Below are 57,671 nucleotides of genomic sequence, written 5' to 3'. Positions count from 1 at the left end.
TGGCCACCATCTCGTTGAAAGCCAAACCCGCGCGGTGCCGGTCCCCCAGTCCGATCCAACAGATACGGGCAGGCAACCCTTGAAATGCGATCCGATCTCGGGCCATGTCCAGCCAACGATGGAGGTGCTCATTCTCGGGGAACAGTTCCTTCATCTTGGCGTCGGTCTTGTAGATATCCTCGGGGTCACCGGACAGCGCGCACCAGCGGAACGGACCGATCCCTTTGCAGAACAGCGGTCGGATATAAGCAGGAACGAAACCGGGAAAGGCAAAGGCGTTCCCCAGCCCTTGATCCTGCGCCACCTGTCGGATGTTATTGCCATAGTCCAGCGTCGGCACGCCTGCATTCCAGAAATCCACCATCGCCGCAACGTGTTGTTTCATCGAGGCGCACGCGGCCTTTTCAACCGCTTTAGGGTCTGTTTCGCGTTTGTCGCGCCATTCGGCCATCGACCATCCCACGGGCAGGTAACCGTTGATCGGGTCATGCGCGCTGGTCTGGTCAGTAACGATGTCAGGGCGCATCCCACCGTCGGCCATACGGCGGTAAATCTCGGGGAAAACCTCGGCAGCATTGCCCAGCAAACCAACCGATTTCGCCTCTCCCGCTTTAGTCCAGCGGTCGATCATCGCCAATGCCTCGTCCAGAGTGTCGGCCTTTTCGTCCAGATATTTTGTCCGCAGGCGGAAATCGATGCTGTCGGGATTGCACTCGACCGCCAAACAACAGGCCCCGGCGAAAACAGCCGCCAAAGGCTGCGCGCCGCCCATGCCGCCCAGACCGCCGGTCAGAATCCATCGGCCCGTCAGATCGCCGCCATAGTGCTGGCGTCCAGCTTCGGCAAAGGTTTCATAGGTGCCCTGAACGATGCCTTGCGTGCCGATATAGATCCACGACCCCGCAGTCATCTGGCCGTACATCATCAAGCCCTTCTTATCGAGCTCGTTGAAATGGTCCCATGTCGCCCAATGCGGCACGATGTTGGAATTGGCGATCAAGACGCGCGGCGCATCCTTGTGCGTGCGGATGATGGCCACAGGTTTACCAGACTGGACGATCAGGGTCTCGTCCTCCTCCAGATCCTTTAGGCCAGCCACGATCCCGTCGAAATCCTTCCACGTGCGCGCCGCGCGTCCGATACCGCCATAAACCACCAACTCATGCGGGTTTTCGGCCACGTCCGGGTGCAGGTTGTTCATCAACATCCGCAGCGGAGCCTCGGTCACCCAGCTTTTGGCATTCAACTCGGGGCCGGTCGGCGGGTAGACATCGCGGGTGTTTTTGCGCGGATCGCTCATATGTGGGCTCCTGTGTTGGTGAGTTCGCCTGAAAGCGCCAGTTCGTTTAAACGGGACAGCATATTGCGCAGATGAGGTCGCAGGGCTGCGGCGCGGTCATCCCGCCACGTCCACGGGGGTGTTTCGTCCATATAGGCCCGCTGTGCGATTTCCATCTGGATCGCGTGGATACCCTCGGACGGGCGGCCGTAATGGCGCGTCGTCCATCCCCCCCGGAAGCGACCGTTTAGAACGGATGAAAACCCGTCCGCCTCAATCGCGACGTGATGCACAGCCTGCTCAACAGCGGGATGACAGCTCTGGCCGACATTTGTGCCTGTATTGAACACCGGCAATTCGCCTTCAAACAGATAAGGGATCACCGACCGGATCGAGTGGCAATCGAACAGGATTGCAACACCGTGGCGATCGCGGACCCGTTCCAACTCTTGCCGCAAAGCATCGTGATAGGGTGCGTGAAACGCCAGCCGCCGGCTTTCCGTTTCGTCCGCCGAAGGAGTCTGACCCTCGGCCCAGATCGGGTGCCCGTCAAAATCTGTCAACGGGACAAGCGTCGTCGTGTTTTGCCCGGGATACAGCGACGCCCCATCCGGTGCGCGATTGGCATCAACGACGTAGCGATGGATGTTGGATTGAACGACGGAAACCCCGTCAAAAAGGCCATCATAGAGCCTGTTTATGTGCCAGTCGGTATCGCTAAGCCCACGGCCGGTATCATTCAGGCGCGCCGCGATATCGGCGGGTACAAATGTCCCGCCATGAGGTTGCCCCAGCACGATCGGCCCGTCGCCCTTTAGGACGTTGACCACTTGCATCAGTTCAGCCCCGGCATTGGGGTGCCTACCGCGCGCAGGATATCCCCACCTGCAACCAGCTTTTTCGCAGCTTCAAGGTCCGGGGCAAGATAGCGATCATCCTTTAGCGGGTCGATGTCCGCGCGCAGACGCTTGATGACCTGCTGCAACGGCACGCTGGTCCTCAGCAGAGCGCGAAATTCCACACCCTGAGCAGCGCACAGCAATTCGACCCCCAGAATATAGCTTAGGTTGTCCACCATCCGCATCAGACGCCGCGCCCCGTGTGCAGCCATCGAGACGTGGTCTTCTTGGTTGGCAGATGTTGGAGTGCTGTCTGTCACGCAAGGGTTCGCCAGATGCTTGTTTTCGCTCATCAACGCGGCTGTGGTGACTTCGGCGATCATAAGGCCCGAGTTCAATCCCGGCTCGGGCGTCAGGAAGGGCGGCAGGTCAAAGCTGAGCGCAGGGTCAACCATCAAAGCAATACGGCGCTGCGCAATCGCGCCGATTTCTGACAGGGCCAGTGCGATCATATCCGCCGCAAATCCCACGGGTTCGGCATGGAAATTCCCACCTGACAGAATTGCGTCCTCAAGCACCAACGGATTATCCGTGGCGGCGTTGGCCTCAATCCCCAGCGTGGTCGCCGCCTGACGCATGACATCCATCGCCGCGCCCGTGACCTGTGGCTGGCACCGGATGCAATACGGGTCCTGCACGCGGGTGTCCCCGTCACGATGGCTCTCACGGATTTCGGACCCGGCGAGAATGGATCGCATGGCACCTGCGGCTTCGGTTTGCCCACGATGACCGCGCAGGGCGTGAATCTCGGGCCGCAGAGGGGCGGTAGATCCCATTATCGCGTCCGTCGAAAGCGCTGAAATGGTCAGAGCGTTCTGGGCTGCACGCCAGGCTTCGAACAATCCGGCCAGCGCGTATGCGGTTGAGAATTGGGTGCCGTTAATAAAGGCCAACCCTTCTTTCGGTCCAAGCTCAACAGGCTCTAACCCGACCGAATTCAGCGCTTCGCGCCCGGGCAATAGGCTGCCGTCTACATCGGCCTCACCCTCTCCGATAAACACGGCTGTCATATGCGCCAGCGGTGCAAGATCGCCAGAAGCGCCTACAGACCCCTGCGCAGGCACAACCGGAGTAACCCCGCGCTCTAGCATATTTTGCAACAGCTCGATCAAGTCCCAACGCACACCCGACGCTCCGCGCCCGAACGAGATCAGTTTAAGCGTCATCATAAGCCGGGTAATGCGGCGGGGCACAGCAAACCCGACGCCACAGCAATGGCTGAGGATCAGGTTACGCTGCAGCTTGGCGGTGTCATCCGCCTTGATCTTATGGCTGGCCAGCTTGCCAAAGCCGGTATTGACGCCATAAACGGCGGCTTCTCCTGCGGCGGCCTCACGAACACGTGCCGCTGCCGCATCGACTGCTGGCCTGCACCCGTCTTCCAGAAAAGCCGAAGCCTTCGTCCAATAGATCTCCGCAAGATCAGACAGCGAAACCTGTCCCGGCACCAAAGCGTAACGCGTCATGCCTGACCTCCCAATATGCGCGTATGCAGGGGGTTGAAACCAATCCGGTACGGCAACTCTGCCGGATGCTGAACATCCCACACTGTTAGATCAGCGCGCTGACCAACAGCGATCGTGCCGGTATCCCGAAGCCCAAGCGCTCGGGCCGCATTCCGGGTGACCCCGGCCCATGCTTCTTCGGGGGTCAGGCGGAACAGGGTGCAGGCCATGTTCATCGTCAGCAAAATGGACGCCAACGGTGACGACCCCGGATTGCAATCCGTCGCCAGCGCGATAGGCACATGACTGTCTCTTAGCATCTGCACCGGAGGAGCCTGCGTTTCCCGCAAGGTGTAGAACGCCCCCGGCAAAAGCACCGCTACGGTGCCTGCTTTCGCCATTGCGGATACGCCATCTCCGTCCAGATACTCGATATGATCAGCGGACAAAGCCCCGTATCTGGCCGCCAGTTTTGCGCCGCCAAGATTTGAAAGCTGTTCGGCATGCAGTTTAACGGGCAACCCAAGGTGCTTGGCTTCGTCAAAAACAACGGTGATCTGGTCTGGCGAAAAGGCTATTCCTTCACAAAAGCCGTCTACCGCATCCACCAACCCCTCGGCCTGAGCCGCGCGCAGGGTTGGAAGGCAAACGTCATACAGATAGTCGTCTGGCCGGCCCGCATAGTCAGGTGGCACAGCATGTGCGCCCAAAAAGCTTGTTCTGACCCGAACCCGGCGAGCCTGCCCGATCTGACGCGCCACGCGCAGCATTTTCAGTTCGGTTTCAGTATCCAACCCGTAACCGGACTTGATTTCGATGCAGGCGACACCTTCCGCCATCAAAGCGTCCACGCGGGTCAGGGCATCGGTCAATAGCTCTGCTTCGCTGGCCTGTCGTGTCGCCGTGACCGTCGAAAGGATTCCGCCCCCCGCGCGCGCAATCTGTTCGTATGAGGCACCGTTTAGCCGCATCTCGAACTCTGCTGCCCGATTGCCCCCGAATACAATATGCGTGTGGGCGTCAATCAGGGCCGGTGTCATCAATCTGTCCCCAAAATCCGTGCTTGGCCACGCCTTATATTGCTGGGGCAAGGCTAACTTGGGGCCGACCCACGCAATTCTCTCACCTTCGACCGCAACCGCCATGTCCCGGCCCAAACCGTATGGCTCAGACCCCGGCATCATCGAGGCCACCTGAGAACAGAAAAGGACCGATTGTGCCGCCATGACGATTCCTTGGGGTTCCCGTTGCAATTTGCTATTTCGTATATGTATAAATATTTAAAGTCTACACAAATTGGAATGCCTATGTCGGTCCATGCCAAAACTGCCTTATTAGGCTCTGATTGGGTCCACGACCTTTGGGTCAAGGTCGAGAATGGCCGGATAACGCAGCTACAAACCGGGGGCGCGGCCAAACCGGATGACGTGCGCGTCGATGTTCTGTTGCCAGCCTTAGCAAACCTGCACAGCCACGCCTTCCAAAGGGCCATGGCAGGCATGACCGAAGTGCGCGCAGCCGGACGCGAAAGCTTTTGGACGTGGCGCACCCTGATGTACCGCTTTCTGGACAGGCTAACCCCGGAACAGATTCAAGCCATTGCAGCATTGGTCTACATGGAGATGCAGGAGGCCGGATACGCGTCGGTGGGTGAGTTTCACTATGTCCACAACCAACCCGGTGGGCAGCCTTACGACTCGCCTTCCGAACTCAGTCAGCGCATCTTTGCCGCCGCAAGTCAGACCGGCATCGGATTGACACATCTGCCGGTGCTCTACATCTATGGCGGCGCGCGGCAGGAGCCTTTGACCGGCGGGCAATTGCGATTTGGCAACTCGACCAATCAGTTTCTGAAACTGGTTGAAGACTGCCAAAAGGCCCTACCCCATGCGGATTCTGTAATCGGGGTCGCACCCCACTCACTGCGTGCAACCACAGTGCAGGACATTCGGGCCGTACTCGACGAGCGGCCAACCGGTCCTGTTCACATGCACATCGCCGAGCAGGTGCAGGAAGTCTCCGCCGTCGAAGCCGCCCTTGGTGACCGTCCAGTAAACGGGCTGCTCAACAACTTTGACGTGGATAGCCGCTGGTGCCTGATCCATGCCACGCACATGACCGACGAGGAAACACAGCGGCTGGCACGATCCGAGGCCGTGGCAGGGCTGTGCCCAATCACCGAAGCCAACCTTGGGGACGGTATCTTCAACGGCGCGAAATACATCAACAATGGTGGGCGGTTCGGGATCGGATCAGACTCGAACATCCGAATCTCACTGTCCGAAGAGCTTCGGATGCTGGAGTATTCGCAACGCCTCCGTGACCGGGCGCGCACCATTATGGTTTCGCCAGAAGGGTCGGTTGGCCGCGCCCTTTATACCGGTGCGGCCTGCGGTGGAGCACAGGCGCTGGCACGTGAGGGAGGGGAAATTGCCGTAGGCAAGTTAGCGGACCTGGTTGCCATCGACCAATCGCACCCGACGCTGTGTGCCTTGCGCGACGATCAAGTGCTGGACGGCCTGTGTTTTGCTGCCCCCGATGGGCTGGTGACAGATCTGTGGTCGGCAGGGCGCCATATGGTGCGGCAAGGGAGGCACATTCATCGCGATCAGATCATCCCTGCGTACCGGGAAGCGATTGCTGAACTGCTGAGTGAACTCTAAGACAAGGTACCAAACCCGAGGCCACATGAACCAATCCACCGAAAACACCAGCTACAAAGACATCAAGAAAACCGTTCTGGCACGTATTCGGTCCGGTGATTGGCAGCCGGACTCGCTGCTGCCGAATGAATCGGAACTTGCCACCGAGTTTTCGTGCACCCGTACCACCGTCAACCGGGCGCTGAGGGAACTGGCCGAGGAAGGATATCTGGAACGTCGCCGCAAGGCCGGAACGCGGGTCTTGAGCGCACCGCAACGACAGGCGCGTTTCACTATCCCCATGGTGCGGGACGAGGTTGAGGCGTTGGGCGGAACCTATCGCTATGCGCTTGTATCCTGCGATCAAAAAACAGCCCCCGACTGGCTGGCCGCTCGGCTCGCCTTATCGCCGGGTCGGGACGTCATGCATGTGCGCTGCATGCACTATTCGGGCAACACCCCATTTCAGTACGAGGACCGCTGGATCGTTACCGACAGCGTACCGCAAGTGAAGCAGGCGAATTTTTCGGAGATCGGCCCGAATGAATGGCTGATCCAGGCCGTGCCTTTCACCAATGTGGAACTGACCTTTCTGGCCAGTCGCGCCGATGCAGCACTGGCTGATTTTCTGGATGTCGCAGAAGGTGAGCCGGTTTTTACAGGTGAACGCATCACGTGGCTTGAGGGGCGACCGGTTACCTTTGCCAAGATGTATTTTGCCGCCGGGTACCGCATGACCACTCAGTTCTGAGAGGATCAGGGTTTTCGCAATTTTGACTTTACCGCCCCTGCAATCCAAGCCAGATTCAGAACCGGATATTCCGGCATAAGGGACTGATGGCATGGGCAACCCGCTCTATGATCGCTTGTTTGGCATTCACGCGGGCAAAGACACCCCGTTCCTGCAATTGCCGGATGGCGAGACTCTGACCCATGCCGCGTTTCTGGACATGGCGGCACGGATCGCGAACGCACTGACCGGATATGGCCTGGAGCCCGGAGACCGGGTTGCCGTTCAGGTGGAAAAGTCGCCCGAAGCCTTGGCCGTCTATGCGGCCTGTGCGCAAACCGGATTGGTCTTTCTGCCGCTCAACACGGGGTACACGGTTGGCGAGCTGACCTATTTTATCGAAAACAGCAGCGCGTCGCTGGTCCTGTGCGATCCCCGAAACGAGGCAGACCTTGCGCCAATCGCCCAAGCACAAAATGCGCGGCTTGAAACTCTGAGTTCTGACGGCACAGGCAGCCTTATGCGGCGTGCGCTTGGCATGTTGCCCGCCTTTGAGCCGGTTCGACGGACCGAGGATGACTTGGCGGCTTTCCTTTATACTTCGGGCACGACCGGACGATCCAAGGGGGTGATGCTGTCACAAGCCAACCTGCTGTCCAACGCAGACACTTTGGTGCAGGAATGGCGGTTCACCCGCGACGATGTGCTTTTGCACGCGCTGCCGATTTTTCACACACATGGGCTGTTTGTGGCGACGAACGTGGCGCTGGCATCAGGTGGGTCGATGATATTTCTGCCGAAATTCGATCTGGACGACGTGCTGCGCCTGATGCCGCAGGCCACCTCCATGATGGGCGTCCCGACCTTTTACACACGCCTGCTGGCCGATGACCGATTTACCGGCGATTTGGCGCAGCACATGCGGCTGTTCATTTCAGGATCGGCCCCCCTGCTTGCAGAAACGCACGAGCGGTTAGAGGCACGCACTGGTCACCGCATTCTTGAACGTTATGGCATGACCGAAACCAACATGAACACGTCCAACCCCTATGACGGGGAACGCCGTGCCGGAACAGTTGGCTTTCCCTTACCGGATGTCGAGCTCAAGGTCACCGATCCGGACACCGGCGACGCGATGCCTCAGGGTGAAATTGGAATGATCGAGGTGCGCGGCCCCAATGTTTTTCAGGGCTATTGGGGCATGCCGGAAAAGACAGCCGCCGAATTGCGCGACGATGGGTTCTTTATCACGGGTGATCTCGGGCACGTGGACGCGGACGGGTATGTTCATATCGTCGGGCGCGGCAAAGACCTGATAATCTCGGGCGGATATAACGTTTACCCAAAAGAGGTAGAGCTGGTGCTGGATGATCAACCCGGCGTGCTGGAAAGCGCCGTGATCGGCGTACCGCACCCGGATTTTGGCGAAACCGTTCTGGGTATTCTGGTGGTGGAACCGGGCCAAACACCGGATATCGCGTTGATTCAGGCAAATGTGCAAAAAGAACTGGCCCGTTTCAAACATCCGCGCAAGCTTATCGTGCTGGACGAACTGCCCCGCAATACGATAGGAAAAGTTCAGAAAAACATACTGCGGGAAAGGTATCAGGACTTGTTCACACAGGCATAAGCGGCATCCGCCCGCGATCCGTCAAAAGCCAGCACTGCCGCCCTTGGAACACGGCTGACGACAGTGGATGACCGTAGCCAGCACCCGTATCCAGATTGACCCGATTGCCGCAATGTTCAACCTGATCCACCGGCGTATGCCCATGCACGATCAGCCATGGATGCGCATTCATGTCCCTAAGGAATTCGTGCCGAATCCAAACCAGATCATTCTCCGACTGCTGATCCAAGGGCACCCCGGGGCGAATACCGGCATGCACAAACAACAGATCATCTTCCGTGTGGTAAGTCGGCAAGGCATTGATGAAATCAAGATGCGCTTGCGGCACTGCATCACGCGCGCGTTCATAAGCCTGATAGATACGGTCTGTATCGTCGATCATAACCCCGTAAGAGGCCAGGGTCTCGCGCCCACCCAGACGCGGGTGCAACCAGTTGAGCGTGATCGGAAGGTGCGTGTCGGCGATCTCGGCGTCTTGGACGAACCGCGCCATCATCCTGTCGTGGTTTCCTTTGACCATCACCCAGTTCCGCCCTGCGCGCCGACCTTCGATCAATAGGTCAAGCACGCCGCGACTGTTCGGCCCCCGGTCCACGTAATCCCCCAGAAACACGACACGCGCATCGGGACCGCCATCTTTCTCGATCCGCGACAGCGCATCCTGCAGCATATCAAGCTGCCCATGGATATCCCCGACGGCGTAGATTGGTGTCGTCACTGCAATGCCCTTTCTTAGCGCGCCGCGTGTGCGGCCTATGATGGTCAGCGAAAAAAGACAATGCCCGCACTACCTGAGCGCGGGCATTAAATTTGTTGTCCGTTTAAAGATGCTTACGCAACGTCGAATTTCAGCGGCTTGATCTGTGTGAACAGACCGGTTTCCGCCAATTGCGCTCGCGCCTCGGCCGGAACAGGCTCATCCACGTACAGCAAGGCGATGGCCTCGCCCCCGGCCTCGGACCGGCCCAGAGTAAAGTTTGCAATGTTGACGTCGTGGTCGCCCATGGTCCGACCCAGTGCACCGATGATGCCGGGCACGTCCTCGTTGGTGGTGTAGAGCATGTGCGAACCCACCTCGGCGTCGATATTGATGCCTTTGATCTGGATAAAACGCGGCTTACCGTCGCTGAAAACGGTACCACCGATAGACCGCTCGCGCTTTTCTGTCACGACGGTCACTTTGATGTACCCTTCGAAGGCGCCCGATTTGTCCTGATTGGTGGTCGAGATCTTGATCCCCCGTTCTTTGGCTACAACCGGCGCTGAAACCATGTTCACCTCGGGATTGAATTTCTTCATGATCCCGGCCACGACCGAACAGTTCAGAGCCGCCAGGTTCATCTCAGCCGCGACACCGTCATACAGGATGTTGATCGCCTTGATCGGCTCATCCGTCATCTGGCCAATGAAGCTCCCCAGATGCCCGGCCAGTTTGATCCACGGCCCCATGATCTTGGCTTCTTCAGCCGTCACGCTGGGCATGTTCAGCGCGTTTTCCACGGCACCGGTCAGCAGATAGTTCGAGATCTGTTCGGCAACCTGCAGCGCGACGTTCTCCTGCGCCTCGGTCGTTGCAGCACCCAAATGCGGTGTGCAGACCACGTTGGGCAGATTGAACAGCGCGTTTTCCTTGGCTGGTTCTTCGCTGAACACATCAAAGGCCGCGCCCGCAACGTGGCCCGATTGCAGCAGGTCAGCCAGCGCGTCCTCGTCGACCAGACCGCCACGCGCACAGTTCACGATGCGCACGCCCTTCTTGGTCTTGGCCAGGTTCTCACGGCTGAGGATGTTGCGGGTCTGATCCGTCAAAGGCACGTGCAGGGTGATGAAATCGGCCCGCGCCAGCAACTCATCCAGCTCGACCTTTTCGACACCCATCTTTGCGGCTTGCTCTTCGCCCAGATAAGGGTCATAGGCGACCACTTTCATCTTAAGACCCAGCGCGCGTTCACAGACGATCCCGCCAATGTTGCCTGCACCGATGACGCCAAGCGTCTTGTTGGTCAACTCGATCCCCATGAATTTCGACTTTTCCCACTTGCCCGCATGGGTCGAGGTGCTGGCCTCGGGGATTTGCCGCGCCACGGCGAACATCATCGCAATTGCGTGTTCGGCGGTGGTGATCATGTTGCCAAAGGGCGTGTTCATCACGATCACGCCCTTCTTAGACGCCGCTTCCTTGTCGACATTGTCGGTGCCGATCCCGGCACGACCGATGACTTTCAGATTGTCGGCTTTTTCCAGCAGGGTCGGCGTGACCTTGGTGGCCGAACGGATGGCAAGGCCGTCATATTGGCCGATCACCTCGGCCAGCTTGTCCTTGTCCTTGCCCAGATCGGGCATGAAATCCACGTCGATACCGCGATCGCGGAAGATCTGCACGGCTGTTTCGCTGAGCTTGTCAGATACAAGTACTTTGGGGGCCATATTCTCTGGTCCTTTAAAGAGTTTTACGGGTGGCGGGCTGAAGCCCGCCCTACGTTGAGAGGGGGTGTAGGCCGGGCTTCAGCCCGGCACTTGCGGTTCAGGCAGCCTCAGACTGTGCCGCGATCTCGGCTTCAAAGGCCCAGGCCAGCCACGGCAGCATCGCTTCGATATCCGAGGTCTCGACAGTACCGCCGCACCAAATCCGCAGGCCCGCAGGCGCGTCGCGATAGGCACCGATGTCCAAGGCGATATTCTCGGCCTCAAGCCGCTTGGCTACGGCTTTCGCAAAAGCTGCACCGTCCTGAATACACCCATCTGTGAATTTCAGGCAGACCGAGGTGTTCGACTGCGTCGCCACGTCTTCGGCCAGATTGGCGATCCAGTCGTTCTGGTCGCAGAAGGCGTGCACCGCACCGGCATTGGCATCGGCACGTGCGATCAGCCCCTGCAACCCACCAACCGAGCGCGCCCAGTCCAGCGCAAACAGGTAATCCTCGACCGCCAGCATCGAGGGCGTGTTGATCGTGGCCCCGGTAAAGATACCGTCGATCAGCTTGCCGCCTTTGGTCAGGCGAAAAATCTTGGGCAGCGGCCATGCGGGGGTGTAGCTTTCCAGCCGCTCCACCGCGCGCGGGCTGAGGATCAGCATCCCGTGCGCTGCTTCACCACCCAGCACTTTTTGCCAGCTAAATGTAGTCACATCCAGCTTGTCCCAGGGCAGGTCCATCGCAAAGGCAGCCGAAGTCGCATCACAGATCGTCAAACCCTGACGGTCATCCGCGATCCAGTCGCCATTGGGCACTCGCACGCCCGAGGTCGTGCCATTCCACGTAAACACCACGTCATTGGCGAAATCGACCGAAGCCAGATCGACAATCTGTCCATATTCGGCGGTTTTCACCTCAGCGTCGATCTTCAGTTGCTTGACCACGTCAGTCACCCAGCCCGCGCCAAAGCTTTCCCACGCCAGCATCTCGACCTTGCGTTCGCCCAAAAGCGACCACAGCGCCATCTCGACCGCGCCTGTGTCAGATGCGGGTACGATGCCGATCTTGTAATCCGCCGGAATGCCCAGCACCTCGCGCGTGCCTTCGATGGCCGCCTTCAGCTTATCCTTGCCAACGGCGGCACGGTGCGACCGGCCCAGCGCGGCATCGGCCAGTTTAGTCAGATCAAATGTTGGAGGTTTGGCGCAGGGGCCCGAGGAAAAACGCGGATTGGCCGGCCGCGTGACCGGTTGTTCAATGCTCATGTGTATTACCCTTCCAGATACACGCCCCTCGTTGGGGAGGGGTGTCCCGCCGCCACACCTAGAAAGCCCGCCGCGCTGCAGCAAGCGGAAAAGACGCTTCAAAGTCGGAAAACGACATTCAATTTCGCCCGATCCGCAGTCATGAGTTTCCGATAGGCGAAAGATTTGCAGTCCGTTAACGCGACTCGGTGAGCTTTTGACTAATTTTTAGGCAGCTCCCCTCGGACCGCAACGGAAAGGGCCCGGAACACTTGTGATCATTCTGAAGCACAGTGAAAAGGTCCCATGCCCGATACCCTGACCATTGTCGTTGTTGAAGAAGACCGCGAGCGTGCGATTGCCATCGTCGACGCGCTCAAGTCGTCCGGGGCTTATGATGTGCATGTGATCGGCAATGTCTCCAGCCTTGCGCGCAAGATAGCCTCGCTGGTGCCCGATGTGGTGCTGATCGACATCGACAACCCGACCCGTGACATGCTTGAGGAGCTGACGCTGGCATCCGGCCCGCTGGAACGACCCGTGGCCATGTTCGTGTCGGGCGCTGCCGGTGATCTGGCCTCGACCGCGATCGAGGCTGGGTTGTCGGCCTATGTGGTCGACGGGATGCAGCCGGACCGCTTGAAGCCCGTGCTGGACGCCGCCATCGCGCGGTTCCAGATCGTACGCCAGATGCGCCGTGAACTGGCCGAGACCAAGCGTGCGCTGGAAGAACGCAAAGTAATCGACCGCGCCAAGGGCTTGCTGATGAAGGCGCGCGGGGTTGAAGAAGAAGAGGCTTATGCCCTGCTGCGCAAAGCCGCGATGGATCAGGGCCGCCGCGTCGCCGATGTGGCCGAGGCGCTGGTCACAGCCTCGGGGCTATTGTCATGAATGCTGTGACCCTGCCCGTTGCTTATGTTCCGCTGGTGGATGCCGCCCCCCTGATCGTGGCGCATGAAATGGGCTTGGCTCGCGCCGAAGGGGTCGAGCTGGACCTGATCGCAGCGCCTTCGTGGTCATCCGTGCGCGACATGCTGTCCTTTGGGCGGGTGGATGCCGCGCACCTGCTGTCGCCGGTCCCTGTTGCCATGGCATTGGGGCTGGGCGGGGTGACGCAGCCTTTGTCCGCTGTGTCGGTCCTGTCGGTAAATGGAGATGTCATCGGCGTCAGCCGCGCATTGGAGACCCGCCTGCGCGACACGGGATACGGGTTCGATTTCCGCGATCCGTTCAAGGCGGCCGCAACGCTGGCCTCGGTCGCGGACGGGCCACTGGTTTTTGGCGTGCCGTTCCCTTTTTCGCTGCATGTGGAACTGCTGCATTGCTGGCTTGAAGCCACCGAACTGTCCAAAATCGGGGTCGAGGTGCGCACCATCCCGCCGCCGCTGATGGCGCAGGCCTTAGCCGAAGGCGATGTAGATGCGTTCTGCGTGGGGGAACCCTGGGGCTCGGTCGCGGTGGAATCGCAGGCAGGGGCGTTACTGCTGCCCGGTCAGGCGATCTGGGCCTTTGCGCCGGAAAAGGTGCTGGCCGTGCGCACCGACTGGGCGGATACCGAGCCGCACCTGCTGGGCAAGCTGATGCGGGCCGTCTGGCGCGCCGGGCGTTGGTTGGATCAGCCGGGCAGTCACACCGCCGCCGCCGAAATCCTTGCGCGCGATACCTATCTGAACCTGCCCTCGGAACTGATCGACCGGGCGCTGTCGGGTCGGTTCACGATCACCGGGCATGCCGAGCAGCGCGAGGTGCCGGGGTTTGTCGAGTTTCACGACGGGGCCGCGAATTTCCCGTGGCGCAGTCAGGCCAAGTGGATCGCGCATCGTCTGGCTCAGAGATACGGTCTGGATCCCCATCTGGCGCTGGCGCAGGCAGGCAGCGTGTTCCGCAGCGATATCTACCGCGATCAGATGGTCGGGCTGGGCGCCGATCTGCCCGGTGCGTCGGAAAAGCTGGAAGGCGCGATTCGCGGCACCACACCCGTTGCATCCCATAACGGACAGCTATCGCTGAAACGGGATGCGTTTCTGGACGGGCGCATTTTTGACCCTCAGGATATCTGACGCCCAAGAATTAGGCAGAACCGCGCCCCATAGTGCGCAATCGCAGCATTTACCGCCGCGTCGCAGCAAAATCACTTGAACTGCACCGGCGCATTTACCACTGTGAACCCATCGGTACGCAAAGGCGTGTGCCGCAAGAATTCCTCCCAAAGTTTGGGAACGACTGAGCAAAGCCGCTCACACTCTGGCCACTCCTCCCGGTCAGAGCGTGCAGCGGCTTTTTGTTTTTCACCCCTCCCGGATGGCCGGGACCAAAAAAGGGACAGACCCACATGAAGAAATTGCTTGCAGGCCTTGTCGCCACCACCGCCCTGCTTAGCCCGGCGCTGGCTGAAACGCTGGAGCTGGAAAAGGACGAACTGACCTTTGGCTTTATCAAACTGACCGACATGGCCCCGCTGGCTGTGGCTTATGAGAACGGGTACTTTCTGGATGAGGGCCTGTTCGTCACGCTGGAAGCGCAGGCCAACTGGAAAGTGCTGCTGGACGGTGTGATTGACGGGCAACTGGACGGCGCGCATATGCTGGCCGGTCAACCGCTGGCCGCAACGATCGGTTATGGCACCGAGGCGCATATCATCACCCCCTTCTCGATGGACTTGAACGGCAACGGCATCACCGTTTCGAACGAGGTCTGGGAAGAGATGAAGCCCAATATCCCGAAAATGGACGATGGCCGCCCGCAGCACCCGATTTCGGCCGAGGCTCTGGCCCCGGTGGTCGAGAAATACAAGTCCGAAGGCAAGCCCTTTAACATGGGCATGGTTTTCCCGGTATCGACCCACAACTACGAACTGCGCTACTGGTTGGCGGCAGGTGGTCTGCACCCCGGTTACTACAGCCCTGAAAACGTGACCGGTCAGATTGGCGCGGATGTATTCCTGTCGGTGACGCCTCCGCCGCAGATGCCCGCCACTTTGGAGGCAGGCACCATCTACGGCTATTGCGTTGGTGAGCCGTGGAACCAGCAGGCCGTGTTCAAAGGCATCGGCGTACCGGTCATCACCGATTACGAGCTGTGGAAGAACAACCCCGAAAAGGTTTTCGGCATTAATGCCGAGTTCGCCGAGCAGTACCCCAACACCACCCGCGCCGTCACCAAAGCTCTGATCCGCGCCGCGATGTGGCTGGATGAAAACGATAACGCCAACCGCCCCGCTGCGGTCGAGATGTTGAGCCAGCCGGAATATGTGGGCGCGGATTATGACGTGATCGCGAACTCGATGACAGGCACGTTTGAATACGAGAAGGGTGACAAACGTGAAGTGCCCGATTTCAACGTGTTCTTCCGCTATAACGCGACCTACCCGTTTTATTCGGACGCCATCTGGTACCTGACCCAGATGCGCCGCTGGGGCCAGATCGCCGAGCCGCAGACCGATGCGTGGTATGACGAGGTCGCCAAGTCCGTCTATCGCCCCGACATCTATCTGGACGCTGCGAAAATTCTGGTCGACGAAGGCTTGGCCAACGAAGCCGATTTCCCCTGGGACGGCGATGGCTACAAAGCCCCCACGCCTGCCGAGGATATCATCGACGGCATTCCCTATGACGCCCGCCAGCCCAACGCCTATCTGCAAAGCCTGCCGATCGGCCTTAAGGGTGAGCAGGTCGTCATCGGCACCGAAGTTCAGGGTTAACGCCCCCTCGCCCCGGCCCGTTTGGCCGGGGCTTCCCCTTCCAAACAGAATTCCACCCCCGCCTGGCGCTGATCGACCGGGCCAGGAGACCGCAAGATGACAGCCATCGACCACGATACGCTATCCGCTGATGCTGAACGCGAGGCCCGCCGCGCCCGCCTGTTCACCCGGATCAACGCCGCCGATAAATGGTTTCAGGTTCTGGGCCTGGCCTGGATCACCCCGATCCTCAAGGCTGGCGCAGGCGACAACCCGCGCGCCCAGATGGGCGAGATTTGGCGCCTGCTGGTCGTACCACTGCTGGCCATCTTCGCCTTCCTGCTGATGTGGGGCACGCTGGCCCCCAAGGTGCAGACCTCGCTGGGGGCCGTCCCCGGCCCGGCGCAGGTCTGGTCCGAAGCCGTCAGCCTGCATCAGGACGCGCAGGCCAAGGCCGCCAAAAAGGCCAAGTTCGAGGCGATGGTCGAAAAGCGTAACCAGAAGTTCATAGACGCAGGCCAGCCTGAAAAGGTCAAAGAGGTCGCCTATACCGGCGCGCCCAGCTATTACACACAGATCTGGACCTCGATCAAAACCGTGTTCTTCGGCTTTCTGATCGCAACTATTGTGGCCGTTCCGCTGGGTATCGCTGCGGGTCTGTCGCCCACCGCAAATGCGGCGCTGAACCCGCTGATCCAAATCTTCAAACCGGTCTCGCCGCTGGCCTGGCTGCCCATCGTGACCATGATCGTCTCGGCCGTTTACGTCACCAATGACGGCTGGTTCGCGAAGTCCTTCCTGATCTCGGCCATCACTGTCACGCTGTGTTCGCTGTGGCCCACGCTGATCAACACCTCGCTGGGTGTGGCGTCAATCGACAAGGACTTGGTCAACGTCTCAAAAGTTCTGAAAATGAACACCTATACCAAGATCACCAAGCTGGTGCTGCCCTCGGCCCTTCCACTGATCTTCACCGGCCTGCGTCTGAGCTTGGGCGTTGGCTGGATGGTCCTGATCGCGGCCGAGATGCTGGCGCAGAACCCCGGTCTGGGCAAGTTTGTCTGGGATGAGTTCCAGAACGGCTCCTCTAGCTCACTGGCCAAGATCATGGTTGCCGTCTTTACCATCGGCATCATCGGCTTCCTGCTGGATCGCGTGATGTATGCGTTGCAGTCGCTGTTTACCTTCTCGAACAACCGGTGACCGATATGGCTGTGATCGACTTCAAGAATGTCAGCAAATCTTTCGGTACCGGCACCGCTGCGACGGATGTGCTGAAAGACATCAACCTCTCGGTTCAGGAAGGTGAGTTCGTGGTGCTGCTGGGCTTTTCTGGCACCGGCAAAACCACACTGATCAACCTGATGGCGGGGATCGAATTCCCCACCAAGGGCAGCGTCACCTTCCGCGACAAGGCTATCACCGGCCCCGCGCCGGAACGGGGGGTGATCTTCCAGAACTACTCGCTGATGCCGTGGCTGACCGTGACGGGCAATGTGCGGCTGGCCGTGGATGCGGTTTTTACCAAGATGCCCAAACCTGAAAAAGAGGAAAAGGTAGCCCATTACATCCGCATGGTCGGCCTTGGCCACGCCGCCACCCGTCGCCCCGCCGAATTGTCGGGTGGGATGCGTCAGCGGGTGAACGTGGCCCGCGCGCTGGCGATGGACCCCGAGGTGCTGCTGCTGGACGAACCCCTGTCGGCGCTGGATGCCCTAACCCGAGGCAATCTGGCGGAAGAAATCGAAAAGATATGGGAGTCCGACCGCAAGACCTGTGTCCTGATCACCAATGACGTGGACGAGGCGATCCTGCTGGCCGACCGTATCATTCCGCTGAACCCCGATGGCACGCTGGGGACCGAGTTCAAGGTCTCGATCCCCCGCCCGCGCGACCGGTCCGCCATGAACCATGACGAGACGTTCAAGGCGCTGCGCGGCGAGGTCACGAAATATCTGATGGATGTGGGGATCGAGGCCAAGGTCGAAGGTACCAAGACCCTGCCGGAGGTGACCCCGATCCATGGTGTTCCGGCTGCGGTGAAGGAGGCACAGTCGGGTCTGATCGACGAGCGCTATCTGGATTTCAGCCAGCTGCACAAGGTCTACCCCACGCCCAAAGGCCCGCTGACCGTGGTCGAGGATTTCAACCTGAAACTTAACCGAGGCGAGTTCATCTCGCTGATCGGCCACTCGGGCTGTGGCAAGTCCACGGTGCTGACAATGGCCGCCGGTCTGAACGAAATCTCGAAAGGTGCGATCAAGCTGGATGGCCGCCACGTCGAAGGCGCGGACCCAGAACGCGCCGTGGTGTTCCAGTCGCCTTCGCTGTTCCCATGGCTGACCGCCAAGGAAAACGTCTCGGTTGGTGTCGACCGCGTGTATCCGCGCGCCAGCCAGGCCGAGCGGCAGGATGTGGTGGAATATTACCTTGAACGGGTCGGTCTGGCCGACGCGATGGACAAATCCGCGGCCGATATGTCGAACGGGATGCGTCAGCGTGTTGGCATCGCCCGCGCCTTTGCCCTGTCGCCGAAACTGCTGCTGCTGGATGAGCCTTTCGGGATGCTCGACAGCCTCACCCGGTGGGAATTGCAAGAGGTTCTGATGGAGGTCTGGTCGCGCACCAAAGTCACCACGATCTGCGTTACCCATGATGTGGACGAGGCGATCCTGCTGGCCGATCGCGTGGTGATGATGACCAACGGCCCACAGGCCACCATCGGTAAAATCACCAATGTCGACCTGCCCCGCCCGCGCACCCGCAAGGCGCTGCTGGCCCACCCTGATTACTACGAATACCGGCAAGAGGTTTTGGATTTCCTTGAGGAATACGAACACGGGGCCAAACCCAAGCCAAAATCCCCTGCCCCCAAGGCCATCGCTGCGGAGTGAACGCTATGAAACAGAAACTTGTAGTCATCGGAGCCGGCATGGCCTCGGGACAGGTGCTGGAGCACCTGACCGACGCTGCCCCCGATGCGTTCGACATCACCCTGTTCAACGCCGAGCCACGCGGGAACTACAACCGCATCATGCTGAGCCCAGTTCTCGCAGGCGATCAGACCTATGAAGAGATCGTCACCCATGACGACACTTGGTACGCAGAGCGCGGCATCACCTGCCGGTTTGGCGAGAAGGTCGTCAAAATCGACCGCGACCTGAAAGTGGTCGAAGGCGAAAACGGTCACGTTCCCTATGACAAACTGATCTTCGGCACCGGGTCGAACCCCTTCATGATCCCGATGCCGGGGCACGACCTGGACGGCGTGATCGCCTATCGCGATCTGGAAGACACCGAACAGATGATGGGCATGGGCACGGGCAACAAGGTCGTCGTGATTGGCGGCGGCTTGCTGGGGCTTGAGGCCGCCGCAGGCATGGCCGCGCGCGGCGCTGACGTGACCGTGGTGCATATCATGGGTCACCTGATGGAGCGTCAACTGGACCCCGCCGCAGGGTATCTGCTGAAGAAATCGCTGGAAGAAAAAGGCATCACCGTTCTGCTGAATGCCAAATCGACCGAGATCGCGGGCAAGGATGGCAAGGCCCGGGCGCTGCTGTTGGAGGACGGCACGGAATTGCCCTGCGACCTGTTGGTGATGGCTGTGGGCATCCGCCCCAACACCGCGCTGGCGCAGGAAACGGGCCTTGCCGTGGGTCGGGGTATTCATGTCGATGACCAAATGATCACCTCGGACGCCGATGTCTATGCCGTAGGCGAATGCGTCGAGCATCAGGGCGAGGTCTTTGGCCTTGTCGCGCCGCTCTACGATCAGGCCAAGGTGCTGGCGCAGACCCTGCTGGGCGAGGACGCAGCGTTCAAACAACGTTCGCTCTCGACCAAGCTGAAGGTCACCGGCTGTGATTTGTTCAGCGCCGGAGATTTTGCCGAGGGCGAGACCCGCGAAGACATCGTGTTCCGCGACCCGGCGCGCGGCGTTTACAAACGGCTGGTGCTGGAAGGTGACAAGCTGGTCGGCGCGGTCATGTATGGCGACACCGGTGACAGCAACTGGTTCTTCGGCCTGATCCGCAATGGCGAGGACGTATCCGAGATGCGTGAGACGCTGATCTTTGGCCCGGCCTATCAGGGGGGCGGCTCTGCGGACCCTCTCTCAGCCGTTGCAGCATTGCCGCCTGAGGCGGAAATCTGTGGCTGCAACGGCGTTTGCAAATCCGACATCACCACAGCCATTGCAGATGGCGCAACCGATCTGGGCGCGATCCGCGCGACCACCAAGGCCAGCGCCTCTTGCGGGACGTGCACCGGACTGGTCGAACAATTGCTTCAGGTCACACTGGGCGATGACTTCCAGATGCCCACCGCCCAACCGATCTGCGGTTGCTGCGACCTGACCCACGAAGACATCCGCCGCCTGATCAAATCGCAAGAGTTGAAAAATCAGGAAGCCGTCTGGCAGGAGCTGGGCTGGAAGACGCTGAACGGTTGCCATGTCTGCCGCCCGGCGGTGAACTACTACCTGCTGGCCGACTGGCCAGTGGAATATCAGGACGACCCGCAAAGCCGTTTCGTCAACGAACGCAAACACGCCAACATTCAAAAGGACGGCACATTCAGCGTCGTGCCCCGTATGTGGGGTGGCATCACCAACCCGGCAGAACTGCGTGCCATCGCAGATGCGGCCGAGAAGTACGATGTTCCCACGGTCAAAGTCACCGGCGGGCAGCGTATCGACCTGCTGGGCGTGAAAGGCACGGACCTGCCCTATATCTGGTCCGATCTGAACAAGGCCGGGCTGGTCTCGGGCCACGCGTACTCCAAGGGTCTGCGCACGGTGAAAACCTGTGTCGGCACCGATCACTGCCGGTTCGGGACACAGGACAGCACTGGGCTGGGCGTGAAGCTAGAGAAGATCCTCTGGGGCTCTTGGACGCCGCACAAGCTGAAGCTGGCGGTTTCGGGTTGCCCGCGTAACTGTGCCGAGGCGACGTGCAAGGATATCGGCGTGGTCTGTGTCGACAGTGGCTATCAGATCAGCATTGGCGGTGCCGCTGGCATGGACGTCAAGGAAACCGAGCTGCTGGTTCAGGTGCCCGCTGAGGATGAGGCGATCGAGGTCGTCATGGCCGTCACCCAGGCCTATCGCGAGGGCGGCAAGTATCTGGACCGCCTGTATAAATGGATGGCGAAGGTCGGCCTCGACTGGATCAAGGAAACCGTGGTGGATGACCTCGACAACCGCCGCGCATTGGTCGAGCGGTTTGAACTCAGCCAATCCATCTATCGCAAAGACCCGTGGGCAGAACACGCCAAAGAAGCCCAACGCTTTGCGCCTATCGCCGATCTGACATTGGAGGCCGCAGAATGAGCTGGATCGACATCGGACATATCGACGACATCCCCCTGCGCGGCGCACGCGTGGTGAAAACGCCCGTTGGCTGCGTCGCCCTGTTCCGCACGGCTGAGGACGAAGTCTTTGCCGCTTCGGACACCTGCCCGCACAAGGGCGGCCCCCTGTCCGAGGGCATCGTACATGGGCAATCCGTCACTTGCCCGCTGCACAATTGGGTGTTCGACCTGAACTCAGGGCAGGCGCAGGGCGCGGATGAAGGCCAGATCACCACTTATTCAGTGCAGTTGGACGGCGAACGCATCCTGCTGGACAGCACCACATTGCGGCAAAGGAGCGCCGCGTGAAAGACCTGAGTGCCTGCGCTACGCGCTCAACCTGCCCCTATTGCGGGGTGGGTTGCGGTGTTCTGCTGCAACCGGATGGCGCGGGGGGCCTGACCGTCACCGGCGACCCGGATCACCCGGCCAATCAGGGGCGGCTGTGTTCCAAGGGTTCGGCCTTGGCCGAAACGGTGGGCCTGTCGCAACGGCTGCTGTCGCCCGTAGTCTCGGGCGAGCAGACCGGCTGGGACGATGCCCTGCAACTGGTCGCCGACCGCTTCCGCGACACCATCGCTGAACACGGGCCGGATTCGGTGGCTTTCTATGTCTCGGGCCAGTTGCTGACCGAAGATTACTATGTCGCCAACAAGCTGATGAAGGGCTTCATCGGCTCGGCCAATATCGACACGAATTCGCGGCTGTGCATGGCCTCGACCGTTGCGGGCCACAAACGCGCCTTTGGCACCGACACCGTGCCCGGCACCTATGAGGATCTGGACGAAGCCGATCTGGTCGTGCTGGCCGGGTCCAATCTGGCGTGGTGCCACCCGGTTCTGTATCAGCGCCTGATGGCGGCGCGGCAAACGCGCGGGACCAAGATCGTCGTGATCGACCCGCGCCGCACGGCGTCCTGTGACAGTGCCGATCTGCACCTGCCACTTGCTGCGGGCAGCGATGTGGCTCTGTTCAATCACCTGCTGACGCAGATCGACGCCGCCGGGCTGGTGGATACCGATTTCCTGACCCACACCACCGGCATTCACGCGGCGCTGGACAGCGCGCTGGCCGATAACGTCTCGGTCACAGGATTGGACCCCGACGACATCGCGCAATTCTGTCAGATGTGGATGGGCACTGAAAAGGTCGTGACAATCTTCAGTCAGGGCGTGAACCAATCCAGCGCGGGCAGTGACAAGGTCAACGCGATCCTGAACTGCCATCTGGCCACGGGGCGCATCGGCAAGCCCGGCTGTGGTCCGCTGTCAGTCACCGGTCAGCCCAACGCCATGGGCGGGCGCGAAGTCGGCGGGCTGGCCAATATGCTCGCCTGTCATCTGGATATCGAAAACGCCGATCACCGCGCCGCTGTGCGCGATTTCTGGTCGGCCCCGACCATGCCCGAGGCTCCGGGCCTCAAGGCCGTGGATCTGTTCCGCGCCGTGGGCGACGGCCGCTTCAAGGCGCTGTGGGTGATCCATACAAACCCCGTGGTGTCGATGCCCGAGGCCAACGCAGTGCGCGACGCCATCGCCGCCTGTCCGTTCACGGTGGTCTCGGACATCACGGCGCGTACCGATACGGCGCGACTGGCCGATGTGCTGCTGCCCGCCGCCGCATGGGCCGAGAAAGACGGCACCGTCACAAATTCCGATCGCACGATCAGCCGACAACGCTCGGTCTTGCCTGCACCCGGACAGGCCCGCGCGGATTGGGACATTTTGGCCGAGGTCGGGCGGCGGATGGGTTGGGCCTCGGCTTTTGATTACCAAACGCCCGGAGAGATTTTCCGCGAATACGCCACGCTGTCTGGTGTGGCTGCCAAGTTCGGGCGCGATTTCGACATCTCGGGCCTTAGCGATCTGGACGCGGCGGGCTATGACGCTCTGGAGCCGACGCGCTGGCCCATTACCGCCAACCGGCAGGGCGGGCGGTTTTTTGCGGATGGGCAGTTCTATCATCCTGACGGCAAAGCCCGGCTGCTGCCGGTCACATGGCGCGCGCCTGCGGCCAAGACCGAACCACGCTATCCGTTCTGGCTGAATACCGGGCGACTACGCGATCAGTGGCACACGATGACCCGCACTGGCCTGTCCGCGCGCCTGTCCGCGCACCTGCCCGAACCGTTTCTGGACATCCGCCCCGACGATGCGCGCGACAAGGGAATAGACCCCGCCGATTTGGTGCAGGTTTCCAGCCCGCATGGTACATCCATCCTGCGGGCGCGGATCACTCGTGATGTCACCAAAGGGCAGGTGTTTGCGCCCATCCACTGGACAGGGGAAACCGCTCCTTCGGCCCGGATCGACATTGTGGTTGCGGCGGCGACGGACCCAGTATCGGGGCAACCCGAAAGTAAAGCGTCCGTGGTGAACATCACCCGGTTCAACGCCAAATGGTATGGGTTTGCGGTGTCGGATCGTGAAATGACGCCTGCGTGCGAATATTGGGCGCAAACACCCACCAAATCCGGCTACCGCGCGGAATTGGCAGGGTCCGAGAGCGTCAGCGATTGGCAAACTGCCGCGCGCAACCTGTTTGGGCTGCCTGATGCCGACGTCACACTGCTTGAGGACCCGGCACGCAGTTTGGCGAGGCTTGCGTTTCACGAAAACGGGCGTCTGGTGGCGGCCTTGTTCATCGCGCCCGAACCGGTGGCCGTGATGCGCGACTATCTGGCGACGCTGCCGCAGGTCCCCGACCTGTTGTCTGGTCGTGCACCTGCGGACCGGCCCGACCCCGGCCCGGTACTGTGTTCCTGTTTCGACCTGGGCGTGAACACCATCCTCACCGCCATCGAAACCAAAACTCTGATGACCGTCGAAGCCATTGGCGACGCGTTGCAGGCCGGAACCAATTGCGGATCATGCCGCCCGGAACTGGCAAGCCTGCTGGCGTCAGCGCACCAGAAAGAGGCCGCCCAGTAACCCTAGAACCGCACAGAATCGCCAGTCTCCAACGCCTGCTGCGCGGCCAGACCAATGCGCACGGCCCACATCCCGTCCTGCAAGGTTACCTCGGGGGCGGGCTTTTCACCGCGCAGGACGGTCAGAAAGCCTTGATGCTGGTAAAAGGTGGATCCGTTATGATCACCCGCCGCCAGAAGGCGCGGATCGACGGGGATGTCCTTGGCGACCGGCCCCTTGGGCGCGCGCGGGCTGACAATCAGTTGCGGCACCGGCGCATCGCCTAGATGGTCGGGCCAGAAACGGCCCGGTCCGGGGACCAACGCTTCGATCTTGGCATCCGGACCAACCGCTGAGATTTCTTCCTGATACCGCGCGCCTTCAGCGAACATACACAGTTCCAACATCGCCCGCGCGCCCGAGGCGAAGTCGACCATGACGTAGCCGTGGTCCAGAATGTCGGGTGTTTCGCCGTCGTAAGCCTCGTCCAGATGATTGACGGCTTGCCCACCGCTGGCCGTTACACGCACCGGGTCCGATTGCAGGATCAGACGCATGAGGTCGAAGAAGTGGCAGCATTTTTCGACAAACGTGCCGCCCGTATTGCGGTTGAAGCGGTTCCAGTTGCCGACCTTTTCCAGAAATGGAAAGCGGTGTTCCCTGATGGTCAACATTTTGACCCCGCCGGTCACCTGCGCCTCGTCAATCAGGGCAGCGATGGGCGGCATATAACGATACTCCATCGCCACCCAGATCGGATGGGGGTAATCGCGCTGGATGGCCTCTAATCGCGCCTTATCCGACGGGTCCGTGAACAGGGGTTTTTCCACCAGCAAGGGCAAAGGCCGCGCCCGCGCGATCTGTTCGATCTGATCCACGTGCAAGTGATTTGGGCTGGCGATAACAATGCAATCCAGATCCTCCACGGCAAGCAGGTCTTCGACCGACGCCACCATCTGCGCACTGGGCGCAATCGCTTGCGCCGTTTTGGCCATCTCGGCGTCGGGTTCGAAAATCGCCGATACCTGCGTGCCCTCTAGCAACGCGATATTGTGCAGGTGTTCCTGCCCCATCATGCCGCATCCGATCAGCCCGTAATGGATGGTCCGGGTCATGCACGTTTCCTTCTACTTCAGACGTTGGACATAAGTGGCCCGATCCGGGTCGAACCACGTTTTTGAAAACTCGACCGGTTCCGGCCCCTCGGACCAGCTGAACCGCTCAATATAACCCGCCGTTTCGCCAGCGGGTTTGGTAAAGGAATCTGGTGTCCACTTGGGCAGCGCGCGGACCGAAACGCGATCCTCGGCACGTGTGATCCAGAAACCAAGCTGCTGCTGATAATAACGATAGAGCGAATCCGACAGCAGCGCCTGATCCACTTTTCCGGCGGAATCATCCAGCCAGATTTCCTCGACCGCGATGATTGTGTCATTCAAATAGCGCATCCGCCGCACCCGCGAGCCTTTGGCCGAGGTGCCGAATTCCGGCAGATCGGCGGGCTTTTCAAGATGATCCACCGACAGGATATCGGCGCGCGGCAGGCCACCGCCTTGGGGCAGTTCCAGCCGGAACATCGCATAAACACTGTTCTGCGTCCCAGTCTCGCGGATGTAATTGCCCGAGCCCTGAATACGCTCCAACATCCCTTTTTTCTCAAGCTCAGCCAGCGATTTTCGCAGCGTCCCGACCGAGACATTCAGGTTCGCCGCCATCTCGCGCTCGGGCGGCAACCGTTCACCATCAATCAAGCGACCCGCAGCGACATCGCGGATCAAAAGCTCGGCGATCTGAACATAGATCGGCAGCGCGTTGGGGTTTCGGCTGTTGGCAGTCATTTCGGGGTGGTTCACCGAGTCGCGGAAAAAATTGATACACTATTGATCTACATCAATGTGATTGCTACGCAAGAGGAAAGTCAAAAGATGCACGGAGAACGAATCAAATGACCATCGTCCCCATCACATCCCCCGATCTTGATGCGGCCGAAGTTTCTTGGTTTGCGGCGCTGTGTTCGGATGACTATCAGTTCTTGGGCGTGCCGGACGGCGACCTGCGGTCGAGTTGGGAGCATTGTTCCGGCATCGTGCGCGAGGCCGAGGCGCAGGGCTTTCGTAACATTCTGTGCCCGTCTTCCTATCAGGTCGGTCAGGACACGCTGAGTTTCGTGGCAGGCTGCGCGCCAATCACCGAAAAGATCAACCTGCTGGCCGCCGTGCGCTGTGGCGAGATGCAGCCCATCATGCTGGCCCGTACCATTGCGACGCTGGATCACATGCTGCAGGGGCGGCTAACGGTGAACATCATATCATCCGATTTCCCCGGTGAGAAAGCCGACAGCGCGTTCCGCTATCAACGCTCGCGCGAGGTAGTCGAGATTCTCAAGCAAGCGTGGACACAGGATGAAATCAACCACGCGGGTGAGGTCTATAACTTCTCGGGCCTGACCACTGATCCGGCCAAGCCTTACCAAACCGGCGGACCGCTTCTGTATTTCGGAGGGTACTCTCCTTCCGCGTTGGACCTGTGTGGCGAGCATTGCGATGTCTATCTGATGTGGCCCGAAACCAAGGATCAACTGGCCGAACGAATGAAGGCCGTCCACGCGGTTGCAGAAAATTACGACCGCACACTGGATTACGGCCTGCGCGTGCACATGATCGTACGCGACACTGAAGCCGAAGCGCAGGAATATGCGGATTACATCGTCTCGAAACTGGACGACGAATATGGCCGTGCGATCCGGGAACGGGCGCTGGACGCGACGTCTTTGGGCGTAGCGCATCAGGCCAAGAACCGCGATTTGGCGGATGAATATGGCTATGTCGAACCCGGTCTGTGGACAGGCGTCGGCCGCGCGCGCTCGGGCTGCGGCGCAGCTTTGGTCGGGTCGACCGATCAGGTCATGTCCAAGATCGAGGAATATCAGAAGATGGGTATCCGCGCTTTCATCTTCTCGGGCTACCCGCACATGGATGAGGCAAAGCACTTTGGTGCCCGTGTCATGCCCAACCTGAAAACCTGTTCGCTGCCCGAAGCCTATGGGCGCGTACCCGCAACCACCCCGGCCACCCCGCTGGGCAACGGAGTTCGTCGCTGATGCAACGTGTAAAACTATCCAACACGCTGGAAATGAGCCGCCTTGTCTATGGCATGTGGCGGCTGGGCGATGACAGCGATACCTCGGCTGCTCATGTCGAGGCCAAGATTCAAGCCTGCCTAGATCAGGGCATTACCAGTTTCGATCAGGCGGATATCTATGGCGATTACGGGGCCGAGGCTGTATTGGGCAATACCCTGCGCGCCAATCCTGCGCTGCGCGCGAAGATGGAGATCGTCACCAAGTGCGATATCGTGGCACCGATCGGGCGATATTCGGACGCGAAGGTCAAATACTATGACACCTCGCGCGCCCATATTCTGAAATCGGTCGAGACTTCTCTGACCGAAATGGCCATCGACCATATCGACCTGCTGCTGATCCACCGCCCTGATCCGTTCATGAATCACCATGAAACCGGCGCCGCCCTGGACGAAATGGTTGCCAGCGGCAAGGTCCGTGCGGTTGGTGTGTCAAATTTCCGACCTTGGGACTGGACCCTGCTGCAGTCAGCGATGAATACACCGCTGGTCACCAATCAGATCGAAATTTCTCTGGGCGAGATCAGCCCATTTACCAATGGCGATCTGGCCTTTCACCAGCAGCATGGTCAGCCCGTGATGGCGTGGTCGCCGCTGGGAGGCGGGATGTTGATGGCCGGAAACCCACCTGTCGGGGTAGTCGCGGATGAAATCGCTGCTGAATTCGGTGTGGACCGCGCGGCGGTGGCTGTTGCGTTCCTACTGGCTCACCCGGCAGGTATCCTTCCGGTTATGGGCACCAACAACCTGTCCCGGATCAAGACCATCTCGGACGCATTGAAAGTTAATCTGGATCGCGAAAGCTGGTTCCGCCTGTACGAGGCGGCGCTGGGGCATGAGGTACCATGATGAATGCAATCTCAAAGGACATGACCCACACATTCGTCCCGCACAAGGACGACACCCGCACGTTGCGGGACGCCTTTGGACGGTTCGCCACAGGTGTCACGATCGTCACCTGCAACAGCGATGACGGCCCAGTCTGTATCACGGCGAACAGCTTTTCGTCCCTGTCGTTGGACCCGCCGCTGATCATGTGGGCCGGTGACCGCAACTCGCGCCGGTTCCCCTATTTCCACAAGGCACGCCATTTCAGTGTGCACGTGCTATCGTCGGAACAGGCCGAACTATGTTTTGGATGCTCGAAAGACGCGTTTGCGCTGCGGGAAATTGACCATGACCGGTGCGGGAACGGAACACCGCTGCTGCCGGATTGTCTGGCGCGGTTCGAATGCGAACAGCACGCCTATCACGACGCAGGCGACCACGTGATCGTCGTGGGCAAAGTTCTCAAGGTCAGCATGGCGGATGGAGACGCGCTGACCTTTTACGCCGGGAAACTCGGCCAATTCGCGCAGAACTAAGCGCGATCTGACGACCGCAGGGCAAACCTGCGGCTGAACAAGGGAGGATCCGCATGGGCGGACTGGCAACGGCGCTTGCGCCGATTGCATTCGTGAACGAAACCGTGCTGCGTTTGGGCCGCGCGGTTGGCATTGTTGCGATTGCATTAATGGTGATCGCAATCCTGATTCAGGTGTTCTTCCGATACGTTCTGGGCAACGCCCTGCCCTGGCCGGATGAGGCCGCGCGGTTTTGTATGTTGTGGATGACCGGGCTGATGGCGCCTACCGCGTTCCGGCGTGGCGGGTTCGTTGCAATCGACATGGTGCCCATGATGCTGCCGCGTGTGCTGGGGCAGTTGCTGACCTTGTTTTTGCTGATCGTTTCACTTGCCGTTCTGTTGGTGGCGGTCAATATCGGCTGGTCCGAAGTGACCGGCTTTGGCGGCAAGTTTGCGACGGCTGCGCTGTATATCCCTACCTCCTTCGGGTTCGACGAGTGGTACCGCGTCCCACGTAGCTGGATGATGGCTTCGTTGCTGGTTGGGGTGATCCTACTGATCGCGGTGAATATCGAGCTGATCCTGCGGGCCATCCTGACTTTGTTGGGGGGCGGAGACCTGTTGCCCAAAATCGCAGACGCACCGGTGGGGGCTGAATAGATGCTGATCTGGTTCCTGCCCACCTTCCTGATTTTCCTGATGATCGGCCTGCCGGTCTTTTTCGCCCTTCTGGCCGCGCCTGGCATTCTGTTGTGGCTGAGCGGCCAGACCAACGACATCACGTTGCTGTATCGGAACGTCTATAACGGCATGGACAGCTTTCCCCTGATGGCGATCCCGTTCTTCATGCTGGCCGGCGAGTTGATGAACCGCGGCGGCATCACGATCCGTCTGGTCGAGTTCTCTCAGGCGTTGATGGGTCACTTCCGGGGCGGTCTGGCCCATGTGAACGTCCTGAGTTCAATCCTGTTCGCTGGCCTCTCGGGGTCGGCGGTGGCCGATACCTCGGCACTGGGGTCGATGCTGATTCCGGCGATGGAGAAACAGGGTTATACCCGCCGCTTCGCTGCCGCAATCACAGCGGCCAGTTCGGTGATCGGGCCAATCATTCCACCCTCGGGGATCATGATCATTTACGCCTACGTCATGGGTGAAAGCGTGGCGGCCCTGTTCCTTGCTGGCATCGTGCCCGGCGTGATGGTCGGCGTCGGTCTGATGCTGATGATCAAGGTGATGGCCGACAAGTACGACTTCCCTGTCGCCAGCCGCAAATACACATGGCCCGAGCGTCGTCAGGCCAGCCTCAAAGCGTTCTTTCCGCTGCTGACACCCGTCATCATTCTGGGCGGCATCCTCGGCGGCATCTTCACCCCGACAGAGGCCGCTGCGGTCGCTGTAGGCTATGCATTCATCATCGGGTTCTTCGTCCTGCGCACGCTGACCCTGAAAGAAGTGCCCGAGATCCTGAGCAACGCGGGTCTGACCTCGGCGGTCGTCTTGCTGCTGGTCGGTGCCGCGATGGCGTTCAAGACGGTTGTCAGCCTCAGCCATGCGCCGGAACAACTGGCGGCGCTGATCCTTGGCCTGTCGGAAAACCCACTGATCCTGCTGTTCCTGATCAACCTGCTGCTGTTTGTCGTCGGCATGTTTCTGGACGCAGGCCCGGCGATCATCATCCTTGGCCCCATCCTTGCGCCCATCTTCACCAGCCTTGGTGTGGACCCGATCCACTTTGCCATTATCATGAGCGTCAACCTGACCGTCGGCCTTGCCACGCCACCCATGGGGCTGGTGCTATTCGTGGCCGCTGCCGTGTCGCGCGAAAAGGTCGAGACCATCGCCAAGGCGATTCTGCCGTTTCTGGCTGTCGAAATCATAGTGATCTTCCTGATCACCTATGTCCCCGCACTATCCATGACGATCCCGAGGATAACGGGATTTGCAAACTAAACTGAGTATCACAGGGAGGAAACGAATGCTCAGAAGATTTATCAAAACCGCAGCGGTGGCCACCTCGGTGCTGGCCGCATCCGCACTTGCCGCCACCGCCGCAGACTACACCCTGCGCGCCACCGCGAACTCGAACGAAAACGACGAAGACTATGACGGTCTGATCGTTTTCAAGAACTATGTCGAGGCCGCATCGAACGGCGCGATTGAAGTCGAGTTGTTCATTGGCACCCAGCTTTGCTCGAACGGGGCTGAATGTCTGCAGGGCGTGGCAGATGGCACCATCCACATCTACATCTCAACCTCGGGCGGCGCGTCGGGCATCTTCCCCTATGTTCAGGTTCTGGACTTGCCTTACCTGATGGCGGATGACCGCGTGGCCGAGCATGTGCTGTCCGGCGATTTCACTCGCAAGATGCGCGAAATGGCTCTTGAGGATTCCGGTGGCGCGATCCGTCTGATGACCATCGGCAACACTGGAGGCTGGCGCAACTTTGCCAACACGCAGCGTCGGATTGCTGAACCAGCCGATATGGAAGGTCTGAAAATCCGCACGGTGGTCGCGGACCTGCCGCAGGAACTGGTTAAGGCGTTGGGTGCGTCGCCCACACCGATCCCGTGGCCGGAACTGTTCACCAGCTTTCAGACCGGTGTGGTTGAAGGGTCGAAAAACGGCATCACCGACATCATGGGGATGAAATTCCCCGATGCGGGTCTGCAATACGTCACACTGGACGGCCACGCCTATATGGGCGCGCTGTGGTGGATGAACAACGCCAAGTTCCAAGAGATGCCCGAGGACATGCGCCGTGTCGTGGTCGACGGATTCTACGCGCTGCAACAGGCGACCTTTGCCTCGCCCAAGCGCAAGTCGATCCAGGCTTATGAAGATTTCGTCGCCGGTGGTGGAGATCTCTATGTCCCGACGCCCGAACAGAAGGCTGCCTTCAAAGAGGCCGCAACCCCTGTCTATGAGTGGTTCCAGACCAATGTGGGCCGTGGGGATGAGGTGTTCAACGCGCTGACCGAGGCCGTCGCCGAGGCGGAGGCCGACATCAACGCCTCACGCGATGCGGACCTGAACTAAGCGAACAGGGCCGGGCGATGGCGTCCGGCCCTTACCGAAACGGGTACATCCACCCTTTGTAGTCATTTACCAAAACATGCGCCCTTTCGATCTGCTCCGGCGACATTTTCTTGACCACTTCCTCAAGGCTGATCGCCGCGTCGGGATCGCCGCCAATGGCACTGAGCGTGTACCACATATAGGCCCTAACCAGATCGGGCGCGGGCATTCCCAGACCCAGTTCATAGTACCAGCCGATACCCGATTGCGCGCCCGGGTGCCCCTTCATCGAGGCGCGCAGATACCATTCAAACGCGCGTTCGTAATCCTGTTCGACCCCCAGCCCAAGACCGTACATGACGCCGATCAACTCCTCGGCCTCGGCATTGCCGGACCGTGCCGCTGGCAGCAGTTCTTCGCGCGCGGCTTCAAATTCACCGGCTTCCATCATGTCGCGGGCCTGTTCCAGTTCGGCCAGCGCCGGAGATGCAAAAAGACAAAGGGCAAATACAAGCTGGCGCATGGGGTTTTCTTCCTGTTCGTCGGCGTGGCTGCGGCACAGGACTTGCCGCGCCCGCTGACCGATGATGACTTTATCCTCTTTGATAGGGAACAGGCCGCCATCGGTCATCAACTGTTTTACGACCCCATCTTGTCAGGCAACCAGAACATATCCTGCGCCCATTGCCACCACCCGGATTTCGGTACATCCGATGGGTTGTCTTTGGGCATAGGCGAAGGCGGACAGGGGCTGGGGCCAGAGCGCACACCGGGTGTCGGTGCGAATAAAATCCGCAAGCGCATTCCACGCAATTCGCCCGGTCTCTGGAACCTTGGGGCCAAGGACATTCACACCGTCTTCCACGATGGCCGTCTGAGTATCTCGGACGTTTACGGCAACGGTTTCAACTCACCCGCGCAGGAATGGATGCCTGAAGGGTTGAACTCATTACTGGCTGCGCAAGCGCTATTTCCGCTAACCTCGCAATTCGAAATGGCCGGAAATGTCGGCGAAAATCAGGTGACCGGAGCGGTTGCCGACCGGATTGATCTGGGCTGGCCGATCCTTGCCAAACGCGTGCGCACCGATCCGCGCTATGGCCCTGCGATGGTCGCCGCCTTTGATGAGGTCATCACGACCGAGGACATCACGATCACCCAGATCGCGAACGCGCTGGCCGCGTTCACGGCCGTTGAGTGGCGCAGCACGGACAGCTCGTTCGATCAATATCTTGCAGGCGACGCCAACGCCCTGACACCTGCCCAAAAGGACGGGATGGCCTTGTTTTTCGGTAAGGCCCAGTGTTCCACCTGCCATTCCGGTCCGTTGATGTCAGATCAGAAATTCCACGCGCTGGCCTTGCCGCCCTTTGGTCCGGGCCGGACCCGGCAATGGGACCCCTACGTGCGCGATGTCGGGCGCATGGGGGAAAGCGACCGGCTAGAAGATGCTTATCGCTTTCGCACGCCGATGCTGCGCAACGTGGCTCTGACCGCGCCTTATGGACATAACGGGGCCTTTCCCGATCTCGAAAGCATGATCCGCCATCACCTGAACCCGGAACGCAGTCTGTCACAATGGACCCACGACATGGCGGCTTTGCCCAAGGTTCCCTGGCTGCACAAAGCCGATTTCTTGGTCTGGGATGACAGGTTGGAAATGGACCGGCAGCGCAGCAAGATTGACATCACTCCGCTGCAACTGTCGGACGCCGAAATCACAAAGCTCGTGGCGTTTCTGAACGCACTGACCGGGACGAGCGTGGACACGCCACCATTCGGCGTGCCCGACAATTTCCAACCCTAAGAAAAACCCCGCACGTGGCGGGGTTCTTGTTACTCTGCGGCTTCCTCATATTCTGACATGGGCGGGCATGTGCAGACGAGGTTCCGATCCCCATACGCATTATCGACGCGGTTGACCGGCGACCAATACTTGTCGACACCCATGGAACCCGGAGGGAAACACGCCTGTTCCCGGGTATAGGGGCGATCCCAGTCGCCGACCAAATCGCGCACCGTGTGGGGGGCGTTTTTCAGCGGGTTGTTCTCCGCGTCGATCTTGCCGTCGATGATGTCCTGCGCCTCGGCCCGGATCGACAACATCGCGTCGCAGAAGCGGTCCAACTCAGCCATCGGTTCGGATTCGGTGGGTTCGACCATAAGGGTTCCAGCCACCGGCCAGCTCATCGTAGGCGCGTGGAAGCCTGAATCGACCAGACGTTTGGCAATGTCATCCACGCTGACATGGGCTGCCTCGTCCAAGGGCCGGGTGTCGAGGATGCATTCATGCGCCACACGACCCGACTCGGACGTGTAGAGGATCGGATAGGCCTCCTGAAGACGCGCCGCGATGTAGTTGGCGTTCAGGATCGCCACTTTGGTCGCCTGCGTCAGACCCGCGCCACCCATCAGCAGCACATAGGCCCAGCTGACCGGCAGGATCGACGGCGAGCCGAAGGGTGCCGCCGAGACCGGACCGACGGCGGTGCCGTATTCCGGATGGCCGGGCAGGTGTTCCTCAAGATGCGCCTTAACGCCGATCGGACCCATGCCGGGGCCGCCGCCGCCATGCGGGATGCAGAAGGTTTTGTGCAGGTTTAGGTGGCTGACGTCGCCGCCGATATCCCCCGGACGCGACAGACCCACCATGGCGTTCATGTTGGCCCCGTCGATATAGACCTGACCGCCGTGATCATGGGTGATCTGGCAGACCTCCTGCACGGTGGTCTCGAACACGCCGTGGGTCGAGGGGTAGGTGATCATGCACCCGGCCAGATGATCTGAATGCTTTTCGGCCTTGGCGCGGAAGTCGTTCAGATCAATATTGCCATTCTCATCCGATTGCACCGGCACCACCTGCCAGCCCACCATCTGCGCCGAGGCCGGGTTGGTGCCATGGGCCGAGGTCGGGATCAGGCAGACATTGCGGTGCCCTTCGCCGCGCGCGAAGTGATAATTGCGGATGGTCAGCAGGCCTGCATATTCACCCTGCGCGCCCGAGTTAGGCTGCTGGCTGATCGCGTCATAGCCGGTGATTTGGCACAGCTTGTCGTTCAGATCGGCAATCATCTCATGATAGCCCTGCGCCTGATCTTCGGGGCAGAACGGGTGCAGATTGCCGAACTCGGGCCATGTGACCGGAATCATCTCGATCGTGGCGTTCAGCTTCATGGTGCACGAGCCCAGCGGGATCATCGCCCGGTCCAGCGCCAGGTCGCGGTCGGCCAGACGGCGCATATAGCGGGTCATTTCGGCTTCGGCCCGGTTCTTGTGGAAGATCGGGTGGGTTAGATAAGGCGTCTCGCGCAAGGCGTAGTCCGGCAGGCGATAGGCAACGTTAGAACTGTCGTCCTGACGGTCGATGCCGAAGGCACCCCAGACGGCCTCGATGGTTTCGGCGCGGGTCTGTTCGTCCAGGCTGATGCCCACTTTCGTCTCGCCGACTTTGCGAAGGTTGACGCCACGGGCCACGGCGGCCTCCATGACGGTCTTTTGCAGATGGCCAACCTCGACCGTGATGGTGTCAAAGAACACTTCTGGTTCGACGGCAAAGCCCGCATCCTCCAGCCCGACGGCCAGACGCGAGGTTTTGCGATGTACCGATTGTGCAATCGCCTTGATGCCATCTGGGCCGTGATAGACCGCATACATCGAGGCAATCACCGCCAGAAGCGCCTGCGCGGTGCAGACGTTCGAGTTCGCCTTTTCACGCCGGATATGCTGCTCGCGGGTCTGCAGCGCCAGGCGGTAGGCTTTGTTGCCACGGCTGTCGATGCTGACACCGATGATACGGCCAGGCATCGCGCGCTTCAGCTTGTCGGTGGTCGCCATATAGGCCGCGTGGGGCCCGCCATAGCCCATCGGCACGCCGAACCGTTGGGTCGAGCCGATTGCAATATCCGCGCCCATCTCACCGGGGGATTTCAGCAGCGCCAGCGACAGGATGTCGGCGGCGACAATGGCAATGGCTTTGTGTTCATGCAGCGCCGCAATCTCGGCGGTGAAGTCGCGCACATGGCCATGGGTGCCAGGGTACTGGAAGATCGCGCCAAAGACGGCACCGGCCTCCAGTTGGTCAGGATCGCCCACCTGCACGTCGATGCCCAAAGGTTCGGCGCGTGTTTTGATCACGGCGATGGTCTGCGGGTGGCAGTTGCGGTCGACAAAGAAAGCCGCGTTGTTGGCCTTGGACCGGCCACCGCGTTTGGCCATCGCCATAGCTTCGGCTGCGGCGGTGGCTTCGTCCAGCAACGAAGCATTCGCCACGTCCAGCCCGGTCAAGTCGCTGACCATGGTTTGGAAGTTCAACAGCGCCTCAAGACGGCCCTGGCTGATCTCGGGCTGATAAGGCGTATAGGCGGTGTACCAGGCCGGGTTTTCCAGGATGTTGCGCAGGATCGGCGCGGGCGTGGTGGTGCCGTAATACCCTTGGCCAATCAGCGAGGTCAGAACCTTGTTTTTGCTCGCCACCTCTTTCATGTGGAACAGCGCATCCCGTTCCGTCATCGCCGGACCCCAGTCCAAGGGTTCCTTCTGCCGGATCGCGGGCGGGACGGTGGCGTCGATCAGTTGGTCCAGCGTCTTGAAGCCGATCACCTTGAGCATATCGCGCATCTCGGTCGGGCTGGGTCCGATATGGCGACGGTTGGCAAAGTCATAGGCTTCGTAGTCAGTCAGTTTGAAAGCCATGTGGTGCGCTCCTGTCGGGTAGGTCAGGCCCGGCGGCGACTGCGGGAGCCTCCGGCGGGGATATTTTTAGCCAGATGAAGGGCGGATCCGTGCAAAGATCCGCCGAGGGTTTAGCCGATGAAGTCCTTGTAACCGGCCTCGTCCATCAGATCTTCGAGCTGCGATGCGTCGGTGATCTTGATCTTGTAGATCCATGCCTCACCTTCGGGGTCTTCGTTCAGCGCACCGGGATTGTCGGCAAGCGTTTCGTTGACCTCGACGATCTCACCGTCCACCGGAGCGTAGAGTTCCGAGGCCGCCTTGACGGATTCGATTACGCCGATCTCGCCGTCTTTTGCGAATTCGTCCCCAACTTCCTGCTGTTCCACAAAGACCACATCGCCCAACTGTTCGGCCGCGTGTTTAGTGATGCCCAGCGTTGCAGTGTCGCCGTCAACGTCGATCCACTCGTGCTCTTCGGAATAATAGGTTGCCATCTTGTCTCTCTCCTGACTTCAACGCTTGTAATTCTGGGTAACGAAGGGCAGCGCCACGATCTGTGCGGGTTGCGGTTTGTCCCGGATTATCAGATTGACGGTCTCGCCGGGTGCGGCATGGCCCGCGGACACATAGCCCATCGCAACCGGGCCACCCACAGTGGGGCCAAACCCGCCGGATGTGATCTGACCGATTGTGTTGCCTTCGGTACATTGGATTTCAACGCCCTGACGGGCAGGCGCGCGGCCCTCGGGCTTGATGCCCACCAGCCTGCGTGCGGGGCCATCGGCCAATTCCCTTTGAATGCGGTCAGCGCCGGGGAAGCCGCCCTCTTCCTTGCGGCGCTTCTGGATGGCCCATCCTAGCGACGCTTCAATGGGTGAGGTCATCTGGTCGATGTCGTTGCCATAGAGACACAGCCCGGCCTCCAGCCGCAGGCTGTCGCGCGCGCCCAAACCGGCAGCTTCGCAATTGTCATGTGAAAGAAAGGCGCGGGTGATATCGACCGCCTTGTCCTCGGGGATCGAGATTTCATACCCGTCCTCGCCAGTGTAGCCCAGCCGCGAAATACGACACTCGGTGCCCATGATATCCGCCACGGTGGTTTCCATGAATTTCAGATCGCGGGCGGCGGGGCAGAGCGCGCCCACCACATCCTCGGCCTTGGGGCCTTGAACGGCCACCAGCGCGCGGTCGATGATCTCGATTACTTCGACACCGTCCAGATTGGCCTGCATATGTGGAATGTCCTGATGACGCAGCGCGGCGTTCACGACGACAAAATAATGATCGCCCGCATTCGACACGATCAGGTCATCCATGATCCCGCCTTCGGCATTCGTGAAAAACCCATAACGCGCCTTGCCCTCTTTCAGGGTCGCAAAGGCTTGGGGGCACAGCGTTTCCAGTTTCTCGCCCACACTCTCGCCACGCAGGATCACCTGCCCCATGTGGCTGACATCAAACACAGCCGCCTTTTCGCGGCACTGCTTATGCTCGCCCATAATCCCCAGCGGGTATTGAACCGGCATCTCCCAACCGGCGAAATCGACCATCTTACCGCCAAGCTCGACGTGAAGATCATATAGCGGAGTACGCTTCGGTGCGTCAGTCATATCCGTGACCTTTCCAATCCCGTTGTCAGTCAATGCTGTGCAAAAAGCAATGGTCACCCGACCATTCGGCATACAGGGGCATACAGCAGATTTGTAGCGTATAGGAAACTTTTTTCCGTTACGCAACACCCGCCATGCACGAAATGTATCACGACCGGTTCAGCATTGGGCAAGGCATTCTGACAAATAGAATTATTTTCAAACACTGGCCCAACGGCTCTGGTCCCGACCAGTAACCTGCCCTAAGACTCCGCCCAAGAGGGACGGCCATGTCACATATTACACTGGTGCGTCACGGCCAGGCGAATACAGCAGCACGTGACGAGGCAAACTACGACAAACTCAGCGATCTGGGTCATCAGCAGGCACGCTGGCTGGGTGCTCATTTACAAAGTACACGCGCACATCATCCGCGGGTATTTTGTGGAACGCTCACGCGGCACGTGGAAACCGCCGCCAGCATGGGCTTGCCGGAACCAACGCGGGACGCCCGATTGAATGAGTTAGAGTATTTCACCATTGCCAAACTGTTCGAGGAACAGCACGGCATTGCAGTTCCGACCGACCGCGAGGAGTTTGTCGAGCATCTGCCGCGCACGTTCGACGCATGGGCCAAAGGACAAATCACAGGTGCGCCAGAAACCTTCGAGGAATTCGAAAGCCGCGTATCTGGTGCGCTGCGTGATATCGGCACAGAAGGCGGGCCTGCGATTGTGGTGACCTCGGGGGGGTTGATCTCGATGGTGGTGCGGCAGGCAATGGGGCTGGATATACCTTCCATGGCACGCGTGGCTCTTGCCATCATGAACACGTCAATGCATCGTCTGCACCCGATCGGTGCACAGCTTGCCCCGGTGCTCTTCAACGCAGTTCCACACCTGGAAGCCCCAGACCGGCAATTCGCCCAGACCCACCTGTAACCGGAGGCTCAGATGCAGCTTTATTACGCCCCCCGCACGATCTCGATCGCTGTTGCCATAGCTCTGGAAGAGGCCGGGCTAGAGTATGAGGCGATCAAGCTGGATTTCCCAAACGGCGAACAGACCAAACCCGCCTACAAGCAGATCAATCCCAAGGGCCGCGTGCCCGCGCTGGTCGTTGACGGGGGCATCCTGACCGAAACCGGTGCGCTGCTGGATTACATCGCCACTGTGGCGCCGCAGGCCGGGTTGATTCCGTCTGACCCGATTATGGCCGCGCGGATGCGCGAGGTGATGTATTACCTTGCCTCGACCATGCATGTGAACCACGCCCACAAGGTACGAGGTGAACGGTGGGCCGACAAGGAATCCAGTTGGAAAGATATGCAGGGCAAGGTCACACAAACGATGACGGCCTCTTGCGAATACATTTGCTCGAACGGGCTGCGTGGGCCGTTTGTACTGGGGGATGAGGTCTCGCTTGCGGATATCTACCTTTATGTGGTGTGTAGTTGGCTGGAGGGCGACGGTGTTGATGTGTCGGCCTTTCCCGAGATCATCGCATTTCGCAAGGCGATGGAGGCGCGGCCTTCCGTGCAGGCGGTACGCACTGCCGGAATGCTTTGACTAAAGGAACTGATATGACACATCTCTGGGTCCGGGCGGAACAGCGCCCGAACGAGGAACGGGTCGGACTAACCCCCGAGGGTGCCGCCGCCCTGATCGCCGCAGGTATCCGCGTGACGGTCGAGGAAAGCCATGTCCGCGCCATCCCATTGCAGGGCTACAAGGATGCAGGCTGCGAGATCGCGACTGAGAATTCATGGCCGGACGCCCCGCTGGATGCGATCATCTTCGGCCTCAAGGAACTGCCCGAAGACGGCACGCCCCTGCCCCACCGCCACATCATGTTCGGCCATGCCTATAAGGGGCAACATTCGGGCCGGGCGCTGCTCCAGCGATTCAAGGCCGGGGGCGGCACGCTGTATGATCTGGAATATCTGGTCGACGAAGACAGCCGCCGGGTTGCCGCCTTTGGCTATTGGGCGGGGTATGCGGGCGCGGCAGTCACGCTGAAGACATGGGCCGCGCAACAACGGGGGCAGGAATGCCCTCCGGTCGGAGTGTATCCGAACAAGGACGCTCTGAACGCCGAGCTGCTTGCCGAGCTGGACGCCACGGGCACCCGCCCCCGTGCTATTGTCATAGGCGCGTTGGGCCGCGTCGGCACGGGTGCTGCGGATATGTGCGAGGCGATGGGCGTTGCCGTCACCAAATGGGACATGGCCGAAACCGCCAGCGGTGGGCCATTCCCTGAAATCCTTGACCATGACCTGTTCCTGAACTGCATCTTCGCGCGCCCCGGCACGCCGGTCTTTGTCCCGCGTGACGCGATGAGCGCACCGCGCAACCTGACCGCCATTGGCGACGTGGCGTGTGACCCCGACAGCGATTACAACCCGGTGCCGGTCTATGACCGCGCAACCACATGGGAAGCACCCGCCCTGCGCGTGGCGACCGATCCAGTGATGGACGTTATGGCCATTGACAACCTGCCGTCGATGCTGCCCGTCGAAAGCTCGGAAGACTACGCCGCACAACTGTTGCCCTCGCTGCTGACCCTGACCGATCTGGACAAAGGCGTCTGGGGCAGGGCCGAAACAACCTACAAAACTCATATGAGAGGGATCTGAGCGATGACGATTCACTGGTGTGGCACCGGCCTGTCGGCCATCCCCGGCCTGCGCCGCCTGATTGAGGGCGGCCACAAAGTCACCGTCTGGAACCGGACCATCGACAAGGCCCGCGCCGAGGTCGGAGACCTGACCGACGACATCCGCGCCTTTGACATCGACGCGCTTGGCGCAGTGCTGGAAAAAGGCGACGTGATCGTATCCATGCTGCCTGGCGACTGGCACGTTCCTCTGGCCGAGCTGGCGATTGCGAAGGGCGCGAATTTCGTCTCGTCTTCTTACATCGCACCCGAAATGCGCGCGTTGGACGAAAAGGCGCGCGAAGCCGGTGTCGCCCTGATCAACGAAGTGGGTCTGGACCCCGGCATTGATCACCTGATGGCGCACGCGCTGGTCGCCGATTACCGCGCCTCGGATGCGTTTGATCCGCAAAACCACCTGAGTTTCATTTCCTATTGCGGCGGCATCCCGAAGAACCCCAACCCGTTCCGCTACAAGTTTAGCTGGTCGCCTCTGGGGGTGTTAAAAGCCCTACGGTCGCCGTCAAAATCAGTCCGTGACTACGCACCACTGGACGTCGCCCGCCCGTGGGACGCAATCACCAGCTACATCGCGCCTCTGCCAACCCCGGAAAGCTTCGAGGTCTACCCCAACCGCGACTCGCTGCCCTTCGTGGCCGAATACCAGTTCGAGGATCACTGGCCGATCAAGGAATTCGTCCGCGGCACCTTGCGCCTGAATGGCTGGGCCGATGCCTGGTCGGACGTGTTCACCGAAATCGAAACCCTGTCCGGCCCTGAAGGCGACGCGCGCCTGAAAGAAATGTCGGATCTGTTCTGGGACGAAAACGCCTATGACGAAGGCGAGCCTGACCGCGTGGTTCTGTGCGTGGGCCTGAAGGCCGAAAAAGACGGCTCCGAGGTCTGGCACAAGACCTATGTTATGGATGCCTGGGGTGACGAACGCGGAACCGCAATGGCGCGACTGGTGTCTATCCCCGTGTCTCTGGCTGTTGAGTCTGTGTTGAATCGCGAAATTCCTGCCGGCGTTCATGCCGCCCCCAGCGATCCTAAGCTTGTGCAAAGCTGGATGTCGGAAGTCGACAAACTGGCTCAGCACTTGCAAGTAGTGACACATTCGACGGACGCCGTGTCCTGAGGGCGCGTGTTCGGGCAAGTAGCACTACAGGGAATTTTTGCGCTGGGCGCCTCTTCCTCCTATTCCCGGGGGGAACTATCACATAGTAATAGCTGCAGAAGTGGCTATTACTGAGCTGATTTGGCAGGATTTGGCGTATAGAACTGGAGGCCACTTGGAAGTGATTGAGTTCGTTGCGTGAGACGAAACACAAGCGGTTTTAACCTCTTCAGCCTATTGTCGCCCTCCCGGACGAAGCAATTATTCGGCAGTCAGATCGGGTCGCATCAATCTAGTATTCGACGCTCCATTGCAGAGCATAGTTATAGTGGAAAAACCTTTTTTTTGCGATATGTCTGTTATGTGGATCGCCAGTGAACGACTGCACGAAGCTTTCGAACGAAGATGCCGGTCGCTCATAGAAAACAAATATCTCCACAATATCGCCGCCATTGTTTCGAATTATCTGAGCTGTAACCAAGTAGTCTTTTTTGGAAGCAAAATCCGGCGTTATGTTCGCGGTTTGGTAGCCGTCACTTCTAATGGTCCTATTCACTTTTGGGTTTCCCGACCGCAAAATGTACGTAACATCAGATCGGGGAACGACTTGTAAGTCAGAGTTATCCAACTCGCAAAAAAACCCGCCGCAGTCCTTTAAAGTGAACAAAATAGCTGTGTCATCTTTCGTCCAGTTATCGAGAAGAATTGCGTGAACATCTCCATTAACTCTACTCTGGTTCCGCTTTGAGAACTCAGAAATTTGCTCTAAAGGTGCTATAGCCCATGTTGCATTAAAGAACGGCTTTCTAAGCTGGTAAACATCCGCAAGTGAGTGCGGAGGAGGAAAAAACTTGACCAGAAAACTGTCCGTTTGAACCAGTTCTATTGCGTAGTTTCTTATTCTCTCTTCCAGATTGGTACGATTTCTATAGCGAACCGTCGAAGAGCTAATCATCCCAAGAATGCAAAGGGTTGCGATAGCCAAGAAAAGAATTTTCAGCTTTCCAATCAATTTTGATTCTTTCTCAAAGCCTTAGTGAAAATTCCCGCCTGGGATAGAGAAGCAATTCTAGTGCACTTAGAGTCAACGAACCGCGAACAATCATAAAGTCAGGATTTCCCGACTCCGTCATACTCCTACCTAATGGGTTGAGGTTAAGGGGGCCGCGTAAGCCCCGACTAACGACGCGGTGAAGGCATTAAGCGATTGATCTGGTGGACTGTTTGTAGATCGAACGGTCTGGTTTGGAATATTGGTTGCGGGAGCAGGATTTGGCCTTCATCGAACAACCGTCCTTCGAAGAAAAGGAAAGTAGACTACATCTCGAAACACAATCTGATGCTCCGAAGCAACCCAAGTGTCGAAAGCGTCCAAGCGACCGACCAGCAACTGCTCTTCACAATAAAGAAATCCAGCGTTCTAATTAATTCGAAACCGCAGGCAAGCTGCAGTCCAAGGGTTCTTTGGCTCAGCGGTCAATTCTCTTGATCTGATTTGGCTCACTAAGAATCGAGCCACTCAAAAAGGAAGCCACACCGCTAACATTGGCTCAACGAATTACATGAACCGAGCACCTGGCGTGATGCACGACTCTGTTTGCAGTGGAACCTAAAAATATGTCCTCAAAACCAGGCTTGTGCGAAGCCAAGAAGATGCAATCCGCATCGCTCTCATTTGCGAAGTCGACAATAGCCCTACCTGCGTGCCCAGAGATGAGCCGAGCCTTCGCGCCTGGAATTTCAGAAGCAGTTTGATGCAGGTTTTCCAGGATTTCATGCCGCGTATTGGCAAGTACTTCGCTGGGAATCTGAGACCCTACATACGCCGGAATTGGTTCTTGGACGTGTATCACGGTGAATACAGCGTCCGCATCAGCCAATTGGCGCGCGGCTTCAAACGAAGCTTGTGTGTCGTGTTCTTGGTCCAGAGCAACCGGGATCAGGATATTCTTGTACATTTGACCTCCTATCTACTGCTCCGATGATTCCAGTTTGGTTCCTCGGCAGCAGGAAACCTATACAGGCTCGGACTTTGAAGATTTCCCCGCGCTCTTTGTAGCGGCTACAACCTCATCAACTGTTTTCTCAACAGCTTCAGCTTCGGTTTCAGCGACATAAGATGCACAACGGGACACGGTTTCGAACCATTCCTGAGCGTCAGCAACCAACCGCTCCGCCGAATGGCGCTGCCACTCAGCCATGCTCTGAACGGCTTTAGAGGGATCGGACGGGTGCGCGGAAGACACATTGCGTGCAGCTTTTAGTGCCGTTCGGACCGCCTCATGACGCCGTTCGAACCAATGCTGTGCAAAGGCCTCTGTTTCTTCGAGCAATTTTTCTTGTGCGTCCCAAAACTGTTCGATCTGGGCACCGAAGGCCGGATTACCAGACATGGGCGGCTGCATTTGCTTGAAAACATCCACAAGTGAGGTCGGGCTATTTGTGCTAGATTTCTTTCTCGGCATCGAAAATTCCTCCTCATTTCCTGAATAAGCTATTGTGCCACCTGCGGCATGCTTTCGCCTTAATACAGATCAATTACCCTTATCTTTAGCACTCTCGGCTTAGACCGCGACAGGGCGCTCGCATTCTCTCCGACACCGGTTCCTAGCAGGCAGGGTTGGAGTTAGAGTAATCTAGACAAGAACTTAACGCTTGGTTTTCTATGCACGTTGCCGGCTTTCTGATTACCCTTGGTGTCCTCTTCCTTGCCGGATTGGCGGCCGATCAATTTGGTCGGGCCACGCATCTTCCTCGTGTTACAACCTTGCTTTTCCTCGGTCTGATCGCCGGGAACGCCGGAATGGGGTTGATCCCACTCGACGTTGCAATGTGGTTCGACGAGATATCCATTGTGGCCTTGACGATGGTCGCGTTTCTTCTTGGAGGATCTTTGACTCGCGAGAACCTGGTCCAACATGGCCGAGCCATTCTGACGATTTCGGTTTCAATCGTGGTGGCAACCCTTGTTATTGTGTCTGCCGGTCTGACCGCAATTGGCGTACCCTTCGGGTTGGCGTTGGTGCTGGCGGCAATTGCTACGGCTACAGCTCCGGCCGCAATGACAGACGTGATCAATCAATCTGGGGTGTCCAACAGCTTCACCGAGACATTAAAGGGCGTCGTCGCAATTGATGACGCTTGGGGTCTGTTAGTTTTCAGCATCGCCTTAGTTCTGGCCGGTCATTCGGATGGTTGGGCCACAGTCACGACCACGGCGATTTGGGATTTCGGAGGGGCTATTTTGTTGGGTTCCGCACTAGGCGTGCCATCCGCTTACCTGACTGGCCGCTTGAAACCGGGAGAGCCAATGCAGGCAGAAGCAGTGGGAATAGTCTTTCTTACAGCAGGCCTCGCGCTTTGGCTGGAGGTTTCATTCTTGGTCGCAGGCATGGTTGCGGGCGCAGTGATCGGGAATCTTGCCCGCCATCATGATCGTGCTTTTCACGAGATCGAACATATTCAGTGGCCGTTCATGATTTTGTTCTTCCTACTGGCTGGCGCCACGTTGGAAATTGAAGCCTTCGGTTTGATGGGCTGGGCTGGTGCTCTTTTCCTATTCTTGCGTGCCGTGGCCCGCCTTGTCGGAGGTTACTGCGGAGCAAAACTGGGCGGCCTGCCTCGCCGTCAGACCCGCTGGTACGGTCCCGCTTTGTTGCCACAGGCTGGTGTCGCGGTAGGTATGGCCCTTGTAGCTGGAGAACAATTTCCGCATTGGGCCGCGTCGATCATGGCCTTTACTCTAGCCAGTACTGTGGTCTTCGAGGTGTTGGGGCCGCCACTGACTCTCATGTCAATCAAACGCACGGCTGACACGGACTAGCAGATTGGTCAGTGTCTATTCAGACTGGATCGACTCAAGGAAGGCGAGCAAATTCGCCAACGGCAGGCCTACCATCATAGGTTGCCCATTAGTTAGAGCCACTGCGATTTGTTGGTCTGTCTCAAACACCGCGCCAAAGATTGGCATTTCGCCGCCATGGGCGAGCAATTGTGAACGACCATCAATCTGTTCAGCTATGCGAACTATCGGAAACACACCGTCGTTTTCGCCCGCCAATTTGGTTAGGTCGGGTGTTCGAATAGCCAGCATTTCGGCCATTGGTCCGTCTCCGGTCGCTTCGAAACCGTGACATTGCCAGCAATACGTCCGGTACAAATCTCGTCCCTCATCGACGCTGACCTCCTGCGCTAGTACGGGCCCCGTAACGAACAGTGCCAGTAAAATCCCGCGAACAATCTGCATACGCTCCTCCAATTAGCTGCCCCGGATGCAAATCTTATTAATGCGCATCCTTAAGAAACTTCTTTGACCTCGCTCATGTTGCACCCTTCAGCACGAAGATTGGCGTTTAGGTCGAATAGCGCTTGAGCACGTGCCAAATCTAATCAAGGCCAGCCTCCAACTACGCCACGTCGTCATTGACCTCAGCACCCTTGCGCCCAGACGGCACTCCTTCCAATGCGTTCAAATGCCAGCGAATTCGCCAGAGGTGATAAGACACCCGATGCAGCCATCTGAGAGCATCCAACCGAGCCCAAACGACGTCGTCCGGCAGACTGTCAGTTGCAGCGTCGGAGATGAGCAAGTCTCTGCGAAGTTTCCTCTGTCGCCGCATAAAACGGCGAAGACGGTTCAGCGTGCTTTCACACTGCACTGGATTGTCGATCTCTAAATAGCCGTCAGTCGCTGTAATCAACACCGAAGCAAGCCGTTTCAAACGCCGGTCTTTTGGTAACTCGCTTATCCGATCATCTTGGCTACACCGGTAAAGCAGCCGGTCAAGATGGTCGAGGACATGGTACATACCCTTGATGCTGGATATCTCTGCGTCGGACCTGCTGGGCAGTTCAATCTTGTCTAGGTACGAGCGCGCTTCCGATACAGCAGTCTCAATGCTGTCCCGCCCATAGTCGGGTCCGCTTGGCTGAGATGCCCCGATACATGACCGAAGGTGCGCCACTTCGGCCCTTACAATTTGTTCGACTGCGGCTTTTGCTGCATCCACCGCTATTTCCGGCATCCCGAGGACGAGAGGATCCAGAGGTCTCGTTAAGTCAGCCCCTTTGTCGGATACGAGCGCCTCGACAAATCTGGCGAAAGGTTTCGCGAACGGCAAGATCAGCGCCACACCTATGGCGTTGAAGAAACTATGGAACGCGACAAGCGCGGTCAGAGAGTTTCCAGCCCCCGTCCCGCTTACAAAGACCGCAGTAAACGGCCCTAGCAGGAAAAATGCCATTGCCCCTGTCATCACGTTGTAGATCACATGAGCAAAACCGGTGCGGCGCGCCATCGTGCCCCCACCCAAGGTGGCCAGAACAGCGGTGAAAGTTGTCCCCACGTCCATTCCAATGACCAGAGCCGCTGCTTGGGGGAAGTTCACGGCACCGGCGCTCAACGCAGCCAATGCCGTTGCAACACCAGCACTCGAAGACTGCGTCACCATGGTGATAACGACACCGATCAATACAAGCTTCAGCCTGCCCAGCAGCGTATCAGATGGAAAATCGGCAGGGGTAACTACGCCGCGAAAGGCGTCAAGCCCGGATTTGAGTTGCTCGATCCCAATGAAAATCAAGCTGAATCCGGCCAACGCCAGCCCAAGGCCGGCAACCGCTTTCCTTCCCGAAAGCGCCAGCAAAGCCCCAACAAAAACAACGGGCAACATCACTTGCCCCAACTCTAACTTGAACCCCAAGAGCGCGACGAGCCAACCTGTCATGGTCGTTCCGATATTGGCCCCAAAGATGATCCCAAGCGCTTGGGGAAACGTGAGCAGACCAGACGCGACAAATCCGACGGCCGCAACTGTGGTCGCACTGGAAGATTGGATTGCAGCTGTCGTGACCGCGCCTGTTACGGCCCCGGTAAACGGTGTCGACGTGAACCGGCCCAAAATATCCCGCAGTCGCGCCCCTGCCAAAGCCTTCAATCCGTCCGTCATCAACAGCATTCCGACAAGGAACAGGCCGATGCCGCCCAACGCTGGTAACAGGTTCCAAAACATCACGAATAGCTTTCCACCCTAAATCTCACACCGCCTAACACATTTGCTTTGCCTTTAAGTTCGACGACAAACGACAGTTGGTTTGCGTTCAGCCTCGCAGACCCGACGCCGCGAGTTGATTGACATAGATCAAAGCACCAACATGAACTACATAGTGAAATTCGAATGTTTCAACATATTCTACGTTTACCGTCCTGTCCCCAAGTAACACAAAGGTGAACGGAAGTTTGAAGGAGTGGAGGTTCCACCCACGGGGGCTCGGCAGAAGTGATGGCGAGCCCCCAGTTAGTTGATTGGCGCCGAATGCGCCCAGACGTTGAGACACAAGGCATTCGGTGCAGCTTTGACCAAAGGATTAAGTCGCTGCGCCAATCGAGACAAAAAGAGAAGGACGCCACTGACGACGTTCGGAATGGGCAGTTGGCGGAAATCACTTATGAACTCTGTTGATCCAAACGAACAGAAACTCAGACGGGCCCTTACTACCCCGTTGCTCACGCTTTATGGCCTTGGGGTAACGGTCGGTGCTGGCATTTACGTTTTAGTCGGTGCAACAGCAGACATTGCCGGACCGTTTGCGGCGTTGTCGTTCGTTGTAGCTGCGCTCGTCGTATCACTCACCGCGCTTTCGTATGCAGAACTCGCAACTCGATTTCCTGTCAGCGCAGGTGAAGCAGCCTATGTTGAGGCCGGATTTCGGAAAAACTGGATGGCGGTTTTCGTTGGGCTCGCGGTGGCAGCCTCGGGCGTTATCTCCGCTTCTGCCGTTGCAATTGGCGCAGCATCATACCTTCACGCTTTGACCGGTTTTGCGATCCCTATTTTGACTATCAGTGTTGTTTTGATCATGGGTCTAATCGCGCTTTGGGGGATCACTGAGTCGGTCTTTGTCGCGGCTGTCATCACGATCATTGAGATCGCAGGTCTTCTTTTTGTGATTGGCTGGGGCATGTCGATCCAAGATCCGCAGGGATATGGGATCAGTTCGATGCTTCCGCCGCTGGAACTCGACGCGTGGAGAGGCATTTTCGCAGCATCACTTCTCGCCTTCTTTGCATTTGTTGGCTTTGAGGACATGGCCAATGTCGCTGAAGAGGTTAAAGACCCTGTGCGCACCATCCCAAAAGCGATTATGCTAACGCTCGTTCTGGCGACCGTGTTGTATCTTGGAACCTCAATGACCGTTCTACTTGTTGTTCCGATCGATGTTCTTTCGACGTCCGCAGCACCCCTCGCGCTTGTGTTTTCAAACGCCCCCGAGGTGATTAAACAGGGCTTTTCCGCAGTTGCGATTGTGGCGACAGTCAACGGAGTACTGATCCAGATGATCATGGCCTCGCGGGTGATCTACGGACTAGCTGACCGTGACCATTTGCCGAAGGTTCTGGCGATAGTCCCTAAAGCAACGCAGACACCAGTAGTTGCTACTTTGCTGGTCGTGGCGATCATCGTACTGCTGACTCAAACTTTACCGATTGGTACTCTGGCAGAGCGCACATCCCAGATCGTTCTGGGTGTCTTTGTACTTGTCAACATTTCGCTGATCCTGCTGAAGATGCAGACGGACGAGGCTGCCAAGCACTTCCGCGTTCCTCTTACGGTACCGATCCTTGGGGTGATCACCAGCGCATTGCTTTTCGGATCTGGATTTCTCTAACTAAATACAACGACCCAAAGGCTTCCACGAGCTACCACGGCATATGACGACTGACCAAACTTCCATAGGATCAAAACTCTCGGCCTGGTGGCATAGAACGTTTGTGGATCTAGTTCAGCAGCTGCAATGGTCCTATCTGCCGCCATTGATGGTCTATTTTGCGGCCGGCGTGTCCGGCCTGACCTCGGTCGTCGGCGCTTTTTTCCTGAAAGATTACCTCGATTTATCCGCCTCTTTCGTTGCAGGACTCGCGTTTTGGGCCGGTATCCCTTGGATCCTCAAAATGCCGCTTGGTCATGTCGTGGACCTGTTCTGGCGCTGGAAGTCCCTGCTGATTCTGTTCGGCGCATCCCTGATCACATTCTCTTTGCTCACAATGTATGGGCTTGTGACCGCTCCCGTGCAAATGGCGTCCATTATGCCACTGGAAGACTGGTATGTCGTCGCGTTGCTATTGGCGCCTTCGGGCTATGCCATTCAGGACGTTGTTGCCGACGCCATGACGGTTGAGGCGGTGCCAAAGGTTGACCCAAACGGCCTACCATTTTCGCCTGAAGAAACCCGTGCTCAGCACACGACGATGCAAACCTTGGGCAGAGTTTCCATTATTTCAGGGTTTGCCGCGGTTGCGGCTGTAAACATCTGGATTTTCTCTGGAAAAGAGGACTTGCAAAAGCCCGATCGTCTTGCACTTTATGGCCAAGTTTACCTGATAGCTCTGGCTATCCCTGTATTGTCCGTAAGCGGCGTCGTCCTTCACAGCTTGATCCAGCGTCAGCGTATAAGATCGGGCCACCCGCCCTACACACCGGATGAAGTCACCGAAGTCAAATGGTCCATATTGCTGGGCGGCCTGGCATTCGTTGTGCTTAGCATCGTGCTGGGAACCGCTGATTTCGAATTTGCGCAGGAAACAGTCTTTGCGGTTTCCCTGGCGGTAATCTTGTACCTCATGTCGCGCCTGCTCAAAGAGCTGGAACCGGCCCAAGCCAAAGCCTTAATCGGGACAGCGACAATCATTTTTGTTTTCCGTGCCGTTCCTCTGCCGGGACCAGGCCTGACTTGGTTTGAAATCGATGAACTGGGGTTCGATGAACAATTCCTAGCAATTCTGGCTCTGTTAACTTCGCTGCTGGCGTTGCTGGGGTTAATCGTTCTCCGGCCGTTTATGGCCAATCGCTCCATTGCGCATGTGGTAGCATTGCTGACGATCGCCGCGGGCGTTCTCGCACTGCCCAACCTTGCCCTCTACTACGGTGTACATGAATGGACGGCGGCGCATACCGGCGGAGTCGTCGACGCAAGGTTCATTGCCATTCTTGATACAGCGGTTGAATCGCCGCTTGGGCAGATTGCCATGGTCCCGATGTTGGCTTGGATCGCACGCAATGCCCCAGTTCAATTGAAAGCGACCTTTTTTGCCGTGATGGCATCGTTCACAAACATGGCATTGTCGGCCAGCAGCCTCAGCACCAAGTACCTCAACCAGACGTACGTAATCACGCGCGCTGTCACCAACCCTGAGACCGGTGAGGTCACGTCCACCGCGGACTATAGTCAACTTGGATACTTGCTGATCTCTGTGGCCGTGATCTCAGTGATCGTTCCACTGGCTACAGTGTTCGTCGTTCAAAACTCGCGCTTCCGAACGAGCGAATGATTACTGGCTTTCCACCTCTCCCAGCAGAACTCTGAGATGTGAGACCGGGACGCCGATGTTTGAACCACCAAACTCGGGCAGGATCGCAGCATTGATGGCAACTACTTCGCCCCGCCGATTCAATGCTGGCCCTCCGCTCCCACCGGTCGTAGTCTCAGCGTCATAAACGATGGCGCTCCCACTCGTCCGCGCAACGATCCCCCGGCTTGCTAGCGGATGAATCTTGCTTTGAGCGGAAAGCCGGGACGCTATCGACCAAAAGTTCATCGTTCCTTCTGCCTCCAGTTCCTCTAGAAAGCTCGGACCAGCCTGCGCGATCAAAGCTTTCAAACCCGTTGGATATCCCAACAGATAAAGCTCTTCACCGACGCGCGACGTGGCATCCGCCAAAGGAAGGCCGAGGTCCTGAACGCGGCTTGGCTCAACTGCCAAAATCGCCAAGTCTGCCGCTTCACTGAACCGGACCAAACGCGCCTCTATTGGTTTCGTCTGATCAGGCAAATAGGCCAGCAGCCTCAACATCTCTGGCTCAAGACCAGCGTCGCTCAGCGCTTTCTCTCGGTTCCCCGAGGTCCAGGGCAAAGCGACATGGCGGTTGGTGGCCATCAATGGCACCCCAGCAATCAAAAACCCTGTTCCGGTGAACTGAAATTCTGCAGGTTCGCCGGTCCCGTCCGGTTCTATCCAAGGCTGGCCAAACGGGGTCCTCTGGTTTTCTCCGTTCGGTCCCAAAACGTGCCGCAATATCTTCCCGCTTTCCACGTGGCGCAATCCATAAGCCCCCTGAAGGAAAGCTACAGATCGAGTGGAGGCAGCTATCACCCGTGTGGGTGCCCCCGCCCGTTGCTCCAAGGTTCCAAGACGCTGCTCGGTCGACAAAACCTGGTTCTCAAAAGCGTCACGCAACGAAGCCAAGTCATCAGGCGTAAGCGCGTCTTCTCGCGTCTGAGCGAGCATAACTGCGACCGCTTCAATCTTGCGGGACTCCTGTTCAATACTATCCGCCAAGCGCCGGTCGTTTTGGTAAAGCAGGTACCCAAACCCCGCGATCACAAGAAGCGTCGAAAGAACTGTGATCCTGAACAATATCGTCGTTTGAGAGGCAAGCCGCCGCCCACTATCGCGCAGGGCACCAGACATCTTTTTAGCGAAAGGTCGACGGCTCGTTCGGGTGTAAGCATATGCATCACTGAGGATATCCTCGACTGTATGGTGCGCGGGAAATGAGTGATCGCACAACCTGTATCGAGACATAGGACCCATTTCGCCAAACTCGATCATGTCGCCATGGTTAAGAGACGCCGATGAGGTTTTTTGTCCGTTTACCCATACATTGCGCCCTACCGATGCGGTTATTGTGTAACCGTCGTCAGCCCACTGTAGGGTCGCAATATCGTTATCATGGGGAGGCAGGTTGTCTTTAGGTCGAAGGTTTAGCACCCTGCCATTGTCAACTGAAACCGTTAGGGTTTTATCTACAAGCCAGTTCACGTTTCCGCGCGAGGGTCCGGTCAGGCTCTCCAGAAAGGCTCGCACCTCACCTTCACCAGCATTTCCTGAGGATGTAATGCTACTCGCTTCTGGTTTTCGCATTATGACCCCCTATCCAAACGCGTGAGGGCATTCTACCACGCTGCACCACCAAACCCATGGCCTGGTGCGAATGTACAAAAAACGCATTTATACAAACACTTGCGATACCTACCCGGATTCCACCAAAGACACTTATCAGGCCGCAACTCTAAGAAGGCCGATCCATGATCGACCCTCTGCATTGGCATTTTTTTGCATGGTATCGAGCCAACAGACCGTCTATTTCGACGATACCTTGATCTTACGGCTTGGATTCTGAGGCTCAGACTTCGGCATTTCGATGTGCAGAACGCCTTTGTCGAATTCAGCTGAAATCTTGTCGATTTCCACAGTGTCTGGCAGCGACATGGCTCTAGAAAAACTGCCATAGCTTCTTTCGCTGACACGTAGATCGCCCGTTTCATCATGCGCAATCTTCTTCTGACCGCGCAGGATTAGCCTGCGATCCTTGATTTCAATTTCCACATCATCCTCTTCGAGCCCTGGCAATTCAGCCGTCAGGACAATCGCAGAATCCGTTTCTTGGACATCGATTGCAGGTGAAATCGCACCTGTCATGTCAAGAGACGGAAAACCCGTGCGTTGCGCAGCCGTTTCCATTGGTAGGAAAGGTGATCCTCCCCCGAAAAAACGCGACATCAGGGTTTCCATTTCACGCCGAAAGTTGTCGGAGAGCGGATGCGTTCCAGTGAAAAGTTGCGGGGATTTTTTGTCTTCTAGCATTTTTTTTTGAGCCTCCTCCTTTGGTCTGATTTCGCGCGCGCAACATTATGACAGAAAAAGCCGTCAAGGACCTTGATCTTGCGCAAGCATGCAACCTCATCCTTCGCCAGAGCGCACGCACCGGTTGAACGAACAGAATCGGGTAACATCGCCCACCAAGCTTGCCATGTCGTGGTGGATTTAACACCAATCTCAGTAGTCTTGATCGGAACCCCAGGTCAGCCTAGCGTTTATTTTGAATGAGCCCGAACTGCCTAGCTTTAGCACAGTGGAGCGAAACCGTATGAAATGGCTTTATCTGGCGCTGATTTACGTTTTGCTGATCTTGGCTCCCTTGGGTTTTTCTTGGTCTCTGGGATGGCCACCACGATCCTTTCATCAAGAGCTCGCGTCCGGGCTTGGAATGCTTGCGTTTTCAATAATCTTAGTCGAGTTCCTGCTGTCTGGGCGGTTCAGGTTCATCTCTTCCGGCTTGGGTATGGATGTGACCATGCGGGTGCATCAGTTGATGGCGCGTACAGCACTCGGCTTTGCGCTGATACACCCGCTTCTGTATCAGGGTACGCCTTCTGGCGGACGCCGACCGTGGGATGAAACAAATCAAATTACGATTTCGACCGACTTTTCAGCGCTGGTATCGGGCATCGGCGCATATTTTTTACTGTTCATTCTGGTCGCCTCGGCAATTGCCCGTAAATCCCTTGATTACAAGTACGAGACATGGCGCCTCTTTCACTGGCTGGGAGCCTTGGTGATTGCTTGCCTGCTGTTGCACCACACGGTCTATGCTGGGCGCTACGGTGGGCATCCGCTATTGGCGTATCTCTGGCTTACCCTGACCAGTATTGCAGTTGGAACTGTGCTGTATGTCTATCTCGTTCGGCCTTTACGTCAGAGGAAAAGGCCGTGGCGCGTCACTTCTGTGTCTCGACTAACACCGAGGCAATGGGAGTTTCGCATCAAGCCAGATGGTCACAACGGACTAACCTTCGAAGCAGGGCAGTTTGCCTGGCTAAACGTCGGCCACAGTGCTTTCTCGCTGCACGAGAACCCATTCTCGATTAGTTCGGCACCAGCCGAAGGCTCCGAAGTTTCATTCCTGATAAAGGAACTTGGGGATTTTACATGCAGTCTCGGACAGATCGCCCCGCAAACCCGGGTCTATCTGGATGCCCCACATGGGAATCTGTCGATCAGCCACCGCCCTGAGACAGGAATTGTTTTAATCGCAGGTGGTGTCGGGATCGCGCCCATGTTGAGCATTATGCGTCAAGTTCGACTGAGTAGAACACAGCGCTATCTCAAGCTTATCTATGGCAACCGGGTGGAGGAGCAGATTGTTTTTCGCCAGGAATTGTCCAAAGAAGAAACAGTATTTGTTCTATCCGAACCGCCAAGGGATTGGTCCGGAGAGACAGGCTTGATCGACGGTCCCCTGTTGGATCGCAATTTGTCTTCTGAACAATTTGAAAGCTGGCTTTTTGTTCTCTGCGGCCCCCCTGCCATGATGGACGCCGTCGAAGATCATCTGATCGCACGGGGCACCGCGCCCCACCGGATTTTGTCTGAAAGGTTTGACTATGATTAGACTGCTCAGAAACCTGCCCACACGCAAACAGGTGAAGTTCGCAGTTTGGTGCATCAGTTTCATAGTCTTCATCGCTGTCTTGGCCTTTTCCTTACGGTAACCAGGCAAACTATTGAGCCTTGGCTAACTTCAAAATTATCAGCCGAAAAAGGCTGATTTGCGTGGAGATGTATGTCGTCGCGAACTTACTCAAAAGACATGATCTGCGTGGACAGAAAAGGAATTTCACAACTCTCCCAAGTAACGCCTTTGATGGAGATCAAGGGCAAAGCCCGCCTCTTATTCATAATCAGCAATCTATTCAGACCGATTTATGGGAGGATCGGAATGACCGTACTCATCGCCTTCGCTACAGTTGAAGGCCAGACAGCAAAGATTGCGCGCTTCATCACCGATCTCGCGAAGAATGCCGGTTTCGACGCAAAGCTGATCAATACCGATGAAATGCCCAGCCACGTTTCACTTGACGATGTGGTCAAGGTTATTCTCCTGGCCCCTGTCCACGAGCGTAAGCACCCCAAGTCATTCGAAGCATTTGTCGCTTCAAATAGAGATGCCTTAATGAAGCGAAAGTCTCTCGTGCTTTCCGTCGGTCTAAAAGCTGCTTTCGCGTCAGGTCGAGAAGAAGCACGCGACTATCTTGACGAAATGCTTCTTCGAACAGGACTTGAACCAAATGCGACGGCTTTGATCGCAGGCGCGGTGAGGCCCGAAAACTACGGGTATTTTGAGAGGGAGATTCTTCAGCACGTCGTCTTGCTCGGTCGAAAAATCGATCCACGAGAAGGGGCAAGGGAGTTTACTGACTGGGATGAACTCACGTCAATTGTGATAGAGTTCCTTGGCGAAAACAGGCGGGCAAACACGCATCAACCTCAAGCAAACTCTTAAAAAAGTCTCTCAAGTATTTACCGATGAACTTTGATAGCCATGACTCCTGGAAAGTCACAGTTATCGGCTCACTTCATCAGTGTCCGAAAAGCACTGGTAAACTTGTCTGCTCCAACATTGCTTGCGTCGTGCCCCCAAAAACTGACTCTCGCAAATGGGAATGCCCATAAGCGCCCATAACAATGAGATCGGCCCCCGCTTCTCTTGATCGTTCTTGAATGCAATGTGCAACTGAATTTCCCCCGCACTGGAACTGCGACACGGTCACGTTGCAACCGTGATGGCCGAGCCATTCAGCTAGGTCAGTTCCGTGCTCACTACCTTCTACATCCTCAGGCGACGGCAAATCAAAACATCCAATTACAACTTCCTTGGCCGCCAGAAGAATGGGTAAAGCTAAATGCGTCGCCCTGGACGCAGGCAAGCAGTCATTCCATGCCAAAAAAACGCAGTCGCGTTGGGCAAACGGATCTCCATTGATCATCAGAGCAACCGGCGAATGAAACAATACTCCGCACGTGATCTTGTGAAATAAATCGGGGTCTTTTCGCAAATCAGCGTCTAGAAAAGCGATATCAGAGCATTTGGCTTGTTCTGCTACAAGTTGCTGTAACTCTGCTCCAAGTCCCATGAAGCCAGTTACATTTGCAGATACGCCCTGCCCAGCAAGAAGCGTTTCAACTTCAGTGGCGCGAGACTTCAGGGCGGCATTTTTCGCGTGAAGAATGTCCAACCAGTTTGAGGGCAGACCCGCCTCAACGAACCTGTTTGATCCATACTTCAGGTAAGGCAGGTTAGGTAAGGCCGCGATCAATACGCAATTCAGGTGGTCGTTCTGGATATGGGCAGTTTCAGCGCATTCCAAAATCGACGCGTCGTCAACATCAACTCCTACATAATATGCCACTGTTCTGTGTTGCATTCCCGACCTCCGCCCGGAATTTCACTTCGCCCGAAAGCCGTGCGCATTGATTGAACCAGCCAATAGCCGATGTTGTTATTCGTTCTTCTTACTTCGGCAGCATGAAAAACTCTTCCAGCACAATCTTGCCCTCCGCCACCGAATACACCGCGATCTCGCGCAGGGTCATACGCTCACCCGTAGCCTTCTGAATCACTTCAGCTCTGAAGCGCACTCCAAAGCGGTTGGGTGGGTGAACGTAGGGGCCATCCACTTCTAGTTCTTGGATTTCATGCGACGCCAACCAATCCTCTCTTTTTCCCTTGATGGCTTCTCGACCCTTTGTTACGCGGAATTGTCGAACCGGAGGCACAACAGCCTCTATCGACTGCGCGTTTTCGGCATACATCTCATCAACACTTCCAAGGCCCCTGCGCTCACGCATGGTCTGGACGAATGATCTTCCGATTTCAATCAACTCTTCCATGAGCCCCCCTCTGAATTACCGTTGACTGTACCACTTCTTGCCCGCGCAAATCTTGACACGGATCAATAAGCACAAGGGGAAATGCAATACCGGTGCGACTGCACCCAAATCTGTCCGAACTCTATCGCTCCAAGGTCGCAGATCTGGCGCAGGCTCTATCGGATCCGTCGATCCGCAAAGGGGCTTTGGAGATCATTCGGAGCCTGATCGAACGTGTCTCGGTCCAACATGAACGGGATGGCGTGCAGATCGAACTGGAGGGTGCGCTGGCAGCAATGATTGGGCTGGTCCAGAACGACAAAAGCCACCTTGCGGCGGCTTGTTCGAGACTCTGTTGGACCCAAGTGGTTGCGGGAGCAGGATTTGAACCTGCGACCTTCAGGTTATGAGCCTGACGAGC

50 protein-coding genes (1 of these 50 running past the window's edge) are annotated in these 57,671 nt (G+C 58.0%); 28 read left to right on the top strand and 22 right to left on the bottom strand.

The window, feature by feature from the left end:
- The 4 genes in view from hutU to hutI are tightly spaced (each overlapping or abutting the next) and all read right to left on the bottom strand, a layout consistent with a single transcriptional unit that may run on beyond the window.
- Window positions 1-1,300 carry the 5' portion of a urocanate hydratase gene (hutU, locus tag GOV88_RS08500; protein ID WP_171240140.1) on the bottom strand. Its footprint begins 383 nt before the window's first position, so the window shows 1,300 of its 1,683 coding nt (coding positions 1-1,300); it begins with the start codon at window positions 1,298-1,300; its stop codon lies off the left edge, out of view.
- Entirely contained in the window at window positions 1,297-2,115 is an 819-nt protein-coding gene (hutG, locus tag GOV88_RS08495; RefSeq protein WP_171240139.1) for an N-formylglutamate deformylase, read from the bottom strand. The genes hutU and hutG overlap by 4 nt, the downstream gene beginning before the upstream one ends.
- Window positions 2,115-3,644 (bottom strand): histidine ammonia-lyase, encoded by a 1,530-nt coding sequence (gene hutH / locus GOV88_RS08490; RefSeq protein ID WP_171240138.1) that lies wholly within the window; start codon window positions 3,642-3,644, stop codon window positions 2,115-2,117. The genes hutG and hutH overlap by 1 nt, the downstream gene beginning before the upstream one ends.
- Window positions 3,641-4,849 carry an imidazolonepropionase gene (hutI, locus tag GOV88_RS08485; protein WP_171240137.1) on the bottom strand — a complete coding sequence of 403 codons (1,209 nt, stop codon included), beginning with the start codon at window positions 4,847-4,849 and terminating at the stop codon, window positions 3,641-3,643. Before hutI ends, hutH begins: the two co-directional genes overlap by 4 nt.
- An 81-nt stretch (window positions 4,850-4,930) precedes the next feature.
- Here hutI and GOV88_RS08480 point away from each other — a divergent pair, with 81 nt between their 5' ends.
- The 3 genes from GOV88_RS08480 (at window position 4,931) to GOV88_RS08470 (ending at window position 8,625) form a co-directional block, all read left to right on the top strand.
- Entirely contained in the window at window positions 4,931-6,286 is a 1,356-nt protein-coding gene (locus tag GOV88_RS08480; RefSeq protein ID WP_171240136.1) for a formimidoylglutamate deiminase, read from the top strand.
- 25 nt (window positions 6,287-6,311) lie between these two features.
- A complete protein-coding gene (locus GOV88_RS08475; protein ID WP_171240135.1) occupies window positions 6,312-7,016 on the top strand; it encodes a GntR family transcriptional regulator in 705 nt (234 codons plus the stop codon).
- Window positions 7,017-7,107: 91 nt separating this feature from the next.
- Complete coding sequence (locus tag GOV88_RS08470) at window positions 7,108-8,625, top strand: malonyl-CoA synthase (protein ID WP_171240134.1); 1,518 nt, start codon at window positions 7,108-7,110, stop codon at window positions 8,623-8,625.
- Here GOV88_RS08470 and GOV88_RS08465 read toward each other — a convergent pair.
- From GOV88_RS08465 to GOV88_RS08455, 3 genes are all read right to left on the bottom strand, one after another.
- A complete protein-coding gene (locus GOV88_RS08465; RefSeq protein ID WP_171124593.1) occupies window positions 8,612-9,343 on the bottom strand; it encodes a metallophosphoesterase family protein in 732 nt (243 codons plus the stop codon). The genes GOV88_RS08470 and GOV88_RS08465 overlap by 14 nt on opposite strands.
- A 113-nt stretch (window positions 9,344-9,456) precedes the next feature.
- The gene (gene serA, locus GOV88_RS08460) at window positions 9,457-11,052 is read right to left on the bottom strand and encodes a phosphoglycerate dehydrogenase (protein ID WP_171126419.1); all 1,596 of its coding nucleotides are present in this window, start codon (window positions 11,050-11,052) and stop codon (window positions 9,457-9,459) included.
- A gap of 97 nt (window positions 11,053-11,149) precedes the next feature.
- Window positions 11,150-12,304, bottom strand: a complete 1,155-nt coding sequence (locus GOV88_RS08455; RefSeq protein WP_171240133.1) for a phosphoserine transaminase — start codon at window positions 12,302-12,304, stop codon at window positions 11,150-11,152.
- A 285-nt stretch (window positions 12,305-12,589) separates the two neighbouring features.
- Here GOV88_RS08455 and GOV88_RS08450 point away from each other — a divergent pair, with 285 nt between their 5' ends.
- The 8 genes from GOV88_RS08450 (at window position 12,590) to GOV88_RS08415 (ending at window position 24,244) form a co-directional block, all read left to right on the top strand.
- Complete coding sequence (locus tag GOV88_RS08450; protein ID WP_171240132.1) at window positions 12,590-13,174, top strand: ANTAR domain-containing response regulator; 585 nt, start codon at window positions 12,590-12,592, stop codon at window positions 13,172-13,174.
- Window positions 13,171-14,343 (top strand): ABC transporter substrate-binding protein, encoded by a 1,173-nt coding sequence (locus tag GOV88_RS08445; protein ID WP_171240131.1) that lies wholly within the window; start codon window positions 13,171-13,173, stop codon window positions 14,341-14,343. Before GOV88_RS08450 ends, GOV88_RS08445 begins: the two co-directional genes overlap by 4 nt.
- Before the next feature lie 272 nt (window positions 14,344-14,615).
- Entirely contained in the window at window positions 14,616-15,983 is a 1,368-nt protein-coding gene (locus GOV88_RS08440; RefSeq protein WP_171240130.1) for a CmpA/NrtA family ABC transporter substrate-binding protein, read from the top strand.
- A gap of 96 nt (window positions 15,984-16,079) precedes the next feature.
- Window positions 16,080-17,165: an ABC transporter permease gene (locus tag GOV88_RS08435; RefSeq protein WP_171211081.1), complete on the top strand. Its 1,086-nt coding sequence runs from the start codon at window positions 16,080-16,082 to the stop codon at window positions 17,163-17,165.
- Between the two features lie 5 nt (window positions 17,166-17,170).
- Window positions 17,171-18,856, top strand: coding sequence for an ABC transporter ATP-binding protein (locus GOV88_RS08430; protein WP_171240129.1), 1,686 nt, complete (start codon window positions 17,171-17,173; stop codon window positions 18,854-18,856).
- 5 nt (window positions 18,857-18,861) lie between these two features.
- Window positions 18,862-21,294: a nitrite reductase large subunit NirB gene (nirB, locus tag GOV88_RS08425; RefSeq protein ID WP_171240128.1), complete on the top strand. Its 2,433-nt coding sequence runs from the start codon at window positions 18,862-18,864 to the stop codon at window positions 21,292-21,294.
- On the top strand, window positions 21,291-21,623 hold the full coding sequence (gene nirD, locus GOV88_RS08420; protein WP_171240127.1) for a nitrite reductase small subunit NirD: 333 nt from the start codon (window positions 21,291-21,293) through the stop codon (window positions 21,621-21,623). The genes nirB and nirD overlap by 4 nt, the downstream gene beginning before the upstream one ends.
- Window positions 21,620-24,244 (top strand): nitrate reductase, encoded by a 2,625-nt coding sequence (locus GOV88_RS08415; protein ID WP_171240126.1) that lies wholly within the window; start codon window positions 21,620-21,622, stop codon window positions 24,242-24,244. Before nirD ends, GOV88_RS08415 begins: the two co-directional genes overlap by 4 nt.
- A gap of 2 nt (window positions 24,245-24,246) precedes the next feature.
- Here the strand turns inward: GOV88_RS08415 and GOV88_RS08410 are convergent, their stop codons facing one another.
- Both GOV88_RS08410 and GOV88_RS08405 read right to left on the bottom strand, forming a co-directional pair.
- Window positions 24,247-25,338: a Gfo/Idh/MocA family protein gene (locus tag GOV88_RS08410; RefSeq protein WP_171240125.1), complete on the bottom strand. Its 1,092-nt coding sequence runs from the start codon at window positions 25,336-25,338 to the stop codon at window positions 24,247-24,249.
- 12 nt (window positions 25,339-25,350) lie between these two features.
- A complete protein-coding gene (locus GOV88_RS08405) occupies window positions 25,351-26,061 on the bottom strand; it encodes a GntR family transcriptional regulator (RefSeq protein WP_171124618.1) in 711 nt (236 codons plus the stop codon).
- 107 nt (window positions 26,062-26,168) lie between these two features.
- Between GOV88_RS08405 and GOV88_RS08400 the strand changes: the two genes are divergently transcribed.
- From GOV88_RS08400 to dctP, 6 genes are read left to right on the top strand one after another with little or no spacing between them, the layout of a single operon-like run.
- Complete coding sequence (locus GOV88_RS08400; protein WP_171124620.1) at window positions 26,169-27,323, top strand: LLM class flavin-dependent oxidoreductase; 1,155 nt, start codon at window positions 26,169-26,171, stop codon at window positions 27,321-27,323.
- Window positions 27,323-28,213, top strand: a complete 891-nt coding sequence (locus GOV88_RS08395) for an aldo/keto reductase family oxidoreductase (protein WP_171240124.1) — start codon at window positions 27,323-27,325, stop codon at window positions 28,211-28,213. The genes GOV88_RS08400 and GOV88_RS08395 overlap by 1 nt, the downstream gene beginning before the upstream one ends.
- Window positions 28,213-28,728, top strand: a complete 516-nt coding sequence (locus GOV88_RS08390; RefSeq protein WP_171126455.1) for a flavin reductase family protein — start codon at window positions 28,213-28,215, stop codon at window positions 28,726-28,728. Before GOV88_RS08395 ends, GOV88_RS08390 begins: the two co-directional genes overlap by 1 nt.
- Window positions 28,729-28,781: 53 nt before the next feature.
- Window positions 28,782-29,369 (top strand): TRAP transporter small permease, encoded by a 588-nt coding sequence (locus GOV88_RS08385; protein WP_171240123.1) that lies wholly within the window; start codon window positions 28,782-28,784, stop codon window positions 29,367-29,369.
- Window positions 29,370-30,659 carry a TRAP transporter large permease gene (locus GOV88_RS08380; protein WP_171240122.1) on the top strand — a complete coding sequence of 430 codons (1,290 nt, stop codon included), beginning with the start codon at window positions 29,370-29,372 and terminating at the stop codon, window positions 30,657-30,659. It abuts the gene before it with no gap.
- Window positions 30,660-30,684: 25 nt separating this feature from the next.
- Window positions 30,685-31,746 (top strand): TRAP transporter substrate-binding protein DctP, encoded by a 1,062-nt coding sequence (gene dctP / locus GOV88_RS08375; protein ID WP_171240121.1) that lies wholly within the window; start codon window positions 30,685-30,687, stop codon window positions 31,744-31,746.
- Window positions 31,747-31,777: 31 nt separating this feature from the next.
- On the opposite strand, the gene GOV88_RS08370 is transcribed toward dctP, so the two are convergent.
- Window positions 31,778-32,248, bottom strand: coding sequence for a tetratricopeptide repeat protein (locus tag GOV88_RS08370; RefSeq protein WP_170485844.1), 471 nt, complete (start codon window positions 32,246-32,248; stop codon window positions 31,778-31,780).
- Window positions 32,249-32,272: 24 nt separating this feature from the next.
- Between GOV88_RS08370 and GOV88_RS08365 the strand changes: the two genes are divergently transcribed.
- On the top strand, window positions 32,273-33,532 hold the full coding sequence (locus tag GOV88_RS08365) for a cytochrome-c peroxidase (protein ID WP_371808224.1): 1,260 nt from the start codon (window positions 32,273-32,275) through the stop codon (window positions 33,530-33,532).
- 29 nt (window positions 33,533-33,561) lie between these two features.
- On the opposite strand, the gene gcvP is transcribed toward GOV88_RS08365, so the two are convergent.
- The 3 genes from gcvP to gcvT all read right to left on the bottom strand — a co-directional run bounded on the left by gcvP (window position 33,562) and on the right by gcvT (window position 38,009).
- A complete protein-coding gene (gcvP, locus tag GOV88_RS08360) occupies window positions 33,562-36,417 on the bottom strand; it encodes an aminomethyl-transferring glycine dehydrogenase (RefSeq protein ID WP_171240120.1) in 2,856 nt (951 codons plus the stop codon).
- 110 nt (window positions 36,418-36,527) lie between these two features.
- Window positions 36,528-36,893 carry a glycine cleavage system protein GcvH gene (gene gcvH / locus GOV88_RS08355; protein WP_171124633.1) on the bottom strand — a complete coding sequence of 122 codons (366 nt, stop codon included), beginning with the start codon at window positions 36,891-36,893 and terminating at the stop codon, window positions 36,528-36,530.
- A gap of 18 nt (window positions 36,894-36,911) precedes the next feature.
- The gene (gcvT, locus tag GOV88_RS08350; RefSeq protein WP_171240119.1) at window positions 36,912-38,009 is read right to left on the bottom strand and encodes a glycine cleavage system aminomethyltransferase GcvT; all 1,098 of its coding nucleotides are present in this window, start codon (window positions 38,007-38,009) and stop codon (window positions 36,912-36,914) included.
- Between the two features lie 269 nt (window positions 38,010-38,278).
- On the opposite strand from gcvT, the gene GOV88_RS08345 reads away from it, so the two are divergent.
- Genes GOV88_RS08345 through GOV88_RS08330 form a run of 4 tightly spaced genes read left to right on the top strand, consistent with a single transcriptional unit; the run spans window position 38,279 to window position 41,781 of the window.
- Window positions 38,279-38,929: a histidine phosphatase family protein gene (locus tag GOV88_RS08345; protein ID WP_171126432.1), complete on the top strand. Its 651-nt coding sequence runs from the start codon at window positions 38,279-38,281 to the stop codon at window positions 38,927-38,929.
- 12 nt (window positions 38,930-38,941) lie between these two features.
- A complete protein-coding gene (locus GOV88_RS08340) occupies window positions 38,942-39,556 on the top strand; it encodes a glutathione S-transferase family protein (RefSeq protein WP_171240118.1) in 615 nt (204 codons plus the stop codon).
- A gap of 14 nt (window positions 39,557-39,570) precedes the next feature.
- Window positions 39,571-40,623 (top strand): saccharopine dehydrogenase, encoded by a 1,053-nt coding sequence (locus GOV88_RS08335; RefSeq protein ID WP_171240117.1) that lies wholly within the window; start codon window positions 39,571-39,573, stop codon window positions 40,621-40,623.
- 3 nt (window positions 40,624-40,626) lie between these two features.
- A complete protein-coding gene (locus GOV88_RS08330) occupies window positions 40,627-41,781 on the top strand; it encodes a saccharopine dehydrogenase family protein (RefSeq protein ID WP_171240116.1) in 1,155 nt (384 codons plus the stop codon).
- Window positions 41,782-42,052: 271 nt separating this feature from the next.
- On the opposite strand, the gene GOV88_RS08325 is transcribed toward GOV88_RS08330, so the two are convergent.
- From GOV88_RS08325 to GOV88_RS08315, 3 genes are all read right to left on the bottom strand, one after another.
- Complete coding sequence (locus GOV88_RS08325) at window positions 42,053-42,772, bottom strand: hypothetical protein (protein ID WP_171240115.1); 720 nt, start codon at window positions 42,770-42,772, stop codon at window positions 42,053-42,055.
- Window positions 42,773-43,310: 538 nt separating this feature from the next.
- A complete protein-coding gene (locus GOV88_RS08320) occupies window positions 43,311-43,718 on the bottom strand; it encodes a universal stress protein (RefSeq protein ID WP_171124648.1) in 408 nt (135 codons plus the stop codon).
- A gap of 57 nt (window positions 43,719-43,775) precedes the next feature.
- Complete coding sequence (locus GOV88_RS08315) at window positions 43,776-44,225, bottom strand: phasin family protein (RefSeq protein WP_171124650.1); 450 nt, start codon at window positions 44,223-44,225, stop codon at window positions 43,776-43,778.
- 200 nt (window positions 44,226-44,425) lie between these two features.
- Between GOV88_RS08315 and GOV88_RS08310 the strand changes: the two genes are divergently transcribed.
- Complete coding sequence (locus GOV88_RS08310) at window positions 44,426-45,583, top strand: cation:proton antiporter (protein ID WP_171124652.1); 1,158 nt, start codon at window positions 44,426-44,428, stop codon at window positions 45,581-45,583.
- A gap of 15 nt (window positions 45,584-45,598) precedes the next feature.
- Here GOV88_RS08310 and GOV88_RS08305 read toward each other — a convergent pair whose 3' ends face one another.
- Window positions 45,599-46,006, bottom strand: a complete 408-nt coding sequence (locus GOV88_RS08305; RefSeq protein WP_171240114.1) for a cytochrome c — start codon at window positions 46,004-46,006, stop codon at window positions 45,599-45,601.
- A gap of 160 nt (window positions 46,007-46,166) precedes the next feature.
- Complete coding sequence (locus tag GOV88_RS08300) at window positions 46,167-47,771, bottom strand: Na/Pi cotransporter family protein (RefSeq protein ID WP_171240234.1); 1,605 nt, start codon at window positions 47,769-47,771, stop codon at window positions 46,167-46,169.
- A gap of 343 nt (window positions 47,772-48,114) precedes the next feature.
- On the opposite strand from GOV88_RS08300, the gene GOV88_RS08295 reads away from it, so the two are divergent.
- Window positions 48,115-49,428 carry an APC family permease gene (locus tag GOV88_RS08295; protein ID WP_171240113.1) on the top strand — a complete coding sequence of 438 codons (1,314 nt, stop codon included), beginning with the start codon at window positions 48,115-48,117 and terminating at the stop codon, window positions 49,426-49,428.
- Between the two features lie 43 nt (window positions 49,429-49,471).
- Entirely contained in the window at window positions 49,472-51,088 is a 1,617-nt protein-coding gene (locus tag GOV88_RS08290) for a hypothetical protein (RefSeq protein WP_171124658.1), read from the top strand.
- Here GOV88_RS08290 and GOV88_RS08285 read toward each other — a convergent pair whose 3' ends face one another.
- Together GOV88_RS08285 and GOV88_RS08280 are read right to left on the bottom strand one after the other, a co-directional pair.
- Entirely contained in the window at window positions 51,089-52,681 is a 1,593-nt protein-coding gene (locus GOV88_RS08285; protein ID WP_171240112.1) for a trypsin-like peptidase domain-containing protein, read from the bottom strand.
- A 219-nt stretch (window positions 52,682-52,900) separates the two neighbouring features.
- On the bottom strand, window positions 52,901-53,332 hold the full coding sequence (locus GOV88_RS08280) for an Hsp20/alpha crystallin family protein (protein ID WP_171240111.1): 432 nt from the start codon (window positions 53,330-53,332) through the stop codon (window positions 52,901-52,903).
- A 355-nt stretch (window positions 53,333-53,687) separates the two neighbouring features.
- On the opposite strand from GOV88_RS08280, the gene GOV88_RS08275 reads away from it, so the two are divergent.
- Both GOV88_RS08275 and GOV88_RS08270 read left to right on the top strand, forming a co-directional pair.
- Window positions 53,688-54,992: a ferredoxin reductase family protein gene (locus tag GOV88_RS08275; protein ID WP_171240110.1), complete on the top strand. Its 1,305-nt coding sequence runs from the start codon at window positions 53,688-53,690 to the stop codon at window positions 54,990-54,992.
- Between the two features lie 327 nt (window positions 54,993-55,319).
- Window positions 55,320-55,883, top strand: a complete 564-nt coding sequence (locus tag GOV88_RS08270; RefSeq protein ID WP_171240109.1) for a flavodoxin domain-containing protein — start codon at window positions 55,320-55,322, stop codon at window positions 55,881-55,883.
- A gap of 76 nt (window positions 55,884-55,959) precedes the next feature.
- On the opposite strand, the gene GOV88_RS08265 is transcribed toward GOV88_RS08270, so the two are convergent.
- Together GOV88_RS08265 and GOV88_RS08260 are read right to left on the bottom strand one after the other, a co-directional pair.
- On the bottom strand, window positions 55,960-56,805 hold the full coding sequence (locus tag GOV88_RS08265) for a universal stress protein (protein WP_171240108.1): 846 nt from the start codon (window positions 56,803-56,805) through the stop codon (window positions 55,960-55,962).
- 88 nt (window positions 56,806-56,893) lie between these two features.
- Window positions 56,894-57,271 (bottom strand): SnoaL-like domain-containing protein, encoded by a 378-nt coding sequence (locus GOV88_RS08260; protein ID WP_171240107.1) that lies wholly within the window; start codon window positions 57,269-57,271, stop codon window positions 56,894-56,896.
- Between the two features lie 92 nt (window positions 57,272-57,363).
- Here GOV88_RS08260 and GOV88_RS08255 point away from each other — a divergent pair, with 92 nt between their 5' ends.
- Window positions 57,364-57,660, top strand: coding sequence for a hypothetical protein (locus tag GOV88_RS08255; protein ID WP_171240106.1), 297 nt, complete (start codon window positions 57,364-57,366; stop codon window positions 57,658-57,660).
- The last annotated feature ends 11 nt before the right edge of the window (window positions 57,661-57,671 follow it).

This window comes from Ruegeria sp. HKCCA5491 (assembly GCF_013034565.1).
Lineage (GTDB): Bacteria > Pseudomonadota > Alphaproteobacteria > Rhodobacterales > Rhodobacteraceae > Ruegeria.
Note: the sequence above shows the minus strand (reverse complement) of the source record. Positions and strands in the feature narration are given on the sequence as shown.

Bases quoted from the DNA above. Each gene is read 5' to 3' on its own strand.
- GOV88_RS08310 (WP_171124652.1), top strand. From the start codon at position 44,426: ATGCACGTTGCCGGCTTTCTGATTACCCTTGGTGTCCTCTTCCTTGCC.
- GOV88_RS08405 (WP_171124618.1), bottom strand. From the start codon at position 26,061: ATGACTGCCAACAGCCGAAACCCCAACGCGCTGCCGATCTATGTTCAG.
- GOV88_RS08275 (WP_171240110.1), top strand. From the start codon at position 53,688: ATGAAATGGCTTTATCTGGCGCTGATTTACGTTTTGCTGATCTTGGCT.
- GOV88_RS08330 (WP_171240116.1), top strand. From the start codon at position 40,627: ATGACGATTCACTGGTGTGGCACCGGCCTGTCGGCCATCCCCGGCCTG.
- GOV88_RS08315 (WP_171124650.1), bottom strand. From the start codon at position 44,225: ATGCCGAGAAAGAAATCTAGCACAAATAGCCCGACCTCACTTGTGGAT.
- GOV88_RS08400 (WP_171124620.1), top strand. From the start codon at position 26,169: ATGACCATCGTCCCCATCACATCCCCCGATCTTGATGCGGCCGAAGTT.
- GOV88_RS08440 (WP_171240130.1), top strand. From the start codon at position 14,616: ATGAAGAAATTGCTTGCAGGCCTTGTCGCCACCACCGCCCTGCTTAGC.
- GOV88_RS08470 (WP_171240134.1), top strand. From the start codon at position 7,108: ATGGGCAACCCGCTCTATGATCGCTTGTTTGGCATTCACGCGGGCAAA.
- GOV88_RS08300 (WP_171240234.1), bottom strand. From the start codon at position 47,771: ATGTTTTGGAACCTGTTACCAGCGTTGGGCGGCATCGGCCTGTTCCTT.
- GOV88_RS08475 (WP_171240135.1), top strand. From the start codon at position 6,312: ATGAACCAATCCACCGAAAACACCAGCTACAAAGACATCAAGAAAACC.
- GOV88_RS08265 (WP_171240108.1), bottom strand. From the start codon at position 56,805: ATGCAACACAGAACAGTGGCATATTATGTAGGAGTTGATGTTGACGAC.
- GOV88_RS08435 (WP_171211081.1), top strand. From the start codon at position 16,080: ATGACAGCCATCGACCACGATACGCTATCCGCTGATGCTGAACGCGAG.
- GOV88_RS08410 (WP_171240125.1), bottom strand. From the start codon at position 25,338: ATGACCCGGACCATCCATTACGGGCTGATCGGATGCGGCATGATGGGG.
- GOV88_RS08380 (WP_171240122.1), top strand. From the start codon at position 29,370: ATGCTGATCTGGTTCCTGCCCACCTTCCTGATTTTCCTGATGATCGGC.
- hutH (WP_171240138.1), bottom strand. From the start codon at position 3,644: ATGACGCGTTACGCTTTGGTGCCGGGACAGGTTTCGCTGTCTGATCTT.
- GOV88_RS08345 (WP_171126432.1), top strand. From the start codon at position 38,279: ATGTCACATATTACACTGGTGCGTCACGGCCAGGCGAATACAGCAGCA.
- GOV88_RS08335 (WP_171240117.1), top strand. From the start codon at position 39,571: ATGACACATCTCTGGGTCCGGGCGGAACAGCGCCCGAACGAGGAACGG.
- hutI (WP_171240137.1), bottom strand. From the start codon at position 4,849: ATGGCGGCACAATCGGTCCTTTTCTGTTCTCAGGTGGCCTCGATGATG.
- GOV88_RS08385 (WP_171240123.1), top strand. From the start codon at position 28,782: ATGGGCGGACTGGCAACGGCGCTTGCGCCGATTGCATTCGTGAACGAA.
- GOV88_RS08305 (WP_171240114.1), bottom strand. From the start codon at position 46,006: ATGCAGATTGTTCGCGGGATTTTACTGGCACTGTTCGTTACGGGGCCC.
- GOV88_RS08480 (WP_171240136.1), top strand. From the start codon at position 4,931: ATGTCGGTCCATGCCAAAACTGCCTTATTAGGCTCTGATTGGGTCCAC.
- GOV88_RS08450 (WP_171240132.1), top strand. From the start codon at position 12,590: ATGCCCGATACCCTGACCATTGTCGTTGTTGAAGAAGACCGCGAGCGT.
- GOV88_RS08290 (WP_171124658.1), top strand. From the start codon at position 49,472: ATGACGACTGACCAAACTTCCATAGGATCAAAACTCTCGGCCTGGTGG.
- GOV88_RS08395 (WP_171240124.1), top strand. From the start codon at position 27,323: ATGCAACGTGTAAAACTATCCAACACGCTGGAAATGAGCCGCCTTGTC.
- GOV88_RS08445 (WP_171240131.1), top strand. From the start codon at position 13,171: ATGAATGCTGTGACCCTGCCCGTTGCTTATGTTCCGCTGGTGGATGCC.
- GOV88_RS08430 (WP_171240129.1), top strand. From the start codon at position 17,171: ATGGCTGTGATCGACTTCAAGAATGTCAGCAAATCTTTCGGTACCGGC.
- GOV88_RS08285 (WP_171240112.1), bottom strand. From the start codon at position 52,681: ATGCGAAAACCAGAAGCGAGTAGCATTACATCCTCAGGAAATGCTGGT.
- GOV88_RS08390 (WP_171126455.1), top strand. From the start codon at position 28,213: ATGAATGCAATCTCAAAGGACATGACCCACACATTCGTCCCGCACAAG.
- GOV88_RS08340 (WP_171240118.1), top strand. From the start codon at position 38,942: ATGCAGCTTTATTACGCCCCCCGCACGATCTCGATCGCTGTTGCCATA.
- GOV88_RS08320 (WP_171124648.1), bottom strand. From the start codon at position 43,718: ATGTACAAGAATATCCTGATCCCGGTTGCTCTGGACCAAGAACACGAC.
- GOV88_RS08270 (WP_171240109.1), top strand. From the start codon at position 55,320: ATGACCGTACTCATCGCCTTCGCTACAGTTGAAGGCCAGACAGCAAAG.
- GOV88_RS08370 (WP_170485844.1), bottom strand. From the start codon at position 32,248: ATGCGCCAGCTTGTATTTGCCCTTTGTCTTTTTGCATCTCCGGCGCTG.
- dctP (WP_171240121.1), top strand. From the start codon at position 30,685: ATGCTCAGAAGATTTATCAAAACCGCAGCGGTGGCCACCTCGGTGCTG.
- nirB (WP_171240128.1), top strand. From the start codon at position 18,862: ATGAAACAGAAACTTGTAGTCATCGGAGCCGGCATGGCCTCGGGACAG.
- gcvP (WP_171240120.1), bottom strand. From the start codon at position 36,417: ATGGCTTTCAAACTGACTGACTACGAAGCCTATGACTTTGCCAACCGT.
- serA (WP_171126419.1), bottom strand. From the start codon at position 11,052: ATGGCCCCCAAAGTACTTGTATCTGACAAGCTCAGCGAAACAGCCGTG.
- hutG (WP_171240139.1), bottom strand. From the start codon at position 2,115: ATGCAAGTGGTCAACGTCCTAAAGGGCGACGGGCCGATCGTGCTGGGG.
- gcvT (WP_171240119.1), bottom strand. From the start codon at position 38,009: ATGACTGACGCACCGAAGCGTACTCCGCTATATGATCTTCACGTCGAG.
- GOV88_RS08455 (WP_171240133.1), bottom strand. From the start codon at position 12,304: ATGAGCATTGAACAACCGGTCACGCGGCCGGCCAATCCGCGTTTTTCC.
- GOV88_RS08260 (WP_171240107.1), bottom strand. From the start codon at position 57,271: ATGGAAGAGTTGATTGAAATCGGAAGATCATTCGTCCAGACCATGCGT.
- nirD (WP_171240127.1), top strand. From the start codon at position 21,291: ATGAGCTGGATCGACATCGGACATATCGACGACATCCCCCTGCGCGGC.
- GOV88_RS08280 (WP_171240111.1), bottom strand. From the start codon at position 53,332: ATGGAAACCCTGATGTCGCGTTTTTTCGGGGGAGGATCACCTTTCCTA.
- gcvH (WP_171124633.1), bottom strand. From the start codon at position 36,893: ATGGCAACCTATTATTCCGAAGAGCACGAGTGGATCGACGTTGACGGC.